64 protein-coding genes and 3 pseudogenes (2 of these 67 cut by a window edge) are annotated in these 55800 nt (G+C 51.2%); 38 read left to right on the top strand and 29 right to left on the bottom strand.

The window, feature by feature from the left end:
• Positions 1–971: the 5' portion of a M20/M25/M40 family metallo-hydrolase gene (locus MKQ70_RS08315; RefSeq protein WP_248069873.1), read on the bottom strand. Its footprint begins 583 nt before the window's first position; only the first 971 of its 1554 coding nucleotides appear in the window; the start codon lies at positions 969–971; the stop codon falls past the left edge of the window.
• A 154-nt stretch (positions 972–1125) separates the two neighbouring features.
• On the opposite strand from MKQ70_RS08315, the gene MKQ70_RS08320 reads away from it, so the two are divergent.
• The 8 genes from MKQ70_RS08320 to MKQ70_RS08355 all read left to right on the top strand — a co-directional run bounded on the left by MKQ70_RS08320 (position 1126) and on the right by MKQ70_RS08355 (position 10509).
• Positions 1126–2427 carry a glycosyltransferase gene (locus MKQ70_RS08320; protein WP_248069875.1) on the top strand — a complete coding sequence of 434 codons (1302 nt, stop codon included), beginning with the start codon at positions 1126–1128 and terminating at the stop codon, positions 2425–2427.
• Positions 2428–2675: 248 nt separating this feature from the next.
• A complete protein-coding gene (locus MKQ70_RS08325; RefSeq protein ID WP_248069877.1) occupies positions 2676–3419 on the top strand; it encodes a hypothetical protein in 744 nt (247 codons plus the stop codon).
• Positions 3420–3423: 4 nt separating this feature from the next.
• Positions 3424–3621 (top strand): hypothetical protein, encoded by a 198-nt coding sequence (locus MKQ70_RS08330; protein ID WP_248069879.1) that lies wholly within the window; start codon positions 3424–3426, stop codon positions 3619–3621.
• Positions 3606–3806, top strand: coding sequence for an STN domain-containing protein (locus tag MKQ70_RS08335; protein WP_248069881.1), 201 nt, complete (start codon positions 3606–3608; stop codon positions 3804–3806). The genes MKQ70_RS08330 and MKQ70_RS08335 overlap by 16 nt, the downstream gene beginning before the upstream one ends.
• Positions 3803–6193 carry a TonB-dependent receptor gene (locus MKQ70_RS08340; protein ID WP_248069882.1) on the top strand — a complete coding sequence of 797 codons (2391 nt, stop codon included), beginning with the start codon at positions 3803–3805 and terminating at the stop codon, positions 6191–6193. The genes MKQ70_RS08335 and MKQ70_RS08340 overlap by 4 nt, the downstream gene beginning before the upstream one ends.
• 3 nt (positions 6194–6196) lie before the next feature.
• Positions 6197–7231, top strand: a complete 1035-nt coding sequence (locus MKQ70_RS08345) for a DUF4249 domain-containing protein (protein ID WP_248069884.1) — start codon at positions 6197–6199, stop codon at positions 7229–7231.
• A gap of 127 nt (positions 7232–7358) precedes the next feature.
• Positions 7359–9677 carry a hypothetical protein gene (locus tag MKQ70_RS08350; RefSeq protein WP_248069886.1) on the top strand — a complete coding sequence of 773 codons (2319 nt, stop codon included), beginning with the start codon at positions 7359–7361 and terminating at the stop codon, positions 9675–9677.
• 142 nt (positions 9678–9819) lie between these two features.
• Positions 9820–10509: a M24 family metallopeptidase gene (locus MKQ70_RS08355; RefSeq protein ID WP_248069888.1), complete on the top strand. Its 690-nt coding sequence runs from the start codon at positions 9820–9822 to the stop codon at positions 10507–10509.
• A gap of 37 nt (positions 10510–10546) precedes the next feature.
• Here the strand turns inward: MKQ70_RS08355 and MKQ70_RS08360 are convergent, their stop codons facing one another.
• Positions 10547–11017 carry an ankyrin repeat domain-containing protein gene (locus MKQ70_RS08360; RefSeq protein WP_248069890.1) on the bottom strand — a complete coding sequence of 157 codons (471 nt, stop codon included), beginning with the start codon at positions 11015–11017 and terminating at the stop codon, positions 10547–10549.
• A gap of 137 nt (positions 11018–11154) precedes the next feature.
• Between MKQ70_RS08360 and MKQ70_RS08365 the strand changes: the two genes are divergently transcribed.
• On the top strand, positions 11155–11931 hold the full coding sequence (locus MKQ70_RS08365) for an SRPBCC family protein (protein WP_248069891.1): 777 nt from the start codon (positions 11155–11157) through the stop codon (positions 11929–11931).
• Positions 11932–12064: 133 nt separating this feature from the next.
• Here MKQ70_RS08365 and MKQ70_RS08370 read toward each other — a convergent pair whose 3' ends face one another.
• Positions 12065–12733 (bottom strand): hypothetical protein, encoded by a 669-nt coding sequence (locus tag MKQ70_RS08370; RefSeq protein WP_248069892.1) that lies wholly within the window; start codon positions 12731–12733, stop codon positions 12065–12067.
• 187 nt (positions 12734–12920) lie between these two features.
• Here MKQ70_RS08370 and MKQ70_RS08375 point away from each other — a divergent pair, with 187 nt between their 5' ends.
• Complete coding sequence (locus MKQ70_RS08375; protein ID WP_248069893.1) at positions 12921–13376, top strand: FKBP-type peptidyl-prolyl cis-trans isomerase; 456 nt, start codon at positions 12921–12923, stop codon at positions 13374–13376.
• 849 nt (positions 13377–14225) lie between these two features.
• On the opposite strand, the gene MKQ70_RS08380 is transcribed toward MKQ70_RS08375, so the two are convergent.
• From MKQ70_RS08380 to MKQ70_RS08390, 3 genes and pseudogenes are all read right to left on the bottom strand, one after another.
• The gene (locus MKQ70_RS08380; protein ID WP_248069894.1) at positions 14226–14795 is read right to left on the bottom strand and encodes a hypothetical protein; all 570 of its coding nucleotides are present in this window, start codon (positions 14793–14795) and stop codon (positions 14226–14228) included.
• Positions 14796–14906: 111 nt separating this feature from the next.
• Positions 14907–15062, bottom strand: a pseudogene (locus MKQ70_RS08385) (hypothetical protein); the annotation flags it as partial.
• Positions 15063–15138: 76 nt separating this feature from the next.
• On the bottom strand, positions 15139–16098 hold the full coding sequence (locus MKQ70_RS08390; RefSeq protein WP_248069896.1) for a tetratricopeptide repeat protein: 960 nt from the start codon (positions 16096–16098) through the stop codon (positions 15139–15141).
• 250 nt (positions 16099–16348) lie between these two features.
• Here MKQ70_RS08390 and MKQ70_RS08395 point away from each other — a divergent pair, with 250 nt between their 5' ends.
• The 3 genes from MKQ70_RS08395 (at position 16349) to MKQ70_RS08405 (ending at position 19119) form a co-directional block, all read left to right on the top strand.
• On the top strand, positions 16349–17620 hold the full coding sequence (locus tag MKQ70_RS08395) for an exonuclease domain-containing protein (protein ID WP_248069897.1): 1272 nt from the start codon (positions 16349–16351) through the stop codon (positions 17618–17620).
• Positions 17621–17767: 147 nt separating this feature from the next.
• Positions 17768–18415 carry an MBL fold metallo-hydrolase gene (locus MKQ70_RS08400; RefSeq protein ID WP_248069898.1) on the top strand — a complete coding sequence of 216 codons (648 nt, stop codon included), beginning with the start codon at positions 17768–17770 and terminating at the stop codon, positions 18413–18415.
• Positions 18412–19119, top strand: coding sequence for a rhodanese-like domain-containing protein (locus tag MKQ70_RS08405; protein WP_248069899.1), 708 nt, complete (start codon positions 18412–18414; stop codon positions 19117–19119). Before MKQ70_RS08400 ends, MKQ70_RS08405 begins: the two co-directional genes overlap by 4 nt.
• Before the next feature lie 47 nt (positions 19120–19166).
• Here MKQ70_RS08405 and MKQ70_RS08410 read toward each other — a convergent pair whose 3' ends face one another.
• From MKQ70_RS08410 to MKQ70_RS08450, 9 genes are all read right to left on the bottom strand, one after another.
• The gene (locus tag MKQ70_RS08410; protein ID WP_248069900.1) at positions 19167–20708 is read right to left on the bottom strand and encodes an AAA domain-containing protein; all 1542 of its coding nucleotides are present in this window, start codon (positions 20706–20708) and stop codon (positions 19167–19169) included.
• Positions 20647–23922 (bottom strand): DUF4011 domain-containing protein, encoded by a 3276-nt coding sequence (locus MKQ70_RS08415; protein ID WP_248069901.1) that lies wholly within the window; start codon positions 23920–23922, stop codon positions 20647–20649. The genes MKQ70_RS08410 and MKQ70_RS08415 overlap by 62 nt, the downstream gene beginning before the upstream one ends.
• Entirely contained in the window at positions 23910–24461 is a 552-nt protein-coding gene (locus MKQ70_RS08420) for a hypothetical protein (protein WP_248069902.1), read from the bottom strand. The genes MKQ70_RS08415 and MKQ70_RS08420 overlap by 13 nt, the downstream gene beginning before the upstream one ends.
• A gap of 131 nt (positions 24462–24592) precedes the next feature.
• Positions 24593–26359 carry an ABC transporter ATP-binding protein gene (locus MKQ70_RS08425; RefSeq protein WP_248069904.1) on the bottom strand — a complete coding sequence of 589 codons (1767 nt, stop codon included), beginning with the start codon at positions 26357–26359 and terminating at the stop codon, positions 24593–24595.
• 33 nt (positions 26360–26392) lie between these two features.
• Positions 26393–27049 carry a hypothetical protein gene (locus tag MKQ70_RS08430; protein WP_248069906.1) on the bottom strand — a complete coding sequence of 219 codons (657 nt, stop codon included), beginning with the start codon at positions 27047–27049 and terminating at the stop codon, positions 26393–26395.
• Positions 27046–27183 (bottom strand): hypothetical protein, encoded by a 138-nt coding sequence (locus tag MKQ70_RS08435; RefSeq protein ID WP_248069907.1) that lies wholly within the window; start codon positions 27181–27183, stop codon positions 27046–27048. The genes MKQ70_RS08430 and MKQ70_RS08435 overlap by 4 nt, the downstream gene beginning before the upstream one ends.
• Positions 27184–27191: 8 nt before the next feature.
• On the bottom strand, positions 27192–28490 hold the full coding sequence (locus MKQ70_RS08440) for a patatin-like phospholipase family protein (protein WP_248069909.1): 1299 nt from the start codon (positions 28488–28490) through the stop codon (positions 27192–27194).
• A 529-nt stretch (positions 28491–29019) separates the two neighbouring features.
• Positions 29020–29196 carry a DUF3606 domain-containing protein gene (locus MKQ70_RS08445; protein WP_248069911.1) on the bottom strand — a complete coding sequence of 59 codons (177 nt, stop codon included), beginning with the start codon at positions 29194–29196 and terminating at the stop codon, positions 29020–29022.
• 127 nt (positions 29197–29323) lie between these two features.
• Positions 29324–29680 carry a LytTR family DNA-binding domain-containing protein gene (locus MKQ70_RS08450; protein WP_248069913.1) on the bottom strand — a complete coding sequence of 119 codons (357 nt, stop codon included), beginning with the start codon at positions 29678–29680 and terminating at the stop codon, positions 29324–29326.
• 414 nt (positions 29681–30094) lie between these two features.
• Here MKQ70_RS08450 and MKQ70_RS08455 point away from each other — a divergent pair, with 414 nt between their 5' ends.
• The 3 genes from MKQ70_RS08455 (at position 30095) to MKQ70_RS08465 (ending at position 31736) form a co-directional block, all read left to right on the top strand.
• The gene (locus MKQ70_RS08455; protein WP_248069914.1) at positions 30095–30664 is read left to right on the top strand and encodes a hypothetical protein; all 570 of its coding nucleotides are present in this window, start codon (positions 30095–30097) and stop codon (positions 30662–30664) included.
• 62 nt (positions 30665–30726) lie between these two features.
• Positions 30727–31380 (top strand): DUF1016 N-terminal domain-containing protein, encoded by a 654-nt coding sequence (locus MKQ70_RS08460; RefSeq protein WP_248069916.1) that lies wholly within the window; start codon positions 30727–30729, stop codon positions 31378–31380.
• Entirely contained in the window at positions 31347–31736 is a 390-nt protein-coding gene (locus MKQ70_RS08465) for a PDDEXK nuclease domain-containing protein (protein ID WP_504909722.1), read from the top strand. Before MKQ70_RS08460 ends, MKQ70_RS08465 begins: the two co-directional genes overlap by 34 nt.
• Here the strand turns inward: MKQ70_RS08465 and MKQ70_RS08470 are convergent.
• Complete coding sequence (locus MKQ70_RS08470; RefSeq protein ID WP_248069917.1) at positions 31733–32140, bottom strand: helix-turn-helix domain-containing protein; 408 nt, start codon at positions 32138–32140, stop codon at positions 31733–31735. The two genes, MKQ70_RS08465 and MKQ70_RS08470, sit on opposite strands and share 4 nt — an antisense overlap.
• Positions 32141–32147: 7 nt before the next feature.
• A complete protein-coding gene (locus MKQ70_RS08475; RefSeq protein WP_248069918.1) occupies positions 32148–32729 on the bottom strand; it encodes a hypothetical protein in 582 nt (193 codons plus the stop codon).
• Positions 32730–32911: 182 nt separating this feature from the next.
• Between MKQ70_RS08475 and MKQ70_RS08480 the strand changes: the two genes are divergently transcribed.
• The 5 genes from MKQ70_RS08480 to MKQ70_RS08500 all read left to right on the top strand — a co-directional run bounded on the left by MKQ70_RS08480 (position 32912) and on the right by MKQ70_RS08500 (position 35329).
• Positions 32912–33445 carry a hypothetical protein gene (locus MKQ70_RS08480; protein ID WP_248069919.1) on the top strand — a complete coding sequence of 178 codons (534 nt, stop codon included), beginning with the start codon at positions 32912–32914 and terminating at the stop codon, positions 33443–33445.
• A gap of 26 nt (positions 33446–33471) precedes the next feature.
• Entirely contained in the window at positions 33472–33990 is a 519-nt protein-coding gene (locus MKQ70_RS08485; protein ID WP_248069920.1) for a DUF7003 family protein, read from the top strand.
• Between the two features lie 133 nt (positions 33991–34123).
• Positions 34124–34411: a hypothetical protein gene (locus MKQ70_RS08490; RefSeq protein ID WP_248069921.1), complete on the top strand. Its 288-nt coding sequence runs from the start codon at positions 34124–34126 to the stop codon at positions 34409–34411.
• 26 nt (positions 34412–34437) lie between these two features.
• Positions 34438–35073 carry a DUF7003 family protein gene (locus MKQ70_RS08495; RefSeq protein ID WP_248069922.1) on the top strand — a complete coding sequence of 212 codons (636 nt, stop codon included), beginning with the start codon at positions 34438–34440 and terminating at the stop codon, positions 35071–35073.
• 13 nt (positions 35074–35086) lie between these two features.
• On the top strand, positions 35087–35329 hold the full coding sequence (locus tag MKQ70_RS08500; RefSeq protein WP_248069924.1) for a DUF7003 family protein: 243 nt from the start codon (positions 35087–35089) through the stop codon (positions 35327–35329).
• Between the two features lie 29 nt (positions 35330–35358).
• On the opposite strand, the gene MKQ70_RS08505 is transcribed toward MKQ70_RS08500, so the two are convergent.
• The gene (locus MKQ70_RS08505) at positions 35359–36210 is read right to left on the bottom strand and encodes a helix-turn-helix domain-containing protein (protein ID WP_248069926.1); all 852 of its coding nucleotides are present in this window, start codon (positions 36208–36210) and stop codon (positions 35359–35361) included.
• Positions 36211–36254: 44 nt separating this feature from the next.
• Positions 36255–36395 (bottom strand): hypothetical protein, encoded by a 141-nt coding sequence (locus MKQ70_RS08510; protein WP_248069928.1) that lies wholly within the window; start codon positions 36393–36395, stop codon positions 36255–36257.
• A gap of 127 nt (positions 36396–36522) precedes the next feature.
• On the opposite strand from MKQ70_RS08510, the gene MKQ70_RS08515 reads away from it, so the two are divergent.
• On the top strand, positions 36523–36891 hold the full coding sequence (locus MKQ70_RS08515; RefSeq protein ID WP_248069930.1) for a hypothetical protein: 369 nt from the start codon (positions 36523–36525) through the stop codon (positions 36889–36891).
• Positions 36892–36931: 40 nt separating this feature from the next.
• Here the strand turns inward: MKQ70_RS08515 and MKQ70_RS08520 are convergent, their stop codons facing one another.
• From MKQ70_RS08520 to MKQ70_RS08535, 4 genes are read right to left on the bottom strand one after another with little or no spacing between them, the layout of a single operon-like run.
• Complete coding sequence (locus tag MKQ70_RS08520; protein WP_248069931.1) at positions 36932–37525, bottom strand: HAD family hydrolase; 594 nt, start codon at positions 37523–37525, stop codon at positions 36932–36934.
• Positions 37525–38256: an SDR family oxidoreductase gene (locus MKQ70_RS08525; RefSeq protein WP_248069932.1), complete on the bottom strand. Its 732-nt coding sequence runs from the start codon at positions 38254–38256 to the stop codon at positions 37525–37527. Before MKQ70_RS08525 ends, MKQ70_RS08520 begins: the two co-directional genes overlap by 1 nt.
• A 7-nt stretch (positions 38257–38263) precedes the next feature.
• Positions 38264–38917, bottom strand: coding sequence for a UbiA prenyltransferase family protein (locus tag MKQ70_RS08530; protein ID WP_248069933.1), 654 nt, complete (start codon positions 38915–38917; stop codon positions 38264–38266).
• A complete protein-coding gene (locus MKQ70_RS08535) occupies positions 38914–39150 on the bottom strand; it encodes a UbiA prenyltransferase family protein (protein WP_248069934.1) in 237 nt (78 codons plus the stop codon). Before MKQ70_RS08535 ends, MKQ70_RS08530 begins: the two co-directional genes overlap by 4 nt.
• A gap of 225 nt (positions 39151–39375) precedes the next feature.
• On the opposite strand from MKQ70_RS08535, the gene MKQ70_RS08540 reads away from it, so the two are divergent.
• The 9 genes and pseudogenes from MKQ70_RS08540 to MKQ70_RS08570 all read left to right on the top strand — a co-directional run bounded on the left by MKQ70_RS08540 (position 39376) and on the right by MKQ70_RS08570 (position 45790).
• A complete protein-coding gene (locus tag MKQ70_RS08540; protein WP_248069935.1) occupies positions 39376–41013 on the top strand; it encodes a hypothetical protein in 1638 nt (545 codons plus the stop codon).
• Positions 41014–41020: 7 nt separating this feature from the next.
• Complete coding sequence (locus MKQ70_RS08545) at positions 41021–42136, top strand: acyltransferase family protein (protein ID WP_248069936.1); 1116 nt, start codon at positions 41021–41023, stop codon at positions 42134–42136.
• Positions 42137–42210: 74 nt separating this feature from the next.
• Positions 42211–42465 (top strand): hypothetical protein, encoded by a 255-nt coding sequence (locus MKQ70_RS08550; protein ID WP_248069937.1) that lies wholly within the window; start codon positions 42211–42213, stop codon positions 42463–42465.
• Positions 42462–42776, top strand: coding sequence for a hypothetical protein (locus MKQ70_RS08555; protein ID WP_248069938.1), 315 nt, complete (start codon positions 42462–42464; stop codon positions 42774–42776). Before MKQ70_RS08550 ends, MKQ70_RS08555 begins: the two co-directional genes overlap by 4 nt.
• Before the next feature lie 50 nt (positions 42777–42826).
• On the top strand, positions 42827–43063 hold the full coding sequence (locus MKQ70_RS42085) for a helix-turn-helix domain-containing protein (RefSeq protein ID WP_372489943.1): 237 nt from the start codon (positions 42827–42829) through the stop codon (positions 43061–43063).
• Between the two features lie 113 nt (positions 43064–43176).
• Positions 43177–43935: pseudogene (locus tag MKQ70_RS08560) on the top strand (SDR family NAD(P)-dependent oxidoreductase).
• 330 nt (positions 43936–44265) lie between these two features.
• Positions 44266–44715: pseudogene (locus MKQ70_RS08565) on the top strand (ABATE domain-containing protein); the annotation flags it as partial.
• Between the two features lie 56 nt (positions 44716–44771).
• Positions 44772–44885 carry a CGNR zinc finger domain-containing protein gene (locus MKQ70_RS42090; RefSeq protein ID WP_372489944.1) on the top strand — a complete coding sequence of 38 codons (114 nt, stop codon included), beginning with the start codon at positions 44772–44774 and terminating at the stop codon, positions 44883–44885.
• Positions 44882–45790: an EamA family transporter gene (locus MKQ70_RS08570; protein WP_248069940.1), complete on the top strand. Its 909-nt coding sequence runs from the start codon at positions 44882–44884 to the stop codon at positions 45788–45790. The genes MKQ70_RS42090 and MKQ70_RS08570 overlap by 4 nt, the downstream gene beginning before the upstream one ends.
• A 34-nt stretch (positions 45791–45824) precedes the next feature.
• On the opposite strand, the gene nfi is transcribed toward MKQ70_RS08570, so the two are convergent.
• Both nfi and MKQ70_RS08580 read right to left on the bottom strand, forming a co-directional pair.
• On the bottom strand, positions 45825–46496 hold the full coding sequence (nfi, locus tag MKQ70_RS08575) for a deoxyribonuclease V (RefSeq protein ID WP_248069941.1): 672 nt from the start codon (positions 46494–46496) through the stop codon (positions 45825–45827).
• A gap of 204 nt (positions 46497–46700) precedes the next feature.
• Positions 46701–47123: an MgtC/SapB family protein gene (locus tag MKQ70_RS08580; protein WP_248069942.1), complete on the bottom strand. Its 423-nt coding sequence runs from the start codon at positions 47121–47123 to the stop codon at positions 46701–46703.
• A 136-nt stretch (positions 47124–47259) separates the two neighbouring features.
• Here MKQ70_RS08580 and MKQ70_RS08585 point away from each other — a divergent pair, with 136 nt between their 5' ends.
• The 5 genes from MKQ70_RS08585 (at position 47260) to MKQ70_RS08605 (ending at position 51319) form a co-directional block, all read left to right on the top strand.
• The gene (locus MKQ70_RS08585) at positions 47260–47469 is read left to right on the top strand and encodes a hypothetical protein (RefSeq protein ID WP_248069943.1); all 210 of its coding nucleotides are present in this window, start codon (positions 47260–47262) and stop codon (positions 47467–47469) included.
• Between the two features lie 11 nt (positions 47470–47480).
• Positions 47481–47720 (top strand): hypothetical protein, encoded by a 240-nt coding sequence (locus MKQ70_RS08590; protein ID WP_248069944.1) that lies wholly within the window; start codon positions 47481–47483, stop codon positions 47718–47720.
• 180 nt (positions 47721–47900) lie between these two features.
• Positions 47901–48833, top strand: coding sequence for a phosphoribosylaminoimidazolesuccinocarboxamide synthase (locus tag MKQ70_RS08595; protein WP_248069946.1), 933 nt, complete (start codon positions 47901–47903; stop codon positions 48831–48833).
• Positions 48834–48909: 76 nt separating this feature from the next.
• Entirely contained in the window at positions 48910–50697 is a 1788-nt protein-coding gene (locus MKQ70_RS08600) for an ABC transporter ATP-binding protein (protein WP_248069948.1), read from the top strand.
• A gap of 175 nt (positions 50698–50872) precedes the next feature.
• Entirely contained in the window at positions 50873–51319 is a 447-nt protein-coding gene (locus tag MKQ70_RS08605) for a DUF3276 family protein (RefSeq protein WP_248069949.1), read from the top strand.
• 174 nt (positions 51320–51493) lie between these two features.
• Here the strand turns inward: MKQ70_RS08605 and pgi are convergent, their stop codons facing one another.
• The 4 genes from pgi to MKQ70_RS08625 are packed head-to-tail and all read right to left on the bottom strand — an operon-like array spanning position 51494 to position 54005.
• A complete protein-coding gene (gene pgi / locus MKQ70_RS08610) occupies positions 51494–52903 on the bottom strand; it encodes a glucose-6-phosphate isomerase (RefSeq protein ID WP_248069950.1) in 1410 nt (469 codons plus the stop codon).
• Entirely contained in the window at positions 52798–53145 is a 348-nt protein-coding gene (locus MKQ70_RS08615; protein ID WP_248069951.1) for a hypothetical protein, read from the bottom strand. The genes pgi and MKQ70_RS08615 overlap by 106 nt, the downstream gene beginning before the upstream one ends.
• 42 nt (positions 53146–53187) lie before the next feature.
• Positions 53188–53730 (bottom strand): TspO-related membrane protein, encoded by a 543-nt coding sequence (locus tag MKQ70_RS08620; RefSeq protein WP_248069952.1) that lies wholly within the window; start codon positions 53728–53730, stop codon positions 53188–53190.
• Positions 53700–54005 (bottom strand): TspO-related membrane protein, encoded by a 306-nt coding sequence (locus MKQ70_RS08625; RefSeq protein ID WP_248069953.1) that lies wholly within the window; start codon positions 54003–54005, stop codon positions 53700–53702. Before MKQ70_RS08625 ends, MKQ70_RS08620 begins: the two co-directional genes overlap by 31 nt.
• Before the next feature lie 205 nt (positions 54006–54210).
• Here MKQ70_RS08625 and prfB point away from each other — a divergent pair.
• Together prfB and pruA are read left to right on the top strand one after the other, a co-directional pair.
• A protein-coding gene (prfB, locus tag MKQ70_RS08630; protein ID WP_248069954.1) for a peptide chain release factor 2 occupies positions 54211–55303 on the top strand; the annotation gives its coding sequence in 2 pieces (ribosomal slippage) (positions 54211–54270 and positions 54272–55303; 1092 coding nt in all).
• Between the two features lie 167 nt (positions 55304–55470).
• Positions 55471–55800: the start of an L-glutamate gamma-semialdehyde dehydrogenase gene (gene pruA, locus MKQ70_RS08635; protein WP_248081177.1), read on the top strand. 1176 nt of this gene lie beyond the right edge of the window; the window shows 330 of its 1506 coding nt (coding positions 1–330); its start codon is at positions 55471–55473; its stop codon lies off the right edge, out of view.

A 55800-nucleotide genomic window follows, 5' to 3' on the forward strand; every position in this document is an offset into this window, starting at 1 on the left:
CAGCTGTCGAGGTGCCCGCCCAACATCACCAGTTCCGATTGCAGTTGCGGATCGGTGCCGGGCATTTCGGCCAGTACGTTGTAAGCTTTGGTGTCGTTGGTGTTCGTGCGTATTGCAATGTCGATGTCGAGTTTCACGGGAATATCTGCACGCAACATGCGCACCAGCGGCATGTAATCTTCAATCGTCATCGCCATGCTGGGAAAGCCGTCTGCCGCTTTGGGATCGTAGAGCCCACCGCTGGCCACGAAGATGGTGCCGTCGTGGTTGCGGTTGCCGGTGCTCAGTAAAGCGATGGCGCCTTCCGTTTCGGCCATTTTGCGCAGGGAAGGGGTGAGAAATACGTTGCGCCTTACCTGTAAGCGCGCCTGTTCTGCGGCGCGACGCTGAGCGGCCGTATCACGCGGTGCGGCGGACCTGTTTGTCGCCGATTGCATGTCGGCCAATTGCTCGTCGGTAAAACGTACTGCATCCGCTTTAAAACTCTGTTGATAAGGATCTTCGCGGTCCAGTACCAGTATTTTGCCTTTCAGCTTTCCTTTTAACGAGGCTAAGTAGACAGAGTCGCTGCCGGTAATCAATATCGCGGGAGCGCTTTTTAATCCCTTCGTGCCGCTGGTCCAGCTGGGTGGAAAGGCGATCAGCGGGCGGTAATATGGTGCGGTTAACGCAAGGTAGGAACGGGTGAGTTCCCAGCTTTTACCGAACTCGCCCCAGGCTTCAGTGCGCGCGTTTTGCAGTCCCCAGCTCGTCATCTGGCGAATGGCATAATCTGCGGCGCGTTTGTAACCCGGGCTGTTCGTCAGTCGCGGCCCTGCCACGTCTGTCAGTTGAAAAGCGATGTTCATCACCTGCGAGCGTTGCAGGCCTTCTTCGCGTATCTTTTGCATCACAGCGGCATCGGGCTGGTCCTGTGCGTAGGTAATAACGGGTAACAACACGAGGAGTGTCAGTTGGCTAAACTTTCTCATAAATAAAACGGGGTTTGATCAATTTAAGATAACCATATTTTTCCTGCTTTACATCGCTAATTCGATAAGTGGCAGCGTTGCGTATAACTACGCAGTTCTGTAAATCCTTTTTTATGCTGATGCAGGTGCGCTGACGATGCAGCAACTTTGCAACATGTCACAACCCCGCGTTTTATTCGCCCACGTTCCCTTCGATGGGCATTATTATCCCCTTACCGGCCTTGCCATGTACCTGGTGGAGCAAGGCTACGACGTACGCTGGTACAGCGGTACCGCGCACGCTGAAAAGATAGCAGCGATGGGCATCCCGGTATTCCCGTTTAAGCGCGCGGTCGAATTGAATCAATCTAACACAGATGAATTATTTCCCGAACGCCGGCAACTGAAAGGCAAAATCGCTAAACTGAAATTTGATGTGCGGCAGTTTATTGCCCGTGCGCCGGAGTATTACGAAGACCTGCAGGAAATCAAAGCCCGCTTTCCTTTTGATGTATTGGTGTGTGATGCGGCTTTTACCGGTGCCTGCCTCGTAAAAGCGTTGATGCGCATCCCGGTTGTGGCCGTGGGCGTGTTCCCGTTATCGGTGTCTTCCCGCGATCTGCCGCCCAATGGTATGGGTTTAACGCCTGCCCGCAATGGTTTCGAAAAGTTGAAACACGCGGGCCTCCGTTGGATGTCGCGGAACGTATTGTTTGCCGGTGCCTTGAAACAGACCAATCGTATTTTCACCCGCTACGGCGTTAATACCTACAATGGTCTGGTGTTCGATGTGTTGCCTAAACGCTGCGACCTGCTGCTGCAGAGCGGTGCGCCGGGTTTCGAATACCAACGCAGCGATTTGCCGAACAATGTACGGTTCGTGGGTTCGCTGCTGCCATTCCGCGCCAAAGCCCCGGCGCCTTTCCATTTGCAATCGCGGCTGGCTTCGTATGGGCGTATCATCCTGGTAACACAGGGTACGGTGGAAAAGGACCCGGAAAAGCTGCTGGTGCCTACGCTCGAAGCGTTTAAAGACACGCCATACATGGTGGTGGCTACTACAGGTGGTTTCAACACGGCGCTGCTGCGCAAACGCTTTCCGCAAAACAATATCATTATAGAGGATTATATCGATTTTGACGGTGTGATGCCGCTGGTAAACGTGTATGTAACTAATGGCGGCTACGGCGGCGTCATGCAGGCCGTAAGCCATCAACTGCCGCTGGTGGTGGCGGGACTGCACGAAGGCAAGAACGAGATCAACGCCAGGGTAGGGTATTTTAAGCTCGGGATCGATCTGCGGACCGAGCGGCCAACCGCCTGGCAAGTCAGGTCGGCCATAGAGAAAGTCCTAAGCGATCACCGGTACAAAGAAAACGTACGCAACCTGGCCCGCGAGCTGGAGCGTTACCATCCCGGACGCGCTGCCGAACGGTATATCAAGGCGCTGCTGCACCTCTATCAACAAAAAAGGTAAGGGCTGAGGTAAGATAAACTTAACAGATAATAAGGGTAATTATGTTTAATATTGCCGGGATGCAAACAGCGTTCCGGCCATTTCAACGTTTAAAAACAGCATTTCGTCGGGTAATCTGGCTAACGTACCATGCAGCCGGCATGTTACAGCTATTCCCGCTTTTTAATTTGGAATTATTGGTCTATATTGGTTCCCAGCCAAAATCCAGGACAAAAATTAATACCCGTTACCGCGTCTTTTATAATTGTATGAATCGTTTTACCAGGATTTATTGTATTGTTTTTTGCTTAACCGCCCTGCGCAGCGTTTCGTTTGCCCAGGACCAAACGGCAGATACCTCCGTGCGCCAGTCGGCCATCCGCAATGCCGAAGCCTACTATCATAAAGTAATCGGCGGGCAGTCGCGCCTCTATAACGGCAGCGAATACGTGCCTTACCCTTTTGCACTCAACGAGGGCAGCCACTTTTTTATGTCGGACAGTCTCCTCCGTGGTACTGTTTCCTACGATGGCATGTACTTCGAAGACGTACCCATGATGTTTGATATGGTGAAGGACCAGCTGGTGGTGCAGCAAGTGGGCAACTTCTTCCGCATTTACCTGGTGAACGAAAAGCTCTCGGAGTTCACTATTGCAGGACATACATTCGTACGCATTGTACCCGACAGTCTTAACGCCCGGGTGATGAGCACCGGGTTCTACGACCGCCTGTACCAGGGTAAAACCGGGGTATACATGCGCACCCAGAAAATGATCCAGGAAGCGACGAATAACGATGGCATCAAACGTACCATTAACCAGGTGGTGCGATATTACGTGTTAAAGGACGGGAAATTCCATCCTGTTAAGAATGAGAAATCGGTGCTGGCGCTGATGGGAGACCAGAAAAAGGAAGTGCGTCAATACCTGCGCAAAAACAAGATCCGCTATAAAAAGAACCGTGCAAACGCCATTGCCCGCACAGTGGCTTACTATGACCAATTGATCAAGTAAAATCATGCTTTTACGCTTTAATCTGCTTTGTATTACCCTGCTGCTGCTCTTTTCCTCCACGCGTGCCCAAACGCCGGAGAAAATGATAACGGCAGACTTCACCGATGTGTCGGTGGAGCGCTTCCTGCTGTCGCTGGAGGCCCGCACGGGATACCGCTTTTTTATGATACCGCGCAACTGGACAGTGTGCGCATTACGGTAAGCGTAAAGGACGCCCCGCTCACGCAGGTGTTGCAGAAAGCCCTGGCCGGCACGCCGCTGAACTTCGCGATCGACGGCAACCGGGTATACGTGGTAAAGGAAAGAACCATCCGCCTGTCGCTGCCGGAAGAGTATTTCGTGCGCAGGGTGGTGGATCTGGCCAACCGAAGAAAAACGAGGAGGTGATCGACTATGCGCAGGGCGCCAAACCCGTGCAGGAAGCGACGCTCGAAAATAAACTCTATGTCATTGGTACCCCCGGCGGCAGTAAAGACCCCACGGTGAACCTGGCCGGTTATATCCGCAACACGCAAACCGGCGAACCGGTAATCGGGGTATCGGTGTATGTTGATGCGCCTAAACGTATCGGCGTGGCCACCGACCAGTACGGCTATTATTCCATCAATCTTCCCCGCGGCCGGCACGTGCTGCACATCCAGAGCATTGGCATGCGCGATACCCGCCGCCAGGTGATGCTGAACGATCATGGTAAACTGAACATCGAACTGGCAGAGCAGGTGATTTCACTGAAACACGTAACTATTACCGGTGAGAAAGCCGGTAACGTACGCGGTACACAAATGGGCGTGGAGAAGCTGAGCATTAAAACCATCAAACAGGTGCCCGCGGTATTCGGCGAGGCGGACATCCTTCGCGTGGTGCTGACGCTGCCCGGTGTGAAGTCGGTAGGGGAAGCCAGCACGGGCTTTAATGTACGCGGCGGCGCAGCCGACCAAAACCTCATCCTGTTCAACGATGCCACCATCTATAATCCATCCCACTTCTTCGGCATGTTCTCCACGTTTAACCCCGAGGTGGTGAAGAGCGTGGAACTGTATAAGGCAAGCATCCCCGCGAAATACGGCGGCCGCCTGTCTTCGGTGCTGGCGGTGGATGGCCGTGAGGGTAACAAGAAGAAGTTCGCAGGCGTAGGTGGTATCGGGCTGCTCACCAGCCGTATCAACCTCGAAGGCCCGCTGGTCAACGACCGCACTTCCTTTGTATTCGGCGCGCGTACCACGTATGCCAACTGGATGCTGAAGTTGCTGCCGCAGGAATATGAGAACAGCAAAGTAAATTTCTACGATGTAAACCTGTTGTTAAGTCACGAGGATAAAAAGAAAAAGAACAACTTCTACCTGACTACCTACCTGAGCCGCGACCGGTTTGCGCTGAACAGCGATACGACCTACGGCTACGGCAATAAAAACATCTCCTTTAAATGGAAACATGCCTTTAACAGCAAGTTCTCCGGGATGGTGACGGCGGGATATGATTTTTACGATTACAACATCAACAGCGACGCAAAAGAGCTGGAGGCCTATAAAATGAAGTTTGACATCGGGCAGGCAAACCTGAAATTCGATTTTAATTACTACCTCAACTCGAGCCATACGCTGGATTTCGGCGTCAGCAACATCCTTTATAAGCTGCACCCCGGCAGCTATGAGCCGGTAGGCAAGGAGTCCGAAGTGATTGCCGATATTATGGAGCCGGAGCAGGGAATGGAGAGTGCCGCGTACATTGCGGACCACTGGACGATCACGGATAAAATTTCCCTGGATGCAGGCATCCGCTGGTCGATGTTCAATTATCTCGGCCCCCGCACCGTGAATTACTACCCGGCCGGCGTATCGCGCACGGATGAAAACCTGATCGAAAGTAAGCAACATCACCGCGGCGATTTCATCAACAATTACAATGGCCCGGAATACCGCGTTGGTGCAAGGTTTGCGACAAGCGCTACCTCGTCGCTGAAAGTATCCTACAACACCATGCGCCAGTACATTCATATGCTGTCGAATACCACGGCCATTGCACCGACCGACATCTGGAAACTAAGCGATCCGAATATCAAACCACAGCGTGGCGACCAGGTGGCATTAGGGTTCTATAAAAACTTCAAATCGAACACGATAGAAACATCGGTAGAAGTATACTATAAAAACCTGCACGATTACCTGGATTACAAGAGCGGCGCTTCGCTGGTACTGAACCACAAACTGGAGCAGGACGTGATTAACACAAAAGGCAAAGCGTATGGCGTGGAACTGATGGTTAAAAAGCTGACGGGTAAACTGAATGGCTGGATCAGTTATACTTACTCGCGTACCCTGTTGAAGGTAGATGATCCGACGACGACGGAAACCGTGAACAAGGGCGATTTTTATCCGTCCAATTACGATAAACCGCACGATGTAACCATGGTGGGCAACTACCGCTTCTCGCACCGCGTGAGCTTTTCACTGAATACTACCTACAGCACGGGCCGGCCGATTACGCTGCCGATCGGCAAGTACGAATACGCCGGCGCGGTGCGCACGCTGTATTCCGACCGCAATGCCTATCGCATACCCGACTACTTCCGCATGGACATGTCGCTTAATATCGAGGGCAACCACAAGGTGCACCAGAAAACCCATAACTCCCGGACGTTTGGCGTGTACAACCTGACGGCGCGCAGGAACGCATATTCGGTGTATTTCGTGTCGGAGAATGGATATGTAAAGGGATACAAGCTGTCGATCTTCGGCGCGGCCATTCCATTTGTGAACTTTAACATCAGATTTTAAGATATGCGCAACCGACTTATATACGCCCTGCTGGGTGTGGTGCTGCTGGCTACCGGCGCAGGTTGTAAGGATCCGTACACACCGGATATCACCACCAGGAACCTGAACTACCCGGTGGTGGAAGGTGAGATCATTAACGGCCAGGCGGAAACTATTTTTAAGTTGAGCCGCACCGCTATGATGGCCGACACCTCTTACATCAAAGACGAATTGAATGCCGATATACGCGTGGAAGGCGACGACAACAGCAGCCGGCAACTGGCAGGCATCGGCGGTGGCCGTTACACGGCTGGTATACTGAACCTTAACACGGCTGCAAAATACCGCGTGCACATCCGCACGAGCGACGGTAAAGAATATGCATCCGCCTTTGTGAACGTGCATACCAATCCGCCGATCGATAGCGTAACCTGGCGCTGGGAGCCGGCCGAAGGGGTAAAAGTGTTCGTGCATACGCACGATCCGGCTAACAATACCCGCTATTACCGCTGGCAGTATGAAGAAACATGGGAGCATGACGTATACTATATTTCGGCGATGAAGTACGTGACGCCGCCGCCCCGGGTGATAGAAAGACCCGCCAATGAAACGCTGCCGATACGTTGCTGGCAGTACGAGAATTCGTCCAGCATCATCATTCATTCTACCGCACGTTTGCAGAACGATATCGTGAAAGACAAACAGCTACTGACAGTGCCAAACGGCTCCTGGAAAATGGGAGTGAAATATACGGTGCTGGTGAAACAGTTCACCATGGATAAACAGGCGTTCGACTACTGGCAGATGATGAAGCGTAATACGGAATCACTCGGCTCCATCTTTGATCCCCAGCCTTCCGAATCGCGGGGTAATATAACCTGCCTGACCAACCCGTCGGAACCGGTGATCGGCTGGGTAAGTGCGGGATCTGTGCAGGAACAGCGTATCTGGATCAGCCGCAGCCAGCTGATCGGCTGGCGTTACTCGCTGATCTGCGAGGAAACGCAGGTGCCGGCGATCGCAGACAGCCGGAGATTTATTTCGGCAGTGGCATGTTAACGCCCATTTCAGAGAACCCGGCCGACGGCAGGGTGCTGGGTGTACCGCGCTATTGCGCCGATTGTTCCACCAGGGCCAATCCGCAGAAACCTATTTACTGGCAATAACCGATAACGATATTATTCGAATGATAAAGAAACTGATTTATATCCTTGCTGTACTCGCCCTGCCGTTGCAACTGGCGGCACAGTCGGTATTGCAGTCGTCGCTCGACCAGTACCGCCGCAAAGTGTTCCAGGAGAAAGTGTATGTGCATACCGACAAGGAATTTTATGTAGCGGGAGAAATCATGTGGTTCAAGGTGTACAATGTGGACGCCTCCCGGCATCAACTGGCCGACGTGAGCAAGGTGGCGTACGTGGATGTACTGGACCAGCAGAACCACCCGGTAATGCAGGCAAAGGTGGAACTGAAGAATGGCACGGGCAGCGGATCGGTATATGTACCGGTACTGCTGAATACCGGCACCTACAAACTGCGCGGCTATACCGCCCGGATGAAGAACTTCGACCCTTCGACCTATTATGAAAAGACGGTAACCTTCGTCAATACACAGAAAGTACTGGATATACCCGCGAATGAACCACCGAAATATGATATCCGGTTTTTCCCCGAAGGCGGTTACCTGGTAAAAGATCTGCAAAGTAAAGTCGCATTCACGGTGAAGGATTTCGCCGGTAATGACCTGTCGTATACCGGTGCGGTGCTGGACCAATTCAATGATACCGTCGTAACCTTCACACCGGCTAAAAACAGTGCCGGCACGTTCCTGTTCACCCCAAGGGAAAATCGCGTATATCATGCGGTGATTCGTCCTGCCGGGGCAGCGCCGGTGACGGCGAAACTGCCGGAAGTGAAGGCGGCCGGTTATGTAATGGCGTTAACGACGGAAGGCAACAATGTCAAAATAACCGTTAGTGCCGCCAATGCCCCGGGCGACGGCGTATACCTGCTGGCGCATACCCGCCAGGTGGTGAAAGTGGGAGAGAGCAGGTCGCTGAAAGACGGGCGCGTGGAGTTTATCGTGGACAAGAATAAGCTCGGAGATGGGGTTACACATTTCACGGTGTTTAATATGGACAGGCAGCCGCTCTGCGAACGCCTGTATTTCAAGCGCCCGAAAACGATGGAGATTGGCGCGGCGACAGATAAAGCGCAATATGGTGTGCGCGAAAAAGTAGCCATCAATATCAATGCAAAGGATGCCGTGAGCATGTCGATGGCCGTGTACCGCCTCGATTCGCTGCAGGTGCCGGCTGCGGATGATATTACCACTGCCTTTTACCTTACTGCCGATATAGGCGGCTACGTAGCCAATGCCGCGTCGTACCTGGACGATGAAGCAGCAATGGATAACCTGTTGTTAACCCGCGGCTGGCGTAGGTTCCGCTGGGACGATGTGTTGGATACGAACAAGAAACCCGCCTTCCAGTATGCACCGGAATTCAACGGCCACCTGATTACCGGCCGGGTGATCGACACCCGCAACAACAGGCCCACTTCCAGTATCGCTACATTCCTTTCTGTACCCGGTCCCACGGTAGAGTTTTATACATCACTGAGCGATGCGCAGGGCAATGTACGCTACGACGTGCGCGATTTTTATGGTCCCAGCGAGGTGATCGCACAAACCGATGGACAGAAAGACAGCATGTACCGCATCGATATTCACAGTCCCTTTTCCGACAGCATTTCCAACATGCCCTGGCCGCAGCAGCCACTGAGCGAGATCTATGCGCAAACGTTGAACAGGCGGAGCATCAATATGCAGGTACAGAACATCTTTACCGGTGAGCGGATGAAACGAGTAATCTTTCCGGACGTGGATACGTCGGCCTTTTACGGCAAGCCGGACGCGCGGTACATGCTCGACGATTATACCCGCTTCACCACCATGGAAGAAGTACTGCGCGAGTATGTACTGGGCGTAAATGTACGCCGCCGCAATAACCGCTTCGTATTGTACGCACTGGACATGCCCACCCGCAACTTCTTTACGGGCAACCCGCTGGTATTGCTGGATGGCGTGCCCATGTTCAATATGGATAAAGTACTGGCTTACGACCCGTTAAAAGTTCGCAAGATGGAAGTACTTACTAAACGCTATTTCCTCGGCGCCCTGTATTTCGACGGCGTCGTAAGCATGACCACTTACAAAGGCGATATCGGCGGTTACGAACTGGATGCCAATGCCACTGTGGTGGATTATGAAGGACTGCAGGTGCAACGCCAGTTTTATAGCCCCGACTACAGCACGGACGCCGATAAAGCCAGTCACTTGCCGGACTACCGCAACCAGCTCGCCTGGCGGCCGGAAGTAGCCTCAGCACCTGCGCAGACCTTCTTTACCTCCGACTTACCGGGCCGTTACGTAGTAGTGTTGCAGGCATTGGGCGCTCACGGGCTTACCGGTAGCAAAACACTTTATTTTGAGGTGAAGGAATAAACCTAAACAGCATAATTTGTCGGTGCAGCGCCGGCTTTCCTTTCGGGGAAGGCCGGCGTTATTTGTTAATAGTATTGATAAAATTATTTAATATGTTATATTTGATCACTGGTGAATGCGCAACCATATTTAATGAGAACCTATGAGCAACAGGATGAACGAGTTGGAGCGCAAGTTAAAAGACGCACAACTGAAGGCGGAACGACTGTTCCCGGAGGCGAAAGAGCGCGGTCTGCTCTGCGCCGGACAAACGGAGCGGGCCCTGAACACCAAAATGTACGAGTTGGCTGATGAACTGTTTGGGATCCACAAGTACTGGCACAAGCGGATTGTGCGCGCCGGTGTAAACACCCTGGCGCCTTACGATGAAAACCCGCCCGATTTACTGATTAAAGATGATGACATCATGTTCCCGGATTTCGGTCCCGTGTTCGAAGACTGGGAGGCCGACCTGGGCCGCACGTTCGTGCTGGGGTATAACCCGGACAAGCAGCGCCTCGGCAGGGATATTATCAGTGCCGGGAACAGGGGCGATTACCTGCGCGCGCATCCTGGTATAACGGGAGCCGCTTTATATCAATATTCGGTAGAGCTGGCACAACGTTACGGATGGGAATTCGGTGGCACGATTGCCGGTCATATTATCGGTAACTTTCCACATAAAGAAATACTGGGAAGCGAAATAGAACACTACGTGCACCCGGACAATCATGTGCCGATGAACACGCCGGATAAATTCGGGCACCAGCGGCACTGGATTTATGAGCTTCATTTCGTAGACCGGAAGGCGGGGACAGGGGCATTTTATGAACAACTGGCAACGATCGACTGACCCATAGAAAAGGCGCTGATGACAGCGCCTTTTTACATTATTTCAACAGCTTAAGAATCTCCTCGTCTTCTTCCCGGTCGCGGGCAATTTCGTAAGGCCTTTCGCCATTTACATCTTTCGCATTTTTATTGGCGCCGTGCTGGAGCAGCAGTTTTACCATATCGTATTGTTGTTCGCCTTCTGCCACCTGTATGTGCAGCGGTGTTTCATCATCCATAGATTTTGCGTTTACGTCTGCACCCAGTTTAATGAGCGTTTCCGCTACTTCGGGATACAATACGATGTGCAGTGGCGTTAAGCCCTCATCGTTTTTCGCGTTCACGTCTGCGCCCAGTCCGGCCAGGTATGTGATCAGCTGCGGGTCTTCTGCCAGGGCAGCGGCGTGCATGATTGAAAATTCGTATTCATCTTTTTCTTTCAGCAGTTCCGGCTGAGCAGTGAGGATGGTTTTAACCAGCTCCATGTCGCCGATTTCTGCTGCGTGGTACAAATCAAAGAATGTATGCATGTAAGTGTCTATTTGCGGTAAATATAAGTTGCAGATGATTAAATCTATCAACCTGATATAGTTTTTACTAAAGATTAATGTTCCTGAGAGCTGGAATGGTCTTTGTGACGTTAGGGCATAGCTTTAATCTGTTTGTTATGCAATACAAAGACAATAAACGCTCCCGGCCCCGTGCGGGCACATTGTACGAAAGCAGCCGCGTGATGAACGTGAGCAAAGCCGGACGCGTAGCTTCGTCTACCGCTGGCGCCATGCTGCTGTGGGGTGGCATTGGTGATTTTAGGAAATCGCCATTCAGTTCGCTGCTGAAAGTGGTATCCGGCAGTTACCTGCTGTACCGCGGCATCTCCGGCAACTGCCCGCTTTCCGCCATGTTCCTGGCCGACGACGAGGTGCGGCATACCCCCGCGGTAAACATCCGCACGGAGTTTATCGTGAATAAACCCCGCCCCGAAGTATACCAGGCCTGGCGACAGCTCGAAAACCTGCCCCGATTCATGAAACACCTGAAATCTGTCGACGTTGTAAGCGGCACGCATTCCCGGTGGACGGCCAAGCTGCCCGGTGGTTTCGGCGACTTTGTTTGGGACGCCGAAATCGTACTCGAAGAAACGAACAACGTGCTCGGCTGGCGCTCATTGCCGGATTCGATGATCGAGAATGCCGGCAAGGTGGTGTTCGAAGACACAGAAGATGGCGGTACTCACCTCGAGGTAATTATCACTTACCGTCCGCCCGCAGGGCTGATCGGTACCGGTATTGCCAAATTGCTGAATCCCGCCTTCGAGAAGCTGGTGGAAGGCGATGTGCATAATTTTAGACAGTTCGTAGAAGAGGGAATCAGTATAAAGGATGTTCCCGAAAGGAAAACGACCTTTAGGAACAAATCCAAAGAGGAAGGATTGACTTTATAAGGTATTTAGTTTGATAATAACCTCCCGGGCGCTTGTGCGGTCGGGAGGTTTTTTTTTGCCCCCCTCGATATACAAAAAGCAGCGTGCTTTCGCAACGCTGCCGATTACGGACGATGAACCCACACTACCTGGTTTATATGTCCGTAAGGCTGTTCGCCAATGCAATATCATCCGTGTTCAATCCCGTGCTGTCGCACAGTTTCCAGAAGAGGCTCTGCGCAATGATCGCGGCGTCGAAGTCGCGGTGTTGGCGCGTGTCGTTTTCGTATATGCGTTTTCGGCTAAACAGTGCGTAGAAGTTCTTTAAAGGGGCGTGTTCGTAAACCGGGCCGATACTGTAATGATCGTCCGACTCCGGCATATCGCGGCCGGCATTCATGCACAGTGCACCGATGCGGACGTGCATGTTGGCGGCGGCAGGTACGGTAAAGGTGATGGACTTCGGCACAAGTCCATTCTTTACAGTAGCCGAAGCGGCGACGAATACCAGTCCGGCCGGCAGGGTAAGTTTTATAGGGTGCAGTGTCGTATTCTGCAGGCTGATACAAAGGGCTACGCGGGCGTAACTCATCCCGAAGCGCTGTGCTTCCGGCGTTTCACAGTTACCGCCGTGAATGCCTTGCAACTTAAGCCCTTCCGGCAGCCGGAATAACTCGCCCACGGGCTGGTCGTTGCCCGTACCCATTCCTGCGATCTGTACGCGGGCGGGCGGAGTGGGCCGCGCCGTCCGCACGGTTTTATCCTTTTCGCAGGCAGCTGTGGTGAGCAGCAAAATCGAAACGTAAGTTAATACCGTATTCATCAGCAAAAGGTTTTTGGGGGTTACCGCGAATGAATGTGCAACAAATTTGCCCATATTTGCCGGTTTGTGCAAGATTTGCCCGAATGAACTGCCGGAATTTGTGATTGAACTGCACATATTTTGATTAGCGGGTAACAGACGCCGATTTAATCGTACTTTTGCAGCCATTTTTAATACTTATTTCAAGATGATTGCATCTAAAGGCAGGGTGGTAACGATTACCTACATCATAAAGGACGGACAGGGTAACTTATTGGATAACAACGACGAACAGCCGGTTTCGTACGTCCAGGGCGCTAATAAACTGCTGCCCGGACTCGAACGCGCACTCGAAAACAAACAGGCGGGCGACGCCGTTGTGGTAAAACTGCAGCCGGAGGAAGCCTTCGGCCAGCGGGTAGATAACCTTATCCGCACCCTGCGGCTGCAGGACCTCGAAATAGGTGACACTCCCCTGGAACCAGGCGAAATCATCACCCTGGGAGAAGAAGAAGGCGGCTGGATCGTAACAGCGATCGAAGACGACACCGTATACCTCGACGGAAACGACCCATGGGCGGGTAAAACGCTCCACATTTCGGCGAACGTGCTGGCAGTAAGGGAAGGTTCGCAGCGGGAGATATCGAAGGGGGAAGTGGAATAAAACACAAGCCCCCGCAACCAGCCACACAGCGCGCCGCAATGGCGAGCAAAGCACTTCACAGTTAGTCGCGAGGGGCATCCCAGTTCTAAGCAGTCATGTCTTTTATTTATATTCTTTCGCCAGTTCCTGGTAAATATTCTCTCCCAATCCGGGTCCAGGGGCGACTTGGGCTCAAATGACGCGAACTTTTCGGCCGTTTGCTCCACTACTGGTTTCGCTTTCTTTTTACCACCGCCAAACATGGTAGGGGTATGATATATCACTAAAGCTTTTACAAGATATGCCCTGGGGTTACCGGGATTGGCCGTGATGGCCCGTTCCGCATACTTCCTGCTCTCTGCTCCCAGCGTTACGCCGCGGGAGTTTTTGGCATTGATGCGGGCGCTGAGCCAGTAGGCCATCAGGGTGAGGGTTTCTGAATGCGTAGGTTGCAGGGCGAGCGCCTTTTTTACATAGGGCTCCGCTTTATCGCAAAGGGCTTCGGAATTATCGGCTTTAAAAGAGGCCTGCGTATTTGCCCATCCCGCGTAGTATTGTAACAACCACTCATTGGGGTGTTCCTTCGCCATGCTGGATATTTTATCCGCAGTCTGTTGCCATACGCCAACCGACGTGCTGCTATTCAGGGTTTTGATGTCGCCGGACAATTCCCCCTGCCAATCCGCGGGTTTGTCCTGGGCGGTAAGGGTGAGGCTCAACAACAGGAAGGATAGTAAATGTGTAATCTTGTTCCTCATAATCTCGGGTTTTCGTGAACTATCTATACAAAGGCCAATTACGTACCAAAACAAAAATGCCGCCCCGTTTAAGGTAGCGGCATTTCTTTTGGGGAAATAAACGTGATGAATATTAGAATTTGAAGCTGATGCCCAGTTTAGTCCAGGTTACATCGTAACCTACCTCGGCAAAAGCAGAGATGTTGCTGGCAAAGTAGTAACGGCCGCCCACGATTACGCTGCCGTAGAAGTGCGTGTAACGCTCTTTTACATCTTCTTCGATCCATTTGGACCGGTAGTTTTCGAAACGCAGACCTGTTTGTACACCACCGTACACATCATATTTTTCCGTGTTCAGTTGCTCCCAGTGATAAGTACCGCGGATGCCAATAACGGTATTCGCGTACTTGGTTTTGAAAGAATCACCCTCATAGTCGTTATACTTATGAGTGATGTTGCGGTAGCTGATGATACCGCCCACAGCGAGCAAACCGGGACCCAGTTCTTTCGGGATCACCCGTTCAAAGGCCACGCTAACAGCGGGGAAGCCTTTAAAGCCGGAGCCATAGGCATAAGCAGAGCCAAATCCAATGCCCACGTTCACGAGGTTGTCGCCTCCTTTTAACTGAGCTTCTGCCTGGGGGATAGATAAGCCAACAATGAATGCGGCTGCGAGCGCGATGCGCTTTACATACATGTTCATGATTCAGGAATTATTGAGGTTTTTAAGTGTATTCCGTCGATTGCGATGCAAAAGTAACAGGACACACGCCGGGTTCCTTCAGTAGTAATACGGAGAATTTGAAATGCGTGTTTATTGGAGATACTGCCGCGCTGCCGCCTGCATCCGGGCATCTTCAAGATAGGATTTGGCCCTCGGTGTATTGGGATCCAGGCGGATGGCCTTATTCAGGAAGGCGATGGCCGCGCCATAGTGTAAGGTTTTCAGGTAATACAAGCCTAAGTTCCTATAGGCATATGCGTTAGAAGGATCGAGTTCCGGCTGTGCGCAATCATGCGGCGGCCTTCCTCCAGTTCATTCTGCATCAGGTGCGTATAACCCCGGTTGTCGTATGCCAGCGCCAGTTGGGGGCCAGGTCTATCGCTTTTTCCAGGTAGACGGATGCTTCCGCATAGTCGCCGTTTTCCGCCAGTTCATAGCCAAGGTTATTCAATACTGCCGCATTTTCGGGATCTACGGCCAATGCCTGGCGATAGTGTTTTACGGCCTGTTCACCATCATTGTTACGGCTGGCCAGGCAGCCCGCATGAAAGTGATCGGTCGCATCAAAGCTGGATATCTTACGCAAATGATCGAGACAACGCGCGGCCTCTTCATGTTGTTTGTCGAGCAGCAATGCGCTGCATAAGGCACGCAATACGATCTCGTTCGAAAAGCCCTGTTGTACGATATAATTCAATTCAATCGCCGCATCGCGATAGTTCTCCTCACTATAATGCCGGTGCGCCGCGTGCAGGTGCGGATGAAAGTGGCGCGTGCGGATAGTGAACAAAATCATATAGCCATCATTGTAAAAACGCTGGCGGCCATTTTTGTCCTTCATGCTGCGCGGTACGAGATTCATCAGCAGGTCGATCACGGCAAATGCCAGCACGGTAAAGCCGATAAGCGACAACGCGCGATGATCGTTATATACCAATATCAAACTTAAAGAAACAACAGCGAGCAAAAGAGAGAAAACAGCGCCGCCGAAAAGGATCACCAATTGCTGGCGATAGCTGCTTTCCGCCTGCGAACCGCGACAGAGACCAGCGGGCTTCATCAGCAGTAAAGGCGTTAGGCGGATGTATAAATGTAAGCGGCCCATTTTAAATTGAACCGATTTTTCAACGTCGTTAAATGAACCGATAAACATGTCTACTTTCCCTTGCCTGTTGAACAGCAACATCGGGATAGCATGGCCCAGCTCGTGGAAAAATGTGGTGACGGGATTGATGACCACAATTAACAGATAAATTACGGTAAAGGTCATTACGATCGTCATAGGTAATTTTTTATCCGGTTAGTGGAATTTACAACTAAGATGCGTAATTCCGCATTTTCCATAGTCAAAATAATGTTAAAATATTTAATATATATCGTATTGATATCAGTATCAAGGTATTTTGTCAGAATACGGGGAGCGGGTATCTTTGTTGTCCCATGTATGCAATTGTCGATATAGAAACTACGGGAGGGCACGCGAGTGCCAGCGGCATAACGGAGGTGGCTATTTTTATTTCGGACGGCATCCGGTGGTAGATCAATACCAGACCCTGGTTAACCCTGGCGTAAAAATCCCTGCTTATATTACCGCCCTTACCGGCATCACCAATGAAATGGTGGCGGATGCGCCTTATTTTGAAGATGTGGCGGGCGAGATTTATGCCTTCCTGAAAGACCACATTTTCGTGGCGCACCATGTTAATTTTGATCATTCTTTCCTGAAATTCCACCTGGCGCATTACGGCTACGACCTGAACGTCAGAAAGTTGTGCACGGTACGACTGAGCCGCAAGATATTCCCGGGATTTCCTTCTTATAGTCTGGGTAATCTTTGCCAGCAACTGCGCGTGCCCCTGGTGAACCGTCACCGTGCGGGCGGCGATGCGGAGGCTACCGCCAAACTGTTTGCCATGCTCGTGGAGGCCGATGTGAACGGCGCTATCGCCGCCGCACTGAAGCCAAGTTCCAAAGAGCAGTTCCTGCCACCTAACCTGCCGGTGGAACAGGTACGCGCATTACCGGCGCAACCGGGCGTGTACTACTTCCACGACGAAAAGGGCAAGGTGATTTATGTAGGTAAAGCGAAGAATATCAGCAAACGCGTTAACAGCCACTTTACGGGCAACAATGCCGGCAGGCAGCGGCAGGAGTTTATGCGCAACATCCACAGCATCAGTTTTGAGCCCACCGGTACCGAGTTGATGGCTTTTATCCTCGAATCGGTAGAGATCAAACGCCTGTGGCCGGCCTATAATTATTCACAGAAAAGGGTAGAGGCCCGTTTCGGTTTTTACCTGTTCGAAGACCAGCAGGGTTACCTGCGCCTGGCCATCGAAAAACGCCGCAAACATACCGTCCCGCTCTTCAGCTTCAACCTGATGCTGGATGGCCGCAACCGCCTGAAACAGCTCGTCGCTAAATTCGAACTGTGCCCAAAACTCTGTTTCCTGCAAACGGACCCGAATTGTGTTGGCCGGGCAGACCATTCCTGCCATGGCGCCTGCGAAAAGCAGGAAACGCCGGAAACGTACAACCAACGCGTACTGGAAGCCATCCGGCACCTGCAGGACGAACAGCCTTCGTACGTGATCATGGGCAACGGCCGTGGCGTGGGAGAACAAAGTTGTGTATTGATGGAACGCGGCAAGTTCTACGGCATGGGGTACGTTACCCGCGATATGGCCGTGACCAGTGTTGAAATGTTAAAAGACTTCCTGACACCTTACCCGGAGAACGAGTACATCCTGAACCTTATCCGGCAATATGCAGTCACTAAAGGCCTGAGCAGTTTAACGGCCTGACGGAACCATACTGTATTCACGAGGTGCGGCCTTCGGGTCGCGCCTTTTTTGTGCGTAAAACTGACGTTTCTCAGTCGCTGCTTTGAGCGAAGTCTTTTATTGCCGGTGTGGCCATTGGTACCTTTATACCACGTTAAACATACTGTCATGAAAATACAACAGTTCGAAGACCGGCCACTGGCGCACTATTCTTACGCCATCCTGAGCGAAAAAGAAGCAGAAGTAGTATTGATCGACCCATCGCGCGACATCACCCCCTACCTGCAGTTTGCCCTGGCGCACAAAGCACGCATTACCGCGGTGATCGAAACCCACCCGCATGCCGACTTTGTGAGCGGTCACCTGGAGCTGCACCGCGCAACCGGCGCTACACTCTACATCTCTAAAATAGCAGGCGCTTATTATCCGCATACCACGTTCGACGATGGCGACGAAATCAGCATCGGCGAAATCAAATTAAAGGCGCTGAATACGCCCGGTCACTCGCCGGACAGTATTTCCATCCTTTTGGAAGAAAACGGCGAAAACAAGGCCGTATTCACCGGCGACACCCTGTTCGTTGGCGATGTGGGCCGCCCCGATTTGCGTGAGCAGGCGGGTAACATTACGGCCGACCGGAACAAACAGGCCGCACAGCTGTATCATTCCCTCCGGGAGAAGCTGGCTGTATTGGAAGACGAGGTGATCGTATACCCCGCGCATGGCGCAGGCTCCCTCTGCGGCAAAGCCCGGGTAAAGAAAGCAGCAGCACCATCGGCACCGAGAAGGCCGGCAACTGGGCTTTCCAGGATATGAGCGAAAGAGCATTCGTGGCTGCCCTGAACAGCGAGCAGCCTTTCGTGCCCGCTTATTTTCCCTATGATGTGATGGTGAACCTTAAAGGCGCTTGCGCACTCGCCGATGCTTTATTGCATGTGCCTTTGGCGCAAGATGAAGTTGAAACGGACAAAGGCCTGCCCATCATCGACGCCCGCCCTTCCCGCTTATTCAGGCAGGGCTACTTAGCCGGCGCTATTAACCTGCAGGAAGGCAACGGCTTTGAAACCTGGCTCGGCACGTTCGTGAAACCCGGCACCGCGTTTTACCTGGTGGCAGCATCCCACGAAAAGCTCCGCGAACTGATGGGCCGCGCCGCCAAGATCGGTTATGAACCGTTCATTAAACAGGCATTCGTCTTACAGGGCCCCGTACAAATGGACGTGCTGGACATCGAAGACCTGAAAATGTATGAAGACGACTACACGATCATCGACGTACGCAACGCCTCCGAAGCCGCGGCACAGCCAGTCTTCACGCATGCGATCAACATTCCGCTGAGTGAATTGCAGGAAAGGGCCCGGTTAATTCCCATTCATAAACCCGTAGTGGTGCATTGCGCCGGCGGTTACCGCAGCGCGGCAGGCAGCAGCATTATCGCGAATGCGCTGCGTGGTAAAACAAAAGTGTACGACCTCGGTGAAGCGGTCAAACAGTTCACCGCGCTGGCAGTACATCCTTAATCACCTATAAGCAAGGGCGGCCCGGGACAGGTGGTCGCCCTTCACTATTAAACAACTTCTTCCCAGCCTTCCTTCACCTTATCCTCCGCCAGTTTCTCCATCCCCGCCAGCGCCGCCTGCGCGCCCGGGAACGTTTTCACCTGTACCTGCCCTTTTGCCCCGTTTTTACCGCTCCGTACGATCAGTTTCGCGCCATCCGTGGCTACTTCCCAGAACCTGCCGGTTTGGGTGAACCGGCGGAACGTCAGCGCATCATAGGCGCCGGTAGCTGCTACGGGCGAAGGAGTGGCCTCCGGGAACAGGCTTTGCGGCGCTGCCGGTGCTTTAGGTGCTTCTTCGCGGATATGTTGCAGTTTCTTCAAAATTGCATCCATGACCCTTTGCGGTTGATGCAGCCAGTCTTTGGCAAACACTGTGATCGTGCGCCAGCCTGCGTTTTCCAGCAGGGCAGGGCGTTGGTAGTATTGTTCGATGACGTCGGGATTTGCATAGTAGTTTTCATCGTCGATGATGATGCTCAGGGTGTATGCGTCATCGTCCGGCGACAACTTCACGGCCAGGGAGCAGCGGAAGCCGCTCTGGCCCACCTGCTCGGCTACCGTGAACCCACGCTGTTCCAATTGCTGGCGTACCTGTTGGCGAATAACGTCTTCGCCTGCACGTTGTTTGTGCTGGAACTTCTGCGGCAACAATCCATCCAGGATCTGGCGTGCCTGCTGCATGTGACCGGCACTTACGTTTTCGGCGTAATGCAAAAAGCGGCGGAAGTAATTGGCGCCGGCATTGTACTCGTTCGTAATCTGCGTATGGCGAATGCTGGTCACTACCGCCATGTGTTTCCGGGCGCGGCTGAAAATCACGTTCAGGCGTTTTTCGCCACCTTTTTTATTGATGGGGCCAAAGTTCATGGCCATCTTGCCGCGCTTGTCGGGTGCGTAACAAATACTGAGGATGATGATGTCGCGCTCGTCGCCCTGCACGTTCTCCAGGTTTTTGATAAACAGGCCGGTGAACTGGTCGTCGTCTGTGCGCTCCTGGGCTTCTTCCAGCAGTAGGGAGAAGACTTTGTCTTTGTCTGCCAGGGCATCCAGCGCATTTTCGATGGCGTGCTGCTGTTCCTGGCTGAAGGCCACGATACCGATGCTCTCTTTCGCGCCACGCCGCAATAATTCGCGCACCAGTTCCGCGATATAGGCGGCTTCGCCGGTGTTGCTGCGTTTCACATACTGCCCATGCTGCATAAAGTGATAACTGATGCTCCGGTCGAACAGCGCATTTGCAAACTGTGGCGCATCTTCGGGCAACTGGCTTACAATCGGCACTTTCTCTTTATGATGGATCGATCTGTCGGGGATGGTGAGCAGGCTGGCGTCATAAAACGCGTGGTTACTGTAGCTGATCAGCGTTTCGTACAGGCTGCGGTAGTGCCAGCCGAGCATCACGCTCTGCATTTTGCGCGCGCCCTGTACGAGCAGGCTGTCAGCGTCTGCGCTGAGGATATCGTCTTCGTCCTCGTCATAGGTCATTTCAGGTCGTCCGGATCGCCGCTCTTCGCTGCGAAGAAGTCGGTCGGCGGCATTTGCTTTCATCTCCCACAATGATGGCCTGTGGCGCGCGGTAGAGGGTCGGTACGCCTTCTTCCAGCGTAATCTGGCTGGCCTCGTCGAAGATAACGGCGTCGAAGAAGTTGACGTCCAGCGGCAGGCTGTCGCTCACGCTCAGGGGGCTCATCAACCAAACTGGTTTCAGGTCTTTTAACACTAAACCACTTTCTTTTTCCGCCAGTTCCCGAATGCTCTTGTGACGCATGCTTTTCGAAAACTCGTTTTCGAGAATACGCCGGCCTTCGGCATAATCTTTCTTGAATTGCTGTTCATCTTCCTTCAACTGTGCCAGCGAACGATTGCTGATATCCACGTGATGCTGGAACTGCTGGCGGATATTGGCGCGGATGCAGTCGGCATTGAGTTTCAGCAGTTGTTTGTAGTTGTGACGTACGTGCTCCACGGCTTTCTCAATAGCAAGACTGTCCGTATTTGCAAAGCTCTTATTATACTGGTAAATATGCCGCAGCGTTTTATGCGCCATGTTCGCTTCCATCTGTTCGGGCGACATGGGCATGCGGCGCACCGCGTGTTTAATACCATCGGGCATGTTGACGTAGTTGCCGAGTGCGGGCAGCAGGTCGTCCAGCGAATCGGCGTTGATGCTGATGTTCTCCAGGTCGTCCAGCAGCTCCTGTACAGAAGGCCGTGCCGGGTCCTGCAAACACTGGCGGAGTTGGGTGTCCAGGCGGTTCAAGATTTCGTGTATGCCTGCGAGTTGTTTCACCAGCCGGGATGCTTCGGGATGTTTTAATAAATATTGCAGGCTGCGGTCGTCCATCTTTGCGCGCATGCGTTCAATGGCGAGGCGCGTCATATCGAGGTGATCGATCCGGTATTGCTGTTGCAGCTGGCGATATAACTCGTTCACCCTGTCAGCTGCATCATATTCAGATTTCAATTGTTCAAGAATAGCGCTGTACGCAGGTTTAACGAGGTGCTGCGAAAAATCGTAGCTGTCATCTATCTGTGCTTTCAGTTGCCGCCAGGTACCATTCAGGAAACGGAAAAACGCCTGTTCCTGCTGCGTGGCCACCTGTATTGCGTGTAACGTATCCTGCTGGCTGAATTTCCTTTTCCAATTACGATTCTGTTCCACGATGGCCGCCTGGGCCTGTTGCGCCAGCTTGTACTGCACCACTTGCTGGTCGAACTGCTGTGCAGCCGGGTTAGCGGGATCTACCAGTTCTAAGTTGCCGGTTTCCGCCAGCGGTTGTAACAGCGTGGCATGCAACACCAGCTGCCGGATGCCTTCGATACTTCCTGCATATGCGGCGTCCACATTATTTTCCTCCACAACGCGGATTACGGCGTTCAGCAGTTCCTGTGTTTGTTGCAACAGCTGCTCCAGCAAATGATGTGGTTGTGGCGATGTAAATACCTGCTCGTTCAGCCGGCTGATGGGATGTTCTGCAAAAGAAGACGATGCGCCGGTTTCTTCCAGTGCTTTACCCAGTTGTTCGATGACCTGTCCGAACTGCAACCATTGCTGGTAGTGGGGCAGGAGTTCTTCCTCCTTCGCCTGCATCTGCTGTAACAGCGGCCGCATGCCGATCACCTTTTCGATGAGGCGGTGTACGCTGACGCCCGCCAGTTCCTGTTCTTCGGCGTTGATGTTATGATATTGCTCCAGCAGCAGCAGCTGTTCCTGCATGTTTTGCAACAGCACACTTCTTTTCAGGTTGATGCTGTGGAGGTCCATTTTCTTATGCAGGAAATCTTCGTAAGTGGCTTTGAGGTTGCGGATGAAAGGACGTTTGTCGCCCTGGCTGTCGTGAATGTAACAACACAGCTCATCGAGCCCCTGTTGTTTGAGGCGGTAATACACCACATCCAGCGCCGCGCGCTTTTCACATACGAACAACACCGTTTTGCCACGGGCTACGAAGTCGGCCACTAGGTTCGTGATCGTCTGGCTTTTACCCGTACCCGGAGGACCCTGGATGATATAACTTTCCCCCGTACGCGCCTGCGATATGGCCCTGGCCTGCGTGGGGTCGGCATTAATCACATGAAACCACTGATCGGGCGGGGCCGATTCCGGTACGCCATGTTGCAACGGTTTGGGTTGCGCACTGAACAGCTGTTCAAACACCTCGTGTGCCACATCCTGCTCCATCACACTATTGTAATCGCGCACCAAGCTCATTTTCTTATAATTGAAATTGCCCAGCACCATGTTGCACACGTCAAAGTCCCAGCGGTAGGGATTGGCCTCCGTTTCGGCCATGGTAAACATTTCCTTCTCGGTTACCGGGTCGGTAATGAGCTGCGGCGCTTCTTCGTCGGGCGTTAAGGTGGCTACCGCCTTGGTATCCGCGGCCGCGCCGGGTTTATTCAGCCTTTTCAGGTATTGATTTACGGTTTGCCGCGCTTCCTTATATACCAGGTTGATGCGCGGTTTATCCGAATACTGCAGCACAATGCCGCGGTTCGCCCCCTCGATCTGCACCTGTAACAATTGATAAAACTGTTGCAGGCTCATTTCGTCCAGGTCGATGTATTCCGGCAATTTAATGCCGTATAATTCGTGCAGGAAGTTGGCCAGTACCGGGTTTACCTCGGCTTCGTTATCCGTTACCTTTAACAGGTACTGATCTTCCGTTACACTTTTCTTTTTCTTCAGTTCGACAGGTATGAGCAGCAAGGGGCTCTGGATGCGTTCATCGGCCTCGTCGCGCAGGTTGTGCCAGCTTAAAAACGCGATCACCAGTTTCAGCTGACTGAAGCCAAATTCCTGTATGTCGTGCTGCGCTTCCACACGGATTTTATTAAGTGCCGCCGGCAGATACGGGTGGTCATCGAACCGCAGGTATTTGTTGAGCGACATCTCCTTCATGCCCTTTACGTTCGCGGCAATGTCTTCGTTCCAGGTGAAGAGGTGCTGGGGACGGATGCTCTGGTAATGTAATACCATGGGCACGCTGCTGATCGTGAGGTTCACGAAGCGGGCATTGGATTTATAATACAGCAAACGATTACGCCGGCTCGAATCGAACAGACGGTTACGGAGTTTATTGAGAATAAAGGTATTGCGGTCGTTACTGGTTTTTTGTCCCCAGCCGGCTACTTCGGCAAGGTCCAGTTGCTTTTCCGGATCGAAGTCGCGGTAATGTTCCAGCCGGTGAATGGCTTCGTACAGGTCCTGCGTACGTTTGTTGCGGTCCAGTTCCGTCATTTCCGCGATCAGCGTGCCCACGGCCGGGTGAATACGTTGTTTGTAACGACTTGGGTGGGAGCGGTGCGTGACAAACAGCGCGAGTTCTTTTCGTCATACAGGTCCAGGCTCATGGCCATACTGCCGAGTACGAGCCCGAGGCAAAAAATGTCGGTCTGTTCGTCGTGGTGGCTCAGCAACATTTCATAACCCTGGTAACCAGGAATATACGCCGGATGTTTCAGCGGTTGTTGCAGGTCGGTTTGTATGCGGAGGCTCACCGCGTTGTCGTCGGTGATCTTTACTTTGTCAACTACCTCAAAATGTGGCGATTGGGAGCGGGTAAGTGCGTTCACCGCCGGAATATTGAACTGCGGCATGCCGGCCATGTCCGTGTTCATGGTCAGCGTTTGCCCCTCGGCAATCAACGCTTCCTCCCGTTCAAAAGGAGCCACCAGCTGGTCTTCATGGATCTTTATTACGGTCCGGAACAGTGGCAGCACACAAGCAATCACATCATCCGTTGTGTAATCCCCATGCTGAAATGCCGTCACTAAAAATTGCCTGAATGTCTGTGTCATAATTGCCATTGCGATTGCGCAAAAATATAACGTTTTTATGCTTTTGTTGGTATAAATGATTTGGGGGAGCGCAAAGAAAAAGCCGCCGAAGTGAGTGACACAGCGGCGGCTGAAAGTGGTTATGTGGCTGGTTACCCTAAGAATTGCAACTCCCCAAGCCCTTTATACAACCCTTCATCCTTCATCATCAGCTCCTCATGCGTGCCGCCTTCTACAATGCGGCCCTTGTCCATGACGAGAATGAGATCGGAGTTGCGGATCGTGGAAAGGCGATGCGCGATCACGATGCTGGTGCGGCCTTTCATGAGTTTTTCGAGGGCATCCTGTACCAGGCGCTCGGATTCGGAGTCGAGGGCGGAAGTGGCCTCGTCGAGGATCAGTATTTTCGGATCTTTCAATACGGCGCGTGCGATGGCGATGCGCTGGCGCTGACCGCCGGAAAGCTGCACGCCGCGTTCACCTACTACAGTGTTCAGTCCTTCGGGGAAGCCCTGTATGAAGTCCCAGGCGTTGGCCTGCTTCGCGGCCGCGATGATGGCGTCTTCTGAAGCATCGGTGTCGCCATAGGCAATGTTTTCGCGGATCGTGCCACCAAACAGGAACACATCCTGCGGCACTACGGCCATCTGGCGGCGTAAGTCGCTCAGTGCGAAGTCTGATGCGGGTTTGCCGTCGAACAACAACTGACCGTTTTCGAGATCGTAGAACCGTAACAGTAAGGATACCACGGTGGATTTGCCTGCGCCGCTGGGGCCAACGAGGGCCACCTGCCAGCCGGCCTGGGCCTCGAAGCTTACGTCCTGCAGTACCGGGATGTCTTTACGGGAAGGGTAGCGGAAGGAAACGTTGTCGAAGGCAACCGCGCCGGATATATGTTGTTTGATCGGTTCGAAATGAATGGGTTCGATGGGCTCGTCGAGTATTTCGAGGAGGTTTTCGGTGGCGCCGATGCTCTTTTGTACACTGGAATAAATATCGGCCAGACCGCTGATCGAACCGCCAATGAAGCCGGTGTAGAGCACGAAACTGAACAGGGTGCCTGCGAGCAGTTGTCCGTCGGCAATCATGAGGGCGCCGCGCCATACAATGGCTACCATGGCGCCAAAGAGGCCGAGGATGATGAACGAGGCAAACATGCCCTGGTACTTACCTACGCGCATGCCGGTGCGCGCTACGTCGTCGGTTTTGCGTTTATAGCGGTTGATCTCGAATAACTCGTTAGCGAAGGCTTTTACATTAAAGATGCCCTGCAATGTTTCTTCCACGATGGTGTTGGAGTCGGCTACCTGTCCCTGCGCTTCTTTGGAGAACTTGCGCACGAACTTACCGAAGAATACTGCTACCACGCAAATCACCGGGATGATGGCCAGCATGAACAGCGTGAGTTTCCAGCTGGTGGCCAGCAACAGCACGATACCGCCTACGATCATGATGATCTGGCGGATGAATTCGGCCAGGCTGGTCGTAAAGGTGCTCTGTAACTGGGAAATGTCGGCAGAAATTCGGCTGTTCAGCTCTCCCACGCGGCGTTCCGCGAAGAACTTCATGGGCAGGCGGATGAGGTGTGCGTAGGTGGATTGTCGCAGGGAGGCCAGTGTTTTCTCCGTTACTTTCACGAAAATGCTGATCCGGAAGAACGAGAAGGTGGCCTGCGCGACGAGCAATCCCGCCAGCAAAGCCCCGGTGGTATTGATATGCTCGCGGATATTGCCACGGTGACCGGCATCCACAAGGGTGCCCATCAACTTAGGGAAAAACAGCGTAGCCGCGCTGGACATGAATAACAGCACCAGCCCCAGCGAAAACTGCCAGCGGTATGGTTTTGCGTATTTATATAACCTGCTGATCTTTTTTAATCCGGAGGCACTGACACGTGGTTTCTTTTCTGCTTGTTCCATATACTCTTAAGACGAACGGCAAACCTACATATTTTAAGGGAGAACCTCCTTTTTCTTCGGTTTTAGGTTCGTGATCACCACAAATAAGATCAATTCCACCAGCATAAAGAGCAGGTACCAGGGCGTATCCGGTTTAAAATCGGCCGTGAGCCAGTAGTATAAAAGGGCAAATACCGCGCAGATGGCTCCCGCAAAGCCGATAATGAACTTGGCTTTCACTTGCCAGATGTACCGCGCGAATCGCTGCGGATGCTGCTCGTCCACCACGGGGTTCCGTAATTTTCGCGCCAGGTAGATGTTTTCGAGGATGTCGAACAGCCGGGGCAGTAGTTGCGCGGCAGCGAGTATCCAAAAGAACCATTTGCCGATGTGCTCCATCTTATTGGCCGCAATCCCACAGAGCAGCGCCACACCGGGGTATACGCCGAACATATAGAGATAATCCACGGTCAGTTGCCGGCGTACAGCGATTTTAGAGGACTCGGGCATGGTGAGGCACATATTGACTAATTCGCGCTCGGAGAGGGGCATCATGAGGTCCATGATGCTGAAAGGCACATCTGCACCGGCTTTATGAATACAGAAGTGGCGGCCAAGACGCACCATGATATAGGTGGTGATAAGGAACAGTGTAAAACATACGGCGAAGTAAAACCAGAGGTTTTGCGTCATACAGGGCGTGCAGATCATACGGCGGCGGTTGTTAAAGATTGTTGAATAGGTTTTACTTTGTTCAGTTTATCGAAGGCTTCGCGACGATCGGCTTTGTACGCTTCCCAGTCGAACCCTTGCAGGAACTGTCCTGCGGCCTCTGCGCCTTTCACGAACAGGGCTACTTTCTTTCATCGCTGATGGAGAAATCGAGCCAGTTGAATTCATGTACGTCAATGCGCCCGATGCCTTTTTTGAACAGGCTGTTTTTGAGGAGGAAGTCTTTATCATAATAATACCGGATCGTATTAAACATGCGACCCATGTAGCCGGCAAGGCCCATCTTACCCGTATTCTGCCGGCTTTTCTCCTTGTCCTCGGGTGCTACATCGTCGAGGTCAATGCCGAATGTCGGGAGGCGCGGCACTTCTATTTTAGGGTTATAGAAAATGTTGATCGGGAAGTTGGAGAGGATGCCGCCGTCTACAAACCTCACCGCGCTCGGTACATCGCCGGGATCGGTCATCAGGTGTTTCATCCAGCTTTGCTGAATGGCTGTTTCGTTCCGCGGAATATCCTGTATCACCGAAGATTCAAAGAAGATCGGGATCGACATGGATGCCCTTACAAACTGCGCGGGATGCAGTGTTTTTTCATCTGTGGTGAACAGGTCCCACATTTTCGGGAACTCTATTTTATTCTGTGTAACGATATCGGAGGTGATGAGTGTTACATCGGGCCCAAGGTCTTTTAAGGAGCCGCCGTTCCGCAGGTGCAAGCCTTGTGGTACCGTGCCTGCTTTTTCGATAAAGTCTGAAACTGTTGTTACGTTGTGCTCCTGCATAATATCGCGCACCCAGTCCTGGAAATCCTTCCCCGGATTAATCCCGAACCCCCTGTCCTTAAAGCGTTTCAGCAGCATGTTGAAGTAGCCCAGTCCGACCAGTACACTTACCACGAGCATACCGGTAAACACGAAACTGAACTTGCCGATCAGTGCGAATACAGGATTGTCTTTTAGCCCGATGCAGATGATATTCAACATTAACAGTACCGCCATAGCTATTGCCGTGGCGGTGATCAGCTTCTTTACATTTTTGAAGTAGTGTTCCTGTGTGATGAGTTTCCGGATTACTTTGCGCGCAAAAGGATGCCCGTCTACAAAGTCGAACAGGTCTTTATTACAGAGATAATTCAACACTTTTTCGGATTTGGCGTCTTCCTTTTTCCCGATCACGGCCATCATGGCGGTATTGATCGCCCCGGCGCTGGTGCCTGCGAGGCGCATGAAGCGGATGCCTGCCTTTTCGAGGATGTAGGTGTAGCCAACAAGCGCCACGCCGAGTACGCCGCCGCCTTCCTGTACGAGGTGGACGTATTGGTTGCCCTGGTCGTCGAGGGTGTCGCTGACGAGGAGGTTGTCCATGTTTGGTGTTGGATTATTGGTGTTGCCGAATTTTTCGTGGAGCTGTGATAACACGGCTTTTACTGGGTGTTGTCCGTAAAGGCGGATAGGGCCATTACGGGCTTTTGGGGATTTTGGGATTGGTTCATGTTTTGGGGGTGGTTTGGTGATTCGAATTTAGGGAAAATGTTGGGGATTAGCAAGTTAGGGGCTGGATTTAGTCTGGCAGAAATCGTTCACCGCTTTCACTTTCTTTGGAAAAAATAACGCATTGCAAAACCGAAAAGCACTCCCGCGATAAGCCATTTTGGTATTACTCCCCAGTCAACCTTTGATTGGCCGATTACATCGAAGAGCATTCCGAGTAATGCAAACATTATCGCGGAAGTTGTTGCAAGTTTATTTGGAGATGTGTTCATAGTTCTGGTTTTCTTCCGGGGCTGGAATTGGGAAATCTTCAAAAGCAATTCGAGCCTCACCGACTGAATAAGAATGTTGTTAACCACAGGTGATAACTAAATTTAGCAAATTGCGGCAAATTTGAGGCTTTAGCCTTCAATTATTCAGAGCTAGACAGGACCGCCTAAAATATATCATGAGTAAATCACCTCGCCAGGTAAGCTTTCACATCCCTCACCAACGGCCCCACCGCTTTCACCGCCTCCCGCAACCGCTCAGGCGTTACTCCGAGTTTTATACACCAATCCCGTAATTCCCAGGACTCGTTAACGTTAATACGGATGTCGTCCTGCTTGCCGGCATTATTAAGGTTATCTCCCATAAAATATGTTGTAGTTAGTACACTATCGTAGCCACGTGGAGGGCCGATTGTCTTGGTTGTTCGAGAAGGCTGAAATGGAGATGCCGAAAATACTGAAGGGGAATGAATTCGCCAAAAATATAGGCTTCTATCGCGTCAAAGCATGAGCAGCCATACTTCGCTTATCGCCCAGGATGAACAAATGCGCTTTGATTTTACTGAAATATCCTCTCGCAATTACGAGTTGTTGTCCAGCCACGGTGACGTGTTGGCTGTCTAATTGCTCAATGTGGCGGATGCTTACGGCGCAAGCCCTGTTCACCTGTACGAACATGCCCGGTGGCAGGTTGGCCAGCGCATTGTCTAAGGTGGTCTTACAGGTGTATTCCTTATCCGGGCCGATAAAGCGGACGTAGTTGTTGTCTACTTCCAATACCAGCAGTGCGTCTACATCAATTTTTACAAGAATGCCGCCCTCGTTAATAAATACAGGTTTGTTTTTCATATAAACGTGTTTAAAAGTAAATGAGGCATTGCTTAGACGGCAGGCAAAAATAAGGGTTTACTGTGACTCGTAAGAGGATCCTAAGAGGATGGTAACTAAAACCATGCTGAAACCCCAGTAAAATGGCGAAAGTTAGTTACAGTTAGTTACAATCCAGTAAGGATCCTCTTAGGATCGTCTTGTGATCCGGAATAGGGTATATGCAGTTTACCACCCGGTAAACCCGTCGCCACCAACCGGTAGACCCGTGGCCACCAATCGGTGAATTTTTCAGGCATTTGTTCGTCCTACTTTTGAAATGTCAGCCGCCGGAATGGAAGCATCGCTTAGGCCGGGGAATGAGGAGCGACATTCTGAAACCTTCTTCCATGGCGGTTGTATTAACAAATTTTTCTAATCACAAAAACAAATTTTATGGCACACGTAGATAATAACATTTTCATCGAAGGTTTAAGGGGCAATGTTGCAAAGCAGATTGTCTTTCGCAAAACACGCAAGGGTACCGTAGCCAGCCGGATGCCTAAAACTGACCCTAACAGGGAGCCCACACAAGGACAGCTTGAGCACCGCGATCGATTTGCCGATGCGTCTGATTATGCACAGGAAGTACTGGCGGATCCCGAGTTGAAAGCGCTGTATGAAGCGGCACTTGATCCGGAGAATACGTTGCGCGGCACCATCGTGCGCGATTTCTTTAAAGCGCCCAAAGTAAGGGAAGTGGATACTGACAGCTATAAGGGTGTAGTTGGAGATGTGATCAGGATAAAGGCCAAAGACGACTTCCGCGTAATAGCCGTAGACGTTCGCATCCTGAACGCTGCCGGTGAACTGTTGGAAGAAGGCGCCGCGATCATTGATCCGAAAAGCCGCAAAAAGTGGTTGTACACGACCACGGTACCAAATCCTGAACTGGCGGGCACCGTCATCCAGGTAACGGCGACAGACATGCCGGGCAATACAGGCTCGCTGGATGTGACGCTGTAATTAATCTAACAGAGGGCGCACCCGCGTGGTGCGCCTTTTTTAATCACTAGTATATTTTAGCCATGGATAGTCAACAAATGGCCGCTGATATCGTCAGGCTGGCCGAAGAAATCCGGACCTTGTTCAAAGATGCGCAGCGCAGGGCTGCGGTGAATGTAAATATTGCGATGTTAAGCGTGTACTGGCAGATAGGCCGCCGGATCGCAGAGCAGGAGCAAAGCGGAGAAACACGTGCGGGGTATGGCCAGTACCTGATCGTGCAGTTGTCAAAACGGCTGGTGGCCGAATTTGGTAAGGGATTCTCCGTACCCAACCTGAAAAACTTCCGGCAGTTTTACCTGGTGTTCCCGGATTTCGAGATTGGCTACGCACTGCGTAGCCAATTGAGCTGGACGCACTACCGGCTCATTATGCGCGTAGATAATCCGGCAGCACGGACCTACTATGTATCAGAAACCGCTTCGCAGTTTTGGAGTACGCGAACGCTGGAACGTAACATCAACAGTCTCTATTACGAACGGCTGTTATCTACCCAGGGCCAGGCTTCAAACGATGAACCACCGCCTGCGGCAACCGGCTTTATTAAAGACCCGTACATGCTTGAATTCTGGGAGCGGAACTCCCGCCATCTGCATCGGAAAGCGACCTGGAAACGGCTATTATCGGCCAGTTACAGCATTTTCTGCTCGAAATGGGAAAGGGCTTCTCATTCGTAGGCCGTCAGTACAGGATTGCTACAGAGACCAAACACTTTTTTATCGACCTGGTTTTTTACAACTACATCCTGAAGTGCTTTATCCTCATCGACCTGAAAATAACGGCGCTTGCCCACCAGGATATTGGCCAGATGGACATGTACGTGCGCATGTTCGAAGACCTCGTAAAAGGCCCCGACGATAACCCTACGCTGGGTATGATCCTCTGCGCGGATAAGGACATGACGATGGTGAAATACAGCGTATTGGACGAAAGCAGGCAGTTGTTTGCGTCTAAATACAGCCTCATTTTACCTTCTGAAGAGGAGTTGCGCCGCGAGTTGGAACGCCGGGGACTTTTCCGCCGCCCGCATTAGGCATCGCCGCCCCGCCGGTGATACTGCCGGTACCTGGTTGGGGTGCATCCCATGACCTCGCAAAAGGTGCGGGTAAACGATGCATGACTCTTGTACTCCAGTTCATCGGCAATAGCTCCTACCGACAGGTCGGTGGTAGTAAGCAATTTGCAGGCAGCTTTCACCCGGTCCCGTTTTTTATCGTCCCGTACATTGCTGTTCGTTGCTTTTTTATAGTAACGGTTAAATTTCCGGTAAGGCATATTGAAATCCAGGGCCATCAAAGGAATGGGTACGCCAAGGTACCTGCGGCTAAGGATTTCATCCCTTGATTCCAGGATAGCTGCGACCTCCGTCGGATCATATTGATAGGTGTCCTTTTTGGACTTCTTTGTCTTAGCTAGGTCATCGATGAACTGCAGCATCAGTTTATCAACCTGGCTGTCGACCAATACTTCGCGGGGTGCGCCTATTTGTCCAAGAGGCCAGTTGCCGCAATAGCTTCGTGGTTTTACTTCCGGTGGGCACATAAGGAAGGCGCCAGCCATCAGGACTTAATGTGGAGGCGCGTTTGTAAAAGGTATGAAGGTCCGGATAGCTTTTGCTCAGCATTTCAATGAGCGGAAGGCTGATCTTCACCTTCACCGATATACAATTCCCTTTCTGGATGCGATAGCAATGTTTACCAGTGGGCAAATAACTAAGACTGCAAGTATGATGTTGCTGCCACATGTCGCCCAGTTGATCATGGTGAGCGTCTATCCGGCCCGTCACTACATAATTGAGAAAAACGCCGGGTTCTTCCAGGTCAAAGTAAGCCTCCACAGCTGATTTCAGACGGAAGTGATAAAAGGCCACCTGGCTGCGTCCACCCGCATCGGTTTGCTGCTGAATAGCGCCGAATGTGCCGGTGGTTTCCATAACATCGGCGTGGGTAATGAGGTCAACGAAAGTGTGGGGATGATGATGCGTCGTAACCGTCACCTCCCCGTTTTGGGGGAAATTAAAGAGCATAAGATTGGATTTTGGTGTAATGCTGCGACGGTAGGCTGAATCATGATGAAGATAATAATTGTGTTTTTATCTGCCAAAAATGGTCAAACCAAAGAAATTACAAATCCGCATAATCTTATTACCAACACGGTAACAATAAAAATCACGGTATACGCACCTTTGCAATAACCAAATCATATGTTATGAAAAAACGACAATTCCACGTTCCAAACCGGTTGCAGGGATCTCTGCTCAGCTTGTCGCCCGCTACCGGCGTACAGCCCCGGGCGCCGCTGTCAGTATCCCCAAAAGAAGGCACGTTGCTGATGATGGCAGGAGCCAACGCCTGGGGGCAATTTGCGATCAACGATCCGGCTACAAGAAGTCAGTATGAAAAGCTCGGCGTGAACGGGCAAAGTATTTACCATTTGGCAGTAGCCGATTACTTTAAGCCGCCCGGAATAATCAATATCAGCACGGAGTTGTATAAGGGACGGATAGGCGACGTTATCACAATTACGGCAACGGATAATGTATACGTTTCGTCTGTTACGGTCGACATCCTGCTGCCTGGCAACCAGTTGGTGGAGCAGGGAAGTGCACTGCCGGCCTTCGGCGATAGCTGGACTTACACTGCCCAAAAGGCCAACCGGTCATTACGCGATGCTTATGTACTGGTAACCGTTCGCGATCTTCCTGGTAATGCGGCTTCCGCCACACAGGGGATATTATTTTGATATTATTCAACGCTAAACTTTGTTTTATGTTATCAACAACTACAATTCTCGACGCGCTGAAAGCTGCGCATAACACTCCCGGTATTAAGCCGATGCAATTGATTGTAATGAAGGAATCCCTGCTTTCTTCACGGATCACGCTTTTTAGTGACGGTAAGGAAAAGTGGGCGCTGGCAATGGAAAAGGTGATCATGTCGACGAATGGCGTACAGCTGCAAACTAATTTTTATGGTAATTGTTACCAGATACCTGCACTAAAGCAGGATGCGGATTTTAGTAACATGATGGTGGAGGATCTCCTTAATATCCTGGACTGTGAAGCGGATTGGGACGGTGATTATATGCCGGAAAATCCTTCACCCTGGATGATGCGCGGCATTAGTATTGAACTGGAACAGGATCCGGCGGTGATCGCCGAAAGCGTCCCATGGTGCAATGGTGAGCAAATTTCGCTGATGGATCAGCTGTGTTACCTCGCTGCTACAAAAAAGATATGTGGCATGCAGATACAAAGGTATTGTCTGCATGTTTGCCGCAAGATGTAAACAGGGTATTAGTGGTGGAAGAGTGGCAGCATCGCGATCCGTACCATCATCTTTTGCTTGACGTTTCGTGGGAGGATGAAGCGGAGTTTCTGGGAGTCCTGTCCGACGACATCTGGGTAATTTTTTTGTTATTATGGCTGCAAAGGAAGGTGATGCCGAGTTGGCTTTCCATCGCTATCCTTCTCCCACCTGGGATCCACACTGGGATATCACTTTTCAGATGTTTGCTAAAGTGCTGGTGACGGGCGATCCGGAGCTTTTCGAGGCAGGACAGTTCACCAATTCCGGTTGCTTCAGCCGCATGGGCGGTGAGGTTGGGTTTTCGGAAAATGGAGAGGTGTCTCCAATATCTCCCGAAGATATAGATAGTCCAATAAGCCCAATTAGTCCACTGTCTTTCCTGTTGGCGTCACGCCATTGAGTCATTCACATCTAAATACGATTATCATGATTAATGTTCGGGATATATTATACGAGGTGGACTGTCATCAGTCAGATACCCGGTATTCGCTGATGCAACTGAATGATCCGTTCGATATGTTGCTATCTGCAAGGGTGAGTTTATTTACCAATGTGCGAAGTCACTGGATCGCCGTTTTCGAGAAGTTGGTATACGTTGTTGAGCAGGACGAAATTGTGCTGAAGCTATATGCGGTGGGCAATTGCACCCGATCGCCGAAGACCTTTGCTGCCGATAAGTTCAGGAACTGTTATCACTTGTACCCGATCAACTATTTCAACTACCGCGAAACAGTTTCTGGCGGAGATATACAACCCTGGGCGAAATATTGGGTGGTGAATAATGAGGAATTATCCATCGCTTTCGATGAACGCGATTTGTGCCCGTCGTATTACTGGGCAAGGGAAGGAGCAATACCAGCGTTTCATGTAGCACGCCATCTGGCGGAACTTCACCCGGATGTATTCCATGCCAGCGACGAGGTCTTGAAAGAACTGATGCCGCGACACGTGAGAAAAGTGTTGAAACTGGATTATTGGCATCACCCGGGATCCGCGGGAACATGTGCTGACGATAGAGGGAGAATCCGGGCCGGGGCGTGTGATCGGACGGCTTTCCGATGATGAAACGGCCACGATGGATACCGTTAATGCGTTAGGGAAGTATCGGGGTAAAGAAGATGGCAGCTACTTTGTCATCAGTGATAGCTTGTCGCAGACGTTTAATTGTTTGCAGGATGAAACCTGGATGCAGTTTGCGCAGGTGATGTCTACTGGGGATCCCGGTTTTTATAAACCGACGCTGGAGCCTAACACAGATTGGCTGAACAGGTTAGGGGCGGGGTTGGTGATGATGTGGGCGGGGCATGATGCGGAGTAAGCGGGTGAATATGGTTGACGCGATGGCGCTTACGGGCGCCCTCTTTTCGTGTGAGACATGTGCTGAATATTTTTCCATTCGCGATAATCCGTCGGTGTTTGCCCCGTCCATCTTTTAAACGCTCTCACAAATCCAGCCGGTTCTGCATAACCTAAGACCTGCGAAATTTCTTTAACTGTAAAAGCGTCGTTTTGTATGTACCGTACAGCCAAAGACTTGCGTACTTCTTCCAGTATATCAAGAAAGGATACACCTTCTTCCTTTAGTTTGCGTTGCAAAGTTCGGGCGCTCATGCAGAAATTCCCGGCTACCGTTTCGAGTGATGGGGCATTGAGATAAGAATTGGCTATAAGATAATTGAATATTCTTGCCGAGAAGCGACCATGAAGTGTGGAGCTGCCCGACATACTGCTTATCTGGCCCAACAATAAAGTCTGAATCTCGTAGTTGGCAGTAATGATCGGCTCCTGCAGAAATGCTTTTTGGAATTCAAGCCGGTAATGTGTGCTTCTTTTCGGCTGGCATCTGAATAACCCCATATATTCCCTGTCAAAGCTCGTTTTATAGGTGGGTAGTCCAACACTTACGGGCTTGGGGCGCACCATTAACAGGCCGTTTAGTTCATACAGGGCAAAGGCAGCAAGAAAGTCTCCCATTTGATCCCGTGTGTTGGGATACTTTTCTGAGCCTTTATTGTGACGGAACAGGATGCTAAAAGTATCCTTGTGTTCTTCAACCTCCATCGTATAAAAGTCCGTCAACAGGTGAACGAAGGCGCAGGCATGGAGCAGGGCATCTTTTACGTTGGCGCTTGTCTGGATAATCTGTCCCACGACACCTAATGCAGCGATCTGCATGGTGGAACCGAAGTGTGTTCCCACCAATTCATCTTTGGAAAGATGAATAATGTTCTTCCATAACGCTTCTACCGGAGATCGGTAAGTTCAAAAGTATCCCGGAACTTTTCTGCGGGGATGCCGGCCAATAATGCGGCCCTGTCTATATCGAGTTCGCGGTTCCTGCAAAAGATGATCAGTGACTGAAAGAATATTTGTCTGTAGTTCATACACAAATGTCGAAACGATGGAGCTTACTTCGTTGTGATGGCGCAAAATGATAACACGATGTCGCGTAAAGGTAATAATCCCCGGCTTATAGGGAAGTATGTTTGTGGAAACAAAAAAGAATAAATCATGACACTAAAAAATGTATTGTTGATCAACGCCATAAGCTCCGGCGCCACTGGGATTTTCCTGGCGACGAGTCCCACTTTTTTTTCGAGGTTATTCGATGTACAAAGTACCGTGCCCTTTGCGGAAACAGGTATCTTTTTGATCGTGTTTGCCTTGTTTGTTTTTATAACTGCGCTGGCGACACCAGTTAAGAAAAGCCTGGCGAAAATTATTACTGGCCTTGATATAACGTGGGTAGTCGCCAGTGTTGCGGCTGTGGTCCTGCTTTTTACGTCCATCAGCATCATAGGATCAATAATAATTATCGGTGTTGCGGCCTGGGTGGGGTTAATGGCTTATTTACAAAGCAGAAAACTTGAAAATTCCTGATGCAAAAGGGCTGCTCACCGGGCAGCCCTATCTATCTAAATTAACTTCTAAACGGCCTGAAACTCGCCACCTGCGCCATCGCCAACATTTGCTTATCCCCGCCGCTATCACCATAAGCATATATCTTCTCATAATCAGCAAGCGTCACCGCCGCCTCAATCCGGCAAACCTTCTCATCCCCATTACAGTTAAGCCCGTCAATCATACCACTAACTTTACCATTGTTAACCACCAGCTTCGACCCAATACACTCAATACCCATCGAAGCACACCAGGGCGCCACCCAATTCTCCGCCGAAGCCGTCACCACGATCACCCGCACCCCATTCGCCAGGTGCTGCGCAATTTCCGCCTTCGCACCGGGACGAATCATCGCCGGCAACGCGGAGCCACAAAAGTCATCGCAGCCTTTCTGGAAATCAGTTAAGGACATGCCGGAAAAGTGATATTTCAACATCAGCTCTTTGGTGCGCTGATTAGAGATCATCTTTAATTTAAACATCACCAGGATAGGAGAGAGTATCAGCCAGCTGGCCACCAGGGCAGGCGTACCTTTCTGGAAACGGATGATCTCCCAGAGGGTGTCCTTCGTGGTAATCGTTCCGTCAAAATCAAAAAACGCGATCTGCTTCATTACAGTTTCAGTTTTTTAAACATGAATTCCGGAACGCTCTTGATGATCAGCATAATGTAACGCCAGAACCATTTGGTATAGATGGTATTCTTTTTCTTTTGTACGGCTTTGTAGATGTCGTTGGCCACCTGTTCCGGCTGCGCGGTTAAGATACCGGGCAGGTTCAGGTTTTCGGTCATACGGGTGGCTACGAAGCCGGGTTGTACGCTCAGCACGTGCACGCCCGTATGAAACAGGCGGTTGCGCAGTCCGGACAGGTAAGCGGTGAAACCTGCTTTGGCGCTGCCGTACAGGTAGTTGCTCTGCCTGCCACGCTCGCCCGCTACAGAGCTGATGCCCACGATGAGGCCTGCCCGTTTAGCGGCATAATCTTCCGCTACTACATTCAGGATGGAAACCGCACCGGTATAGTTCGTATGCAGGATGCGCGCAGCTTCGTTCCAGTCGGCCTGACCTTTCTCCTGGTCGCCCAGGTAACCGAACACGCAGATGGTAATATCGGGCTTCACAGGTAAGCTGTTGTAAAACGCGGTGTGTGAAGCGAAATCCAATGCATCGAAGGAGAGGGCTTCGGTGGTTACGCCGTAACGGAGATGCAGGTCATTTTTGAGCGCAGTCATCAAACCGGCATTGCGGCCGGCGAGCTGGATGTTGTATTTTTCGGTAGCAAACTTCCGGGCGACCGCCACGGCCATATCGGAGCCTGCACCCAGTATCAGCACTGTTGGCATAGTAATATTAATTGAAGAAACTTTGATCCGTTGGTAAATAGATTAATACGTAAAAACTCAGGATCCAGAGGAGAATGGTTAACTGCACAAAGCGGTCCTTGTACAGGATTTTGGTGGGAGAACCGGTATTGTTCTCCACGTAAGTGATCTGCAGGTACCGCATCAGTCCCGCAATTACGAATATACAGGTATAGTATAAGCGATAGGTATGAAAACGCGTCATGGTTTCGGGCGACATGCAATACATCAGGTACGCCACGATAATGATCGCCGATACCAGCGCCAGGGATACGTTCAGGAAGTCCATGTTGTAACCCTTGGAGGCTTTGCGCATGTCCATGCCGGACTCGATCTTCAGCAGCACGTCGTCGCGGCGTTTAGCGATGGCCGGGAACAGCGCCAGCAGGAACACCATGATCATCAGCCACTCCGACACCGGGATGTTGGCGGCGATACCGCCGGCCTTCACGCGCAGCACAAAGCCGATGGATACAATGATGATGTCCGGGATAGAAATGTTCTTCAGTCCGAAGGAGTAAGCGATGTTCATCACAAAGTAAATGCCCAGTACAAACAGGAACTTCTCTTTGACGAAGTAACCGGTCGCCATACCCAATACCACGCACACAAAGAAGATGGCCAGTCCCGCAGGTTTGCTCACCGCCCCGCTTGCCAGGGGGCGCTTGCTTTCTTCGGGTGCTTGCGATCGTTCTCAATATCGCGGTAGTCATTAATAATGTAGATACTGCTGGCGATCAGGCTAAACGCCACGAACGCCTTGATCAGCTCAATGATCTTGTCAACATTGGTGAGCTCGCCGGCAAAGAAGAGCGGAATAAACAGGAATGCATTCTTGGCCCAATGTGCAGGGCGTAATAGTTTAAGATATTGCACGGGGATTAAACATTATTGTTGGGCGCAAAGATAGAACGAAATTTTGACATTCCATTTTCCGCACCCCCGTTCATCCATTTAAAAGAGCAATTGACTCAAATAATTAACTGGTTTACAATTATTTAATATGAATAAATAAATAGATATTAATAAATGGCTACCATTTTAATGCAATAATCTTCTATTTTTGACCCGCAATTGATTTTTAACCGCCCCAACTTAGTTATGTCAGGCATATTATTAAACCGTAAGCGCGCCACCATCATAGAATGTTTAATCATTATCGGTCTGGCCCTTATACCTTTATTCGTTACGTTCCCTTACCGGGTGAACATTTTCCTCTCCTGGGAGGGTGCATACCGCCTTTCACAGGGACAAATGCCCTACCGCGACTTCGGTACGCCGCTGGGTATAGGCTTCTGGCTGATGCCGGCGCTGTTTTTCAAGTTATTTGGTCCGGCAATGATATCGCTGGTAAAAGCACAGGTCGCGTTGAACATCATGAGCGGCTTTGCGTTCCGCAGCATACAGAAGAGCCTGAACGTAAACCTTGGGGTACGGGTGCTGGCGGTATTGGTATTTGCATTGTCGTATTCCTTCTTTAACTTCTGGCCCTGGTATAATCATACGGTAATTGTGTACGAACTGGTGGGCATCGCGTTCCTGCTGGCGGCTATCACCAACGAGCAGCCCAATAAATGGCGCATCCCGCAATTGCTGGCGTCCGCGTTTTTCCTGTTCCTGTCTTTCTTTACCAAGCAGGATGGGGGTGGACTGGCCCTGTTGCTGGCACTGGCCCTGGTGGGGTACCATGTGCTTCAATCTAAAAAATGGAAAGATGCCCTGTTTTTCCTGGGTTTCTACTTTGCCATAGCGATCATTACTTTTAAAGCGTTTGCCGGTTACGGTATCGGCTATTGGTTTAATCATGGTCAGCCACCGCATAATTCACGTTTATCCATTGGCGATATACTCGCCGAAATACTCGGGCAGTCGCAGTGGATCAAGTTTTATGTATTGCTGATGGTGTTGTTGCTGGCGCCTGCCGCGAAAAATATCAGGGCTGCGTGGAACAACCGGCCGCTGATGTTCCTCACGCTGGTAACCCTGGGCATCCTGGCCGAAGCCGCTATCTTCCAGGTAACGAGCTACACGCCGCCGGATAATAATATCTTCTTCCACGCCTTTGCCTTCGCGTTTATCATGCAGCAGGCGTCCGGGCTGCTCCAGTTTAAACTGGAAGAATGGAAACCATTCATCATCTCCGGCGCTATGGTGTTACTGTGGTGGTCCGGTTCCTACTGGAAGTACCTCGACCGCGTATTCTCCCGTTTCATGACGCCGCCCGAATCGGGCATTGTACAGTCTAAAACCGGCGAGAATGTTATTTCGCGCAATAACTTCATGCTTAGCTACGACTCTACCGACGTGCCTACGTCCGAGTGGGTGTTTACGGATTTTCCTGAGTTTAAGAAAATCTATATGCCGAAATCGACGGTAGACGGGATGCAGCGTTTCCTGGCTATGCCGGAAATCAAAGGCGCGAACGGTAACGCCAAAGTACTGAACATGACAGAGCTGACGCCGCTGGCGAGCATCACGCCGTTCAAACTGGAAACCGGCAACAATTACCCGCTGTGGTATCACCTGGGGGTAGGCATGTTCAACAAACAACTCGACGATTTTAACGCCAAAGTGCGCAGTAAATATTATGATGTGGTGCTGTACGAATACGCACCTTATAACAATAACTTCTATCCCTTCTCCCTGCGGGACGAGCTGAAAAAGCACTATCGGCAGGTGGATACGTTCCTGGCGCCGAGAAGGCCAACGAACGCCACGATAGAAGTGTACGCGAGATAACTGGTAAATGATGATAAACTGTAACCCTGGCACAAAGCCGCATTACCCGATTTTAGACGGGTTGCGCGGCGTTGCTGCTATGATTGTGGTCACCTTCCATCTGGCCGAGCCGTTAGCTACCGGGCACCTCGATATCCTGGTGAACCACGGTTACCTGGCCGTAGACTTCTTCTTCCTGTTGTCGGGCTTCGTGATCGGTTACGCCTACGACGACCGCTGGGGTAAAATGACCATCGGTACGTTCTTCAGGCGCCGTATCGAACGACTACAGCCCATGGTGGTGCTTGGTATGACCCTGGGCGCCATTGGTTTCTACTTTACAGATTCCACGATCTGGCCAGACATTCACACCGTTCCCGTATGGAAAATGCTGCTGGTGATGCTGATCGGTTATACGATCCTGCCGGTGCCTTTATCTATGGATATAAGGGGATGGCAGGAGATGCATCCGCTCAATAGTGTAGGCTGGTCGCTGTTCTTCGAATATATCGCGAATATCCTCTACGCCATTGGTATCCGGAAGTTCTCCAACACCGCATTGAGTATCCTGGTGGCGATGTCGGCTGTTGCACTTGCACACCTGGCGATCACCAGTCCAGCGGGCGACGTCAGCGGCGGATGGACGCTCAATTGGGAACAGGTGCGTATTGGGTTTACCCGGACGATGTACCCCTTTTTTGCTGGTTTGCTGTTATCACGCGTAGCCAAACCGACCCGTATTAAAAATGCCTTTTTATGGTGCGGCCTGCTGCTGGCAGCCGTGTTGTATATGCCTCGGATCGGCGGCGCCGATCATCTCTGGATGAACGGGATGTATGAAGCCGTATGTATCATCCTCGTGTTCCCGCTCATCGTATACATGGGCGCCAGCGGCGTGATACATTCCGAAACGGAACGCAGGATCTGCAAATTCCTGGGCGACATTTCCTACCCGCTTTACCTCGTGCACTACCCGCTCGTTTACTTCTACGTGGCCTGGATCAGCAATAATAAAGGCGTAACCCTTGCGGATGCATGGCCTTACGCCCTGGCGATCCTGGTTGGTGGTATTGTGCTGGCGTACGCAAGTTTGAAGTGGTATGACGAGCCCGTACGCAAATGGCTAAGGAAAAAATTGGGATAAAATACGGCCGGAGCACATCTGGCCAATTTCCCTTATTTTTACCGGGCAACTCGACCATGTAAAGTCCCCGGTGCATGAAAACACTGATTAATATTCCGGTTCACCAGCTCAACGATATCCAGTTCCCGGCATCGGAGCGGAGTATTACATTCGGCGATCATGCCCCCAGTCACCGGATCGACTTTTATGCCCTGGTATGGTTCGGCGAAACCGCCGGTGAGCACTTCATCGATTTCGAGTCCTTTCCCATTCTTAAAGACACCGTGTACCTGCTGGGCAAACACCGGTACACAGCATTCCCGCCAAAAAACGGCCGCTGGCCAGGGTGATCGTGTTTTCGGAAGATTTCTTCCACCTGATAGAGGAGCCGTACCTGCGGTTGTTGTTTCTTCCTTTTAATAATGAAGGGGTGCGCATCCCGGAACACATGGTAAAACCCTTGCAGGACCTGTTTCACCTCATTGTACTGGAATACGGAGGGAATGCCGAAACCTCGCTGCTGTTGAAATATACCACGGCACTGCTGATGCACCTGTACCGGTACAGTAAGCAGTCGCCCGGCGGTGTGGCCATGTACGACGAGCGGCTGGAAAAGTTGTTCCGTCTCCGGAAGACAACTATAAAGAGGAGCGCGCTGTAGCATTTTATGCCGATAAAATAGGCATCACCCCAAAAAGGCTGAACGAGATCGTGCGCGAAAAGTTCGGTTTCACGGTCAGCCAGATCATTTACCACCTATTACTCATCGAAGCCAAGCGCGAAATCGGGCATGGACGGAAGTCTATCAAGGAAATCGCCTACGAATTGGGATTTAGTGAGCAATCCTACTTTTCCCGGTTTTTCAAGAAACAGACCGGCACTACCCCGAGAGCTTCCGCCAGCAGGCGCTTACCCCCGTCAGTTAAACGCTTTCTAAAGACTTGTTAATGTTCGGATTGTGCTATATATGGTGCAGTTAGTACCCGTTTTTGCCTGTAAAAACCGGGAACTTTACATCGTATTTGAGAAACGAACTGAAGGACGAAGTAAAACAGACGATTATGAGCAGATTAGCAAACAAAACGGCCATCATAACCGGCGGCGCCGGATCTATCGGGGCCGCAACAGCCAGGAAGTTCCCGGACTTTGGCGCAAAAGTAATTTTAGTAGACTTAAGCGGGGAAGCGTTACAAAAGACAGTGAAAGAACTGGGAAGTGCGGATGTTGACTATATAGTGGCAGATGTGACAAAAAGCGCGGATGTGGAGCGATATGTGAAAGAGGCCGTGAAGCGCTTCGGGAAAATCGATATCTTCTTTAATAATGCAGGTATCGAAGGTGTGGTGAAACCCATTACGGAGTATCCTGAGGAAGTTTTTGACAGGGTGATAGCAGTGAACGTGAAAGGCGTCTGGCTCGGATGTAAGTATGTGCTCCCCGAAATGAAAGACGGTGGCAGCATTATTATTACTTCGTCCGTAGCCGGCGTAATGGGCTCCCCGGGAACCAGCGCTTACAACACCAGCAAACACGCGGTGATTGGCGTAATGCGCAGCGTAGCCCCTGGAAGCGGCTCCCCGCAAGATCAGGGTGAATACCGTGAATCCGAGCCCGGTGGACAACCGCATGATGCGTTCATTAGAAGATGGATTTAGTAATGGACATGGAGAAGAAGCAAAAAAGAACTGGAGAAATCAATTCCATTCGGAAGATATGCACAACCTTCGGAAATAGCCGACATGGTGGTGTTCTTAGCATCTGACGAGAGCAAATTTGTTTCAGGGACCGTTAACCTGGTTGACGGGGCCTCGCAAGCTTAATTACCATTCCTGAGAAAGATAGATTAAGGTGTGAAAACAGCCGGCCGGAATTTTTTCCAGGCCGGCTTTATTTTTTCTCTGACTACCGGTTTATCCGCCCCGTACGGCGGAGTAATTATGCTATTTATAATTGATACTGTACGGCCGTAGTAGCTGTAGCGGCCGGCTGCCCCGATATTCCCTGCATCCTTCGTAGCATGCATGTCAGCTAATTATCAAATCATTATCAGTATTTACTTTGATGATCACTTGAAGGTGCTAAACAGTTGCTGCTTCCACGAGAAAGCTGTATATTTATCTAACCATCTAAAATGCTTTTACCGGTTAACTATGAGCGTTCAACGATCCATTTCCAGCCTGCTGCTCGACGGTGGCGCCTTATGTCTCGACTTTACGAACACCCTCCATGACCGCAGCGTGGAGCAGCCGCACGACTACCTCGGCAGTTACGCGGATGTGCTGGCCTGGTGCCGGCATACGGGGGCATTAAAACCGGCGGTGATCAAGACCCTGGAGCGAATGGCGAAAGCTTACCCTCCCAGGGCCAACGTGGTATTTGAGCAACTGATCGTCCTGCGGGAATTGCTATACCGGCTATTTGCCGCGCAGGCTGCGGGGCATTCGCCTGATCCCGCGTTGGTAGAACAGTTTAATCCGTACCTTGCGGCCGCTTTCGGACAGTTAAGTCTTGAATTTTTATCTAAGAAGACGCCTGCAACGCTTTCATTTTTAACGCCGGAACTGAACCTGCCGGGTTGGCTGGTGGTGAAGTCGGCGGTGGAAGTATTGGGAGCGAACAGCTGTTGCGTGTACGGCAATGCCCGGCCTGCCATTGGTTGTTCATCGATAAGAGCAAGAACCGCTCGCGCAGGTGGTGCAACATGGCGACCTGTGGCGACCTGCACAAAGTGAAACAATTCTACGAACGGAAAAAGCAACAAAACGAATGAACACGCCTGATAATACGTCCCGTCAGCGCTCCACGATGCTGGTAACCTGCCTTATTGCTGTTTACATCATTTGGGGATCTACCTACCTGGGCATGAAGGTAGCCACGGAAATAGTGCCGCCCTTCCTGTTGTCGGCCTTCCGGTTTTTTACGGCGGGGATGATCATGTTCGTGATCGGCATGGTGAAGGAAAAGGAATGGCCTTCCGGTAAGCAATGGGCATCGGCTTCCCTGGTGGGCGTGTTGTTGATCGGCGTCGGCAATGGCGGTGTGGCGCTGGCGGTGCATTATATGCCGTCAGGGTTGGTGGCGCTATTGGTAGCGGCCGCACCGGCGTACTTCGTGGCGCAGGACTGGCTGTTCTTCTCTAAACAGAGGCCCGCGGCCATGACCCTGTGGGGTATCCTGATCGGCTTCATCGGCCTGTTCTTCATCTTTAACCCGTTCCGGGGCGGCGCGCAGTTCGACTTCCCGAAATGGCCACTGTTCGTGGTGATCGCCGGTTCCATCTGCTGGACACTCGGCTCTTTGCTCGTACAACGCCTGCCAATGCCGCGGCAACTGACGTCCACGGCTATCCAGATGTTATCAGGTTGTATATTCACCATCGTGATGAGCGTATGCCTGGAGCGCGATGACTGGAGCGCACTGGCAAACGTGAATCTTCGTACCTGGATCGCCTTCCTGCACCTGGTATTCCTCGGTTCGCTCGTTGGCTACACTTCCTATAGCTGGCTGACGAAAAACGCGCCGCCACGTATTACTTCCACATATGCGTATGTAAACCCGGTAGTGGCCCTGTTCCTCGGCTGGCTGGTGCTGGACGAAATGTTGAACCCCGATGGCATCATCGGCTCGGTGATCGTGATCCTTGGTGTTGTGTTAATGACACGGAAGAAGAAGTAAAGTAAAATCTTAATGAAGAGGGGTTTGCGTATTGTTACTCCTGGTGTTTGGCGCGTAGTTCGTTAACGGCATTATGGGCCAGGCGGGTTGGTTCCGGCAGGCGATGCGCGCGGGTGCAGGTACGCATGAAAGCCAGGGCGCTGTCGGCATCGGTACGGTGCCCTGGTGATATGAATACCGGCTTCACCTTGTTGCGTGTCCTGAAGGCATATCCCAGTAATTCATCTTTATCTTTAATTGGGGAGACGCTACCTGCTGTAACATCGGGCATTGTGTATTGCCCGAATAGCGGTTGTTTGGCGCAGCCAATGGAAGGCGTATCTGTAATAACCCCAAAATGCGAGGCTACGCCGAGTCGTCGCGGATGGGCGATGCCGTGCCCGTCAAACACCATTAGGTCCGGTTTCCGGGACAATTGCTCCCACGCCTGCAGCAAGGCCGGCACTTCGCGGAAGGCCGGGTAGCCGGGTACGTAAGGGAAATTAGCCTTCGTGATCACCGTCGACTGACCGATGGGCTGTAGGTCGGGGTAGCTCAGTAAAACTATGCCGGCATAGATAATCGGGCTGAATCTGTTAAAGGAAATATCTGCTCCACCCACGATTTTTATGTCAGTATCAATTGGTTGCAAAATCAGCTTTTCGCGCAGTTGTTTTTGGAGGAGTGTCGCAGCAGTGACGGAGATTTTTTCGTAATCAATCTGCATAATCAATTAATCTTTAATAAGTAGCCTCTATTTCGAAGCCTAGAACCCGTTTTTCGGTTAAAAGGTATTCATTTAGCATGTTCATGTTTGATATTTTACCTGTTAGTTCATATTTAAACTCAAATACTGCGTCATTGCGGCTAGTCACCAGCGTTTTATAACGTAGGTGATATTGCTCAAAAATCGCTTCAAGTTGAATGTGACTCAGGTCATGGTAACAACGGATGGCGTATTGTTTCCGCTGGCGGAGGGCTTCCAGTTTGTTCTCCGGTACTTGAGGCCGGTCAGGACCAGCAGGGTGCCAAACAGCGAAAAGGTGGCTACAAGGTAGTGCTCCATGCCAACGGCCATGCCCAGTGCGGCGGCGATCCAGATAGTGGTGGCGGTAGTTATGCCATCTACTGAATATTTTCCTTTAAAAATGACGCCCGCTCCAATAAAGCCGACGCCGGTCAGGATGTTGGAGGCGACACGGTCCATGCTGTTGGGGGCACCCAGTTCCCGGGACAATATCGTAAACAAGGTGGAGCCGGCGCATATCAGGGCAATCGTACGGATGCCCGCGGCTTTCCGCCGGTATTCGCGCTCGAGTCCCAATACGGAACCGATCATGAGCGAAACCAACATCTGCAGTGTTTCAGTGTAAAGGTGTGATTCCATCAATACAGAGGTAACAAAAGCATGCCTGGCTGTATATAACATGTTGGCATAATTATTAAGGTACATTTTACATAAATCCATTTAACCTGAATAACACCAGTTTATGAGAAAAAATAATATCATCGCAGGTTTGTTGCGCGCCGCCGTTACGGCCATGGTATTCCTGTTCTTCGTTATCCTCCTGTATTCGTGCAGCAGCAGCTCGCGCACCAACAGCGGCGATACCACTGCGCCGGCCCTGGATTCTGTCAGCACCGTACCCGGAAAAGACACTTCGATCCCTGCGCCGACCGACACCACGACCAGGCTATAAAACTTATCAATATGAGACCTACTTTACAAAAATCCATGTTTGGCGCCGCGGCCGCAGCCCTGCTGCTGGTCGCCTGTAACAACAACAGGTCGGAGGCATCGCAAGATTCCATCCTGCCTTTTAACGATACCACCCAGACTTTTGACACAACTAATCTTCGTCACGATACCACCGCCGCCAGCGACACCTCGCTGAACAAGCGCCCGAATGTGGGCGGGCAGGATACGGTTCGTTTCTCGGAACATGATTAAGGGAGGGCGTTAGTCCTCCTTTTATTTTATGTGTCGCTACCGTGTAAAAAAGGGAGCGATCGGGGGAAATATTTACCCGCAGGGCAATTATTTTTGAAATTGGCAGTGCTAAGCTATTTTTGCAGCGGTTTATTATCCGGCGGCATTCGCCGGAACGAACGAACAAACAATTATAGAAGCATGGCAGAACCTACTTTTCAGTTCCCGGGACAAACCGCTTTCTACAAAGGGAAAGTGCGTGACGTATATACAATAGAAGATAAATGGATGGTCATGCAGGTGAGCGACCGGATTTCTGCATTCGACGTAGTGCTGCCCAGGCCGATACCGTATAAAGGTCAGGTACTGAACCAGATTGCGACGATCATGCTGGACGCTACCCAGGACATTGTACCTAACTGGAAAAAGGCGACGCCGGTGGCCAATGTAACCATCGGGATTAAATGCGATACTTACCCGGTAGAGATGGTGGTGCGCGGCAACCTGACTGGTCATGCATGGCGTACTTACAAAAGCGGCCAGCGGGTACTTTGCGGCGTAACCATGCCCGAAGGCATGAAGGAGAACGACTACTTCCCCGAGCCGATCATCACGCCTACCACCAAAGCACACGAAGGCCATGATGAGGATACTTCCCGCGAAGAGATCATTGCTTCCGGCCGTGTGAGCAAAGAAGAATACGAGCAGCTGGAGCAATATACACTGGCCCTGTTTAAACGTGGTCGCGAACTGGCGGCGAAACAAGGACTGATGCTCGTGGATACCAAGTACGAGTTTGGTCACCATAACGGCCAGATTTACCTGATCGATGAGATACACACCCCGGACTCTTCCCGTTACTTTTATGCGGAAGGCTACGAAGCCAACCAGGCCGCCGGCAAACCGCAGAAACAACTGAGTAAGGAGTTTGTGCGCGAATGGCTGATGGCGAACGGCTTCCAGGGTAAAGAAGGCCAGCAGGTACCGGATATGGACGATGCTTTTGTGACCAGCGTAAGCGACCGTTATATCGAGCTGTTCGAAAACATCACCGGTCAGAAGTTCAAAAAGAAGATGTATCTGTTGAAGAAGCGAAACAGCGCATCGTGGAAACGCTCGCAAAATTATAATTGAAATACAGTTGATAAGAAATGGCGCCGTTTATCCGGCGCCATTTCTGTTTTAAGCCCATTCTCGTTAATTTGCAGGTATGAAACACCTTCTTGCACTGAATAAATACTTTCTGAAGTATAAATGGAGATTTTCGCTGGGGTTGATTTTTACGGTGGTGTCGATCGTGTTCAGCGTGTTCCAGCCGATTATGGTGCGGCAGATCTTCGATCTGCTGGAACAAAACCTCAACAACTACCGCATCATCAGCGATACACCTGTAAAAGACCTGTTCCGCAGCGACTTTACCAAGGTGCTGGCGTTATATGGCGTGGGCATCCTGGCGATGGCGCTGTTGAGCGGCTTCTTCATGTTCCTGCAAAGACAGACCCTCATTGTGATGTCGCGCCACATCGAGTACGACCTGAAAAACGAGATTTACCGGCATTACCAGCAACTGGACCTGAATTTCTTTAAAATGCACCGGACGGGCGACCTGATGAGCCGTATTACGGAAGACGTTTCCCGTGTGCGCATGTATGTGGGGCCGGCCGTGATGTACGCGACCCGCACCGTATTCATGCTCATCATCATCGTGTACCTCATGTGGCAGGTAAACCCGATGCTGACGATTTACACGATTTCCCCGCTGCCTTTCCTGGCGCTTACCATTTATTATGTGAACCACATCATTCACCGTAAAAGCGAAAGAATACAGGCGCAGTTGTCGAACATCACCTCCATTGCGCAGGAGTCGTACTCCGGCATCAGGGTGATAAAATCCTACGTGCAGGAAGATGCGACGGCCGGGCACTTTGATGCGGCCAGCGAGGCGTATAAAGAAAGCTCTGTGAGCCTGGCGAAAACGGACGCGCTGTACCAGCCGGTAATGGCGCTGATGATCGGCCTGAGTGTGATCATCACCATTTTTATCGGTGGCGTGCAGGTAAGCAAGGGAACGATTACCATCGGTAACCTGGCGGAGTTTGTGATTTACGTAAACATGCTCACTTTTCCTTTCTTTTCGATAGGATGGGTAGCCTCTATGATACAGCGTGCTGCAGCATCACAACAGCGGCTGAACGAATTCTCGGATATTGAACCCGAAATAAAAGATACCCCGCAGGCGCAGGATATCAGCGTGAAGGGAGAGGTGGCGTTTAACCACGTGTCCTTTACCTATCCGCACACCGGCATACAGGCGTTAAAGGATTTTCACCTGACGATTAAACCGGGAGAAAAAGTGGCGGTGATCGGCCGTACAGGTTCGGGTAAAAGCACGCTGGCGCAGCTGCTGATCCGCATGTACGATCCGCAGCAGGGCAGCATCAGTGTGGACGGGCACGATCTCCGTAACGTGAAGCTGGCCAGCCTGCGCAGCCAGGTGAGTTATGTGCCGCAAGATGTATTCCTGTTTTCGGATACGATTACCAATAACATCCGTTTCGGCGAACCAACGGCCACGCAGGAACTGGTACAGCTCGCAGCGCGCCAGGCATCCGTGGAGCGTGACATCCTGAACTTCCCGGGCGGCTTTGACACTGTAGTGGGGGAGCGGGGCGTAACGCTTAGTGGCGGCCAGAAACAGCGCATCTCGATAGCCAGGGGCCTCATCCGTAATCCAAACCTGATGGTGTTCGACGATTGCCTGTCTGCCGTAGACGCCCGTACGGAGAAGGAAATCATTGGCAACCTGTATGCATTTTTGAAGGGTAAGACCGCTATAATCATTACCCACCGCATATTTGCGCTGTTTTCGTTCGATAAGATCATTGTGCTCGATGAGGGCCGGATCGTGGAAACCGGCACCCATGACCAGTTGATGGCCAATAATGGGTATTATGCCGAGCTCTATGCAAGGCAGCAACAAACCGATGAAGAAGGCTAAAATTGAAATGTTTTGATACCTTGTAATGCCCTGTGAAGGCAGATTTCAGCCATTTTCAAATGATTTTTCAAATTCATTTAAAAATATTTTGTTATCTGAGAAACAATTGTATATTTGTTGATTATTGATAATAAAAACAGGATTTGATTCGTTAACAACCTTAAATCTATCAACTGTGGCGTACGAAAACAACAATCAACAGGAAAGAAACAACGACAGCATCTTTTCCAAGCGATTGAAAGCGGGTAAAAGAAGAACTTATTTCTTTGATGTTAAAACCACACGTGGCAACGATTACTTTCTGACCATCACGGAAAGCAAAAAGCGCTTCAACGACAACGGTTATGACAGGCACAAAGTTTTTCTTTACAAAGAAGACTTCAACAAGTTTCTGAACGCGCTCACCGAAACGATCAATTATGTAAAAACAGAATTGATGCCTGATTTCGATTTTGATGCTTACAACCACGATTATTCCCGCGATGAAGAAGACGGTATCGACACTGCTGAAGTTAGCGCATCTGCTGACGAAGTAGCAGCAGTAACTGCTCATGAGGTGGAAGCACCTGTAGTAGCAGAAGCAGCAGCTTCCGCATCTGGAGATGATGTAGACAAATGGTAGTCCATTCCCTTTGTTATCGAAAATAATTGTAAGCCCCGGACAACCGGGGGCTTTTTTTATGCCTGAACGTTACCGTCTTGCCGGACTTTGGGCAGCTTATCTTCCTAACGGCCCATAAAAACAAAAATGCCTGAAAACCAAGGTTTCCAGGCATTTCATGTATAAATGACAATATTATTTACGCATGGCTTTAAACGCATTAATCAGGCCGTTGGTAGACGAATCGTGACTGCTGATGCTTTCGTCGCCACCCAGCTCGGGGAGGATTTTGTTGGCCAGCTGTTTACCCAGCTCAACGCCCCACTGGTCGAAGCTGTAGATATTCCAGATAACCCCCTGCACGAATATTTTGTGTTCGTATAACGCAATTAGGCTGCCAAGCGTTCTGGGCGTAATTTCTTTCACCAGGAACGAGTTGGTAGGGCGGTTGCCGGTAAATACTTTGAACGGCGTCAGTTCTTCGATCGCGGCATCGTCCATTTTCGCGGCTTTCAGTTCGGCGCGTACTTCTTCTGCCGTTTTGCCGTTCATGAGCGCCTCCGTTTGTGCGAAGAAGTTACTCAGTAATTTATTATGATGATCGCTCACCGGGTTCTGGCTGATCGCTGGCGCGATGAAGTCGCACGGGATCAGTTTGGTGCCCTGGTGGATCAGCTGGTAAAATGCGTGCTGACCATTGGTGCCGGGTTCGCCCCAAACGATAGGGCCGGTCTGGTAACTAACGGGCTTGCCCGAACGATCTACATATTTGCCGTTGCTCTCCATATTCCCCTGCTGGAAATACGCCGCGAAACGATGCATGTATTGGTCGTAGGGAAGTATGGCTTCTGAATCGGCATCAAAGAAGTTGCCGTACCAGAGGCCGATCAGCGCCATCAGCACCGGGATATTTTCTTCGAATGCCGCTGTGCGGAAATGTTCGTCTGCCGCAAAGGCGCCTTCCAGCAGTGCTTTAAAGTAGTCGAAACCCACTGTGAGCGCGATGGACAGGCCAATGGCGGACCACAGGGAGTAACGTCCGCCTACCCAATCCCAGAAGCCGAACATGTTTTCGGTATCGATACCAAAGGCTTTCACCGCCTTTTCGTTGGTAGACAGTGCCGCGAAGTGCTTCGCCACATGTGCTTCATCTTTCGCATGTTCCGGGAACCATTCGCGCGCGGTGTTGGCATTGGTCATGGTTTCCTGCGTGGTAAAGGTTTTGGATGCAATAAGGAAGAGGGTTTCTTCGGGACTTACTTTCTTCAGTGTTTCCACGATGTGCGTGCCGTCTACGTTCGATACGAAGTAAGGTTGCATACCTGGGCGCCAGAACGGTTTCAGCGCTTCTGTCACCATCACGGGGCCGAGGTCGGAACCGCCGATGCCGATGTTTACGATGTAACGTATAGGCTTACCCGTATAACCCTTCCATTCGCCGGCGTGTACACGGTTGCAGAAAACTTCCATGCGGGTGAGCACTTCCTGTACGTCTTTCATCACGTCCTGCCCATCGAGCAGCACCGGTTTGCCGGAGAAGTTGCGCAGCGCGGTATGTAATACGGCGCGGCCTTCGGTGGCATTGATCTTTTCGGCCCCGAACATCGCTGCAATAGCTTCCGGCACTGGCATTCTTTCGCCAGCGACTGCAGCAGTGTTAAGGTTTTATCGGTAATAATATTTTTAGAATAGTCGAACAGGATGTTTTCCAACTGAAGGTGGTACTTGTCGAACCTCTTCGCATCATCGGCGAACAGCTGACGCATCTGTGTCTTTTTCATCTCCTCGGCATGCGCTGCGAGCGCGCCCCATGCTTTCGTGCTGGTTAAATCAGTCTTTGGGAACATATTACATTATTTAGGTGGTACCAAAAGTATACATTTCTGACCTTAATGCCTTGTCCTGATCATGGATTTTCTTGAACGAAACAATTGGATAATAATAGCAAGGCCTATTACCACCATACAAACACTGGCGGCAATGATAATGTTCTCATTTTCAGCACCGCCGGCAGCCGATCTTTTTAAGTTGATACCAGCCAGCGCCCAAAGGCTTACCAACGCGTAAGGAATGTTATTCCGCCCGAAGATCGCCAGCAGGGTAAAAATGGTGGCCACCCCGCACATGATGAGGGCCCATCCTGGCGACATGGCAGGCAGCCAGTTTATGTGCACCAGCAGCGCAGTGGTGTTAGCGATGGTGGCTACGGCAATCCAGCCCAGGTAAATAGCGAACGGAATGTGTACGAAGAAACGCTCCCGCGCGGGTGTTCCGGGCAGAAATATGCCGAAGCGTTGCTGGATGAGCAGCAGGCTGGTGAGGATCACCAGCATGATCACCAGCGACAATGCCACCTGCTCATAATGCCAGGCAAATATCCAGCAGGCATTACCCAGGCAGTTTAGCAGGAACAGCCCGCCCATGCGCGACATGAAATTATGCAGTTCTTCCGGTGCCCGCGCGAAAAGGCAAGCCACACCTGGTAGATCGCAAACAATATCAACCCGAAATAAATCAAACTCCAGATGCTGAAAGTAAGTCCGGCCGGCGTAAAGTAATTCGGATACTGGTCGGAGAGGGTGCCGGTATCTTTCCCATTAATAGGTAAAATATTGGCCAGTGCATTAACGGTAATCACGATGATGAGTCCAACGAGATTAAAGACCGCCTGCTGGCGGTAACGCGAGAGATTTATAGCAATGCTCATACAATGTAGGTTTTCAATAAGCTGAGTTTGAACAAATATTGTTCCTTTCTTTAATTAACGATCCGGTTGGTGAGTTACGGTACTGCTCATCCCGGTTAATACAGGTTAAGCAGATGATAATTAACGTTTAGCGCGGGTTTGCCGCAATTATCCATCTGTTGCCACCGCGGTACATTCTCTTAAATTTTGCTTACATTTGCGCCCTATGACAATCGAGCAACTTAAACATATGAGGGACCGTCTGTACGTCCTGGGAGGTTTTCTTTGACGTCCAGGACCGTATAGCTAAAATTGAAAACGATAAGCAGCTGACGCTGGCCCCTGGCTTTTGGGACGATAACGAACGCGCCACGGGTATTCTTAAGGAAATCAAGGTAAACAAGTTCTGGGTTGACCTTCATGACAGCGTGCGCAGCGCTGTGGAGGACAGCGCCGTGCTGCTCGACTTCCAAAAGGAAGGCGAAGCGACCGAAGAAGAGGTGGAAGAGGCCTATAAAAAGGCATTAGTCGCCCTGGATGAGCTGGAGTTTAAATCCACGCTGAACCAGCCGGAAGACGAGATGCCGGCCGTACTCACCATCAACTCGGGCGCAGGCGGAACGGAAAGCCGGGACTGGGCCGAGATGCTGTTGCGCATGTACCGCATGTATGGCGAAAAACAGGGCTGGAAAGTTTCTGAGATCGACGTACAATATGGTGATGGCGCAGGCATTAAATCCGCCACCCTGGAGTTCGACGGCGACTTCGCCTACGGACTGCTGAAAGCGGAAAGCGGCGTGCATCGCCTGGTGCGTATTTCACCTTTTGATTCCAATGCCCGCAGGCATACGTCTTTCGCATCTGTATTCGTGTATCCGCTGGTAGACGATACCATTGAGGTGACCGTTAACCCGGCCGACCTGGAATGGGAATTTTATCGTTCCGGCGGTAAGGGCGGACAGAACGTGAACAAGGTGGAAACCGCGGTGCGTTTGAAGCATATTCCCAGCGGCATTATCATCGAATGCCAGCAGGCAAGGACCCAGGGCGAGAACCGCGAAAAGGCCTTAACCATGCTGAAATCACGTTTGTATGAAGAAGAAATCCGCAAACGGGAGGAACTGAAAAATGCGACCAACGCCAATAAACGCAAGATCGAATGGGGTTCCCAGATAAGGTCTTATGTTTTTCATCCTTATAAAATGATCAAGGACCACCGCACCGACTATGAAGTAGGTAACGTTGGCCCTGTGATGGATGGCGACCTGGAAGGATTTATCAAGGCATACCTGATGATGCAGAAGGAAGAAGCGCAGTAATCATGTGAATCATATACCAACCTTTTAAAAAACATTACACCAATGCATAACGCTTATTTTGACTTTGCAGCACCTGCAAATGAACCAGTGTTAAGCTATGCACCGGGTTCCCGGAACGCGCAGCACTCAAGAAACAGCTGGCCGCTTTTAAAGCAGAACAGGCAGATATCCCGATGTACATCGGCGGACAGGAAGTTCGTACCGGCAAAACCGTTGATCTTCGTCCCCCGCACGAACGTAAGCACAAGCTGGGCCATTTCCATATGGGAGATGCTGCTCACGTTACCGCCGCTATCGACGCTGCGCTGAAAGCAAGAGAAGACTGGGCGAACATGCCCTGGGAGCACCGTGCAGGCATCTTCCTGAAAGCGGCAGACCTCATGGCCACCAAGTACCGTTATCATATGAATGGTACCACCATGCTCGGCCAAAGCAAAAACGCGTACCAGGCCGAGATCGACAGCGCCTGCGAAATCATTGATTTCCTGCGTTTCAAC

The organism is Chitinophaga sedimenti (genome assembly GCF_023156195.1).
GTDB classification, from domain to species: Bacteria; Bacteroidota; Bacteroidia; order Chitinophagales; family Chitinophagaceae; genus Chitinophaga; species Chitinophaga sedimenti.

Bases quoted from the DNA above. Each gene is read 5' to 3' on its own strand.
- MKQ70_RS08320 (WP_248069875.1), top strand. From the start codon at position 1,126: ATGTCACAACCCCGCGTTTTATTCGCCCACGTTCCCTTCGATGGGCAT.
- MKQ70_RS08325 (WP_248069877.1), top strand. From the start codon at position 2,676: ATGAATCGTTTTACCAGGATTTATTGTATTGTTTTTTGCTTAACCGCC.
- MKQ70_RS08330 (WP_248069879.1), top strand. From the start codon at position 3,424: ATGCTTTTACGCTTTAATCTGCTTTGTATTACCCTGCTGCTGCTCTTT.
- MKQ70_RS08345 (WP_248069884.1), top strand. From the start codon at position 6,197: ATGCGCAACCGACTTATATACGCCCTGCTGGGTGTGGTGCTGCTGGCT.
- MKQ70_RS08350 (WP_248069886.1), top strand. From the start codon at position 7,359: ATGATAAAGAAACTGATTTATATCCTTGCTGTACTCGCCCTGCCGTTG.
- MKQ70_RS08355 (WP_248069888.1), top strand. From the start codon at position 9,820: ATGAGCAACAGGATGAACGAGTTGGAGCGCAAGTTAAAAGACGCACAA.
- MKQ70_RS08360 (WP_248069890.1), bottom strand. From the start codon at position 11,017: ATGCATACATTCTTTGATTTGTACCACGCAGCAGAAATCGGCGACATG.
- MKQ70_RS08365 (WP_248069891.1), top strand. From the start codon at position 11,155: ATGCAATACAAAGACAATAAACGCTCCCGGCCCCGTGCGGGCACATTG.
- MKQ70_RS08370 (WP_248069892.1), bottom strand. From the start codon at position 12,733: ATGAATACGGTATTAACTTACGTTTCGATTTTGCTGCTCACCACAGCT.
- MKQ70_RS08375 (WP_248069893.1), top strand. From the start codon at position 12,921: ATGATTGCATCTAAAGGCAGGGTGGTAACGATTACCTACATCATAAAG.
- MKQ70_RS08380 (WP_248069894.1), bottom strand. From the start codon at position 14,795: ATGAACATGTATGTAAAGCGCATCGCGCTCGCAGCCGCATTCATTGTT.
- MKQ70_RS08390 (WP_248069896.1), bottom strand. From the start codon at position 16,098: ATGACGATCGTAATGACCTTTACCGTAATTTATCTGTTAATTGTGGTC.
- MKQ70_RS08400 (WP_248069898.1), top strand. From the start codon at position 17,768: ATGAAAATACAACAGTTCGAAGACCGGCCACTGGCGCACTATTCTTAC.
- MKQ70_RS08405 (WP_248069899.1), top strand. From the start codon at position 18,412: ATGAGCGAAAGAGCATTCGTGGCTGCCCTGAACAGCGAGCAGCCTTTC.
- MKQ70_RS08410 (WP_248069900.1), bottom strand. From the start codon at position 20,708: ATGAAAGCAAATGCCGCCGACCGACTTCTTCGCAGCGAAGAGCGGCGA.
- MKQ70_RS08420 (WP_248069902.1), bottom strand. From the start codon at position 24,461: ATGACACAGACATTCAGGCAATTTTTAGTGACGGCATTTCAGCATGGG.
- MKQ70_RS08425 (WP_248069904.1), bottom strand. From the start codon at position 26,359: ATGGAACAAGCAGAAAAGAAACCACGTGTCAGTGCCTCCGGATTAAAA.
- MKQ70_RS08430 (WP_248069906.1), bottom strand. From the start codon at position 27,049: ATGATCTGCACGCCCTGTATGACGCAAAACCTCTGGTTTTACTTCGCC.
- MKQ70_RS08445 (WP_248069911.1), bottom strand. From the start codon at position 29,196: ATGGGAGATAACCTTAATAATGCCGGCAAGCAGGACGACATCCGTATT.
- MKQ70_RS08450 (WP_248069913.1), bottom strand. From the start codon at position 29,680: ATGAAAAACAAACCTGTATTTATTAACGAGGGCGGCATTCTTGTAAAA.
- MKQ70_RS08455 (WP_248069914.1), top strand. From the start codon at position 30,095: ATGGCACACGTAGATAATAACATTTTCATCGAAGGTTTAAGGGGCAAT.
- MKQ70_RS08460 (WP_248069916.1), top strand. From the start codon at position 30,727: ATGGATAGTCAACAAATGGCCGCTGATATCGTCAGGCTGGCCGAAGAA.
- MKQ70_RS08470 (WP_248069917.1), bottom strand. From the start codon at position 32,140: ATGCTGCAGTTCATCGATGACCTAGCTAAGACAAAGAAGTCCAAAAAG.
- MKQ70_RS08475 (WP_248069918.1), bottom strand. From the start codon at position 32,729: ATGCTCTTTAATTTCCCCCAAAACGGGGAGGTGACGGTTACGACGCAT.
- MKQ70_RS08480 (WP_248069919.1), top strand. From the start codon at position 32,912: ATGAAAAAACGACAATTCCACGTTCCAAACCGGTTGCAGGGATCTCTG.
- MKQ70_RS08485 (WP_248069920.1), top strand. From the start codon at position 33,472: ATGTTATCAACAACTACAATTCTCGACGCGCTGAAAGCTGCGCATAAC.
- MKQ70_RS08490 (WP_248069921.1), top strand. From the start codon at position 34,124: ATGGCTGCAAAGGAAGGTGATGCCGAGTTGGCTTTCCATCGCTATCCT.
- MKQ70_RS08495 (WP_248069922.1), top strand. From the start codon at position 34,438: ATGATTAATGTTCGGGATATATTATACGAGGTGGACTGTCATCAGTCA.
- MKQ70_RS08500 (WP_248069924.1), top strand. From the start codon at position 35,087: ATGGATACCGTTAATGCGTTAGGGAAGTATCGGGGTAAAGAAGATGGC.
- MKQ70_RS08510 (WP_248069928.1), bottom strand. From the start codon at position 36,395: ATGAACTACAGACAAATATTCTTTCAGTCACTGATCATCTTTTGCAGG.
- MKQ70_RS08515 (WP_248069930.1), top strand. From the start codon at position 36,523: ATGACACTAAAAAATGTATTGTTGATCAACGCCATAAGCTCCGGCGCC.
- MKQ70_RS08520 (WP_248069931.1), bottom strand. From the start codon at position 37,525: ATGAAGCAGATCGCGTTTTTTGATTTTGACGGAACGATTACCACGAAG.
- MKQ70_RS08525 (WP_248069932.1), bottom strand. From the start codon at position 38,256: ATGCCAACAGTGCTGATACTGGGTGCAGGCTCCGATATGGCCGTGGCG.
- MKQ70_RS08540 (WP_248069935.1), top strand. From the start codon at position 39,376: ATGTCAGGCATATTATTAAACCGTAAGCGCGCCACCATCATAGAATGT.
- MKQ70_RS08545 (WP_248069936.1), top strand. From the start codon at position 41,021: ATGATGATAAACTGTAACCCTGGCACAAAGCCGCATTACCCGATTTTA.
- MKQ70_RS08550 (WP_248069937.1), top strand. From the start codon at position 42,211: ATGAAAACACTGATTAATATTCCGGTTCACCAGCTCAACGATATCCAG.
- MKQ70_RS08570 (WP_248069940.1), top strand. From the start codon at position 44,882: ATGAACACGCCTGATAATACGTCCCGTCAGCGCTCCACGATGCTGGTA.
- nfi (WP_248069941.1), bottom strand. From the start codon at position 46,496: ATGCAGATTGATTACGAAAAAATCTCCGTCACTGCTGCGACACTCCTC.
- MKQ70_RS08580 (WP_248069942.1), bottom strand. From the start codon at position 47,123: ATGTTGGTTTCGCTCATGATCGGTTCCGTATTGGGACTCGAGCGCGAA.
- MKQ70_RS08585 (WP_248069943.1), top strand. From the start codon at position 47,260: ATGAGAAAAAATAATATCATCGCAGGTTTGTTGCGCGCCGCCGTTACG.
- MKQ70_RS08590 (WP_248069944.1), top strand. From the start codon at position 47,481: ATGAGACCTACTTTACAAAAATCCATGTTTGGCGCCGCGGCCGCAGCC.
- MKQ70_RS08595 (WP_248069946.1), top strand. From the start codon at position 47,901: ATGGCAGAACCTACTTTTCAGTTCCCGGGACAAACCGCTTTCTACAAA.
- MKQ70_RS08600 (WP_248069948.1), top strand. From the start codon at position 48,910: ATGAAACACCTTCTTGCACTGAATAAATACTTTCTGAAGTATAAATGG.
- pgi (WP_248069950.1), bottom strand. From the start codon at position 52,903: ATGTTCGGGGCCGAAAAGATCAATGCCACCGAAGGCCGCGCCGTATTA.
- MKQ70_RS08615 (WP_248069951.1), bottom strand. From the start codon at position 53,145: ATGTTCCCAAAGACTGATTTAACCAGCACGAAAGCATGGGGCGCGCTC.
- MKQ70_RS08620 (WP_248069952.1), bottom strand. From the start codon at position 53,730: ATGTCGCGCATGGGCGGGCTGTTCCTGCTAAACTGCCTGGGTAATGCC.
- MKQ70_RS08625 (WP_248069953.1), bottom strand. From the start codon at position 54,005: ATGAGCATTGCTATAAATCTCTCGCGTTACCGCCAGCAGGCGGTCTTT.